Below are 54106 nucleotides of genomic sequence, written 5' to 3' on the forward strand. Positions count from 1 at the left end.
CGGGGACCACGGCCTTCAGGGCCGTCGCCGCCACGTTCCAGCTCCAGACCGTGATCTCGCCCTTCAGGTCCGACTGCGCCATCGCGGGCGCCGTCAGGGCTAAGACGGCCGCGCCGGCCAAACCGGACATCATTCCGGCGATCCTGCCGAGTCTGCTCATAGGGTCCTCCCTCGTGTTGGCCTCGTGTCTGGGTCCGACGGACGGGTCCAGCCTGCCACAGGCGGGACCCGCTTCGCGGAGCTTATCGTCGCCTTGCGCGGGGAGTATGAATCCGATGGTTTCCGCATGTCGTCCCGTCCAGGGACGAATTTTTCCGGGATCCTAAGGTTGACGATGAGCCGAGCCTCGACTGCACGCATACCGAGACTGCCGGGCCTGTCCGAGCGCATCGTCAGCGCCGATGCGCGGCGCGAGGTGCTGGTGATGCGGCGGGCGCATCAGCACAGCCAGATCGAGCTGAACTTCATGCTGGAAGGCGCCACGACCTATCTGTTCAACGGCCGGCGCGTGACCATGGGGGCCGGCGACTTCGTGTTCTTCTGGGGCGCCATCCCGCATCAGACGATCGAGGTGTCGAGCCCGGCCAGCTTCGTCTGCCTCTATCTGCCGATCGAGATGTTCCTCAGCGCCGCGCTGGGGTCGCGGCTGAAGAGTGCGGTGCTGGGCGGCGGCATGATCGGCGACCGGGCGCCGCTGCCCTTCGACGCCGCCCAGTTCGAGCACTGGCATGCCGAGCTGAACCGCGGCGACGAGCGGATCACCGCCCTGGTGCGGCAGGAGATCGAGCAGCGGCTGCGGCGCACCGACCTGTGCGGCTGGGAGGTGCTGAGCGACACCGGCGACGGCGCCGCCGCCTCCGAGGGCCGGCACGCCAAGGTCTGGGCCATGGCCGGCTTCATCGCCGCGCATGCGACCGAGCCGATCTCGGTCTCCGACGTGGCCGCCTCGGTCTGCCTGCATCCGAACTACGCGATGGCGATCTTCCGCGAGGCGCTGGGCCTGAGCATCGGCGGCTACCTGACGCGCCAGCGCCTCTATGTGGCGCAGGCGCTGCTGCTGTCGACCGACACCGACATCGTCACGGTCGCCTTCGAATCCGGCTTCGGCTCGGTGTCGCGCTTCTACGAGGCCTTCAGCCGCCACTTCGCCATGCCGCCGCGGCAGTTCCGGATTCTCTACCGTGGGGGTGGGTGAGGGAGGTGCTTGCTCGGTCCCCTTTCATCGTCATGGCGAGCCCCGCAGGGGCGTGGCCATCCAGAATGGTCGGGCCTGCTCCGGCTGCGGGACTGGATGGCCACGCTTCGCTCGCCATGACGGACTATTCTACTTACAGCCCGTCCTTGAGGCTCCAATGCTGCCCCCAGCGCGGATCGGCCTCGTCGCGGATGTCCTGGAAGCGGATGTCGGCCGACAGGCGCATGGTCCCGTCCGGGTCGTCGTTGCGGGTCGCGGCGTGGATCATGTAGGGGCTGTGCAGCACCACGTCGCCGGCGGCGTAGTCCGCGGCCAGCCAACGGGTGCCGAAGCGCTCCGCCATCGCCGGCAGGTCCTTCGAGATCCAGCCGGTCTCGGTCATGTTGCGGTTGTAGGCGCTGATCCGCTCCTCCGGCGACAGCCCGGCGTTCTTCCGGCTGAACTCCGCCTCCATCTCGCGGCCGAGGCTGTGCGACCCTTCGAGATAGAGCAGGCCCCCCATCCGCGCCGGCACGTCGCCGATCGGGATCCAGGCGGTGACCAGCCGGTCGGTGCCGGCGCGCAGATAGATCAGGTCGTAATGCGCGCCGGTCGAGGCCGGGTCGCCGGGCCGGGTGAAGCGCAGGATCTTGCGCCGGTGCAGCATGCTCATGCCGCCGATCAGCCGGTCGACGAAGCGCCACAGCTCCGGCATCAGGCAGAAGGATTCGAAGGCCGAGGACCGAACCAGCTCCATCAGCCGGCCGCGGGCTGCGGCATCGGGCGGGCGGTCGGACGCCTTGCCTTCGACCGGTTCGGAGCCCTCGGCCAGCAGGCCGAACTCGGCGAATTGCGCGAAGACGTGGCGGCGGAATTCCAGCACCGCCGTCCGCGGCAGCAGCGAGCGCAGCCAGAGGTAGCCCTCGGCGTCGTAGCGCGAGCGCAGCGCCGCGATGTCCTCCGCCGGGTCGCTCGGCCTCAACCAGCCCAGCCGCGCCGGGCTGCAGTCCAGCGCATAGCCGTTCGACGACAGAGCGGACGGCAGAACGGCCGGCCCCATATCCTCCTCCCATGACTGCGCGCTCGATGGCGCTTGGTGCCATCATGCACCGCGCAGCCCGGAAAGTCCTCGCGTCCCGGTGGCCTTCTCTCCGGAATCCTCAGCTCGGGCCGGTGCGGCACGAGGATGTGGTGTGTGCAAATAAAACCTTTTAATATCAAATAGTTAAATTCGGTGCGCCACACTTCTTAGCCGAGGCTTAGAGAGATATGTCCGGGTTCCAGATGAAGCTGTCGGTGCAACGTTGCCGGCGTCCCGGAACAGGGCGCGGCCGCTGATGGACCGCGCCTCGAAGGCCGCGCTGGCCAGCGTCTTCGTCGGGGCGCTGGTGCTCGGGCTCAAATTCTCGGCCTATTGGGTGACTGGCTCGGTCGCGCTCTATTCCGACGCGCTCGAGAGCATCATCAACGTGGTCGCCGCCGGCGCGGCCTTCATCGCGCTGTGGATCTCGGCCCGGCCGGCCGACGCCAACCACCCCTACGGGCACACCAAGGCCGAGTACTTCTCGGCGGTGTTCGAGGGGCTGCTGGTGGTGCTGGCCGCCCTGTCGATCCTGCGCGAGGCCTGGTCCGGCCTGCTCGACCCCCGCCCGATCGACGCGCCGGCGCTGGGCCTGGCGATCAACGGGGCGGCATCGGCCGTCAACGGCGTCTGGGGCTGGGCTCTGCTGCGCTGGGGGCGGAGCCTGCGCGCCCCGGCGCTGGCGGCGGACGGCCGGCACGTCCTGACCGACGTCTACACCTCCGGCGGGGTGCTGATCGGCGTCGGCCTGGTGGCCCTGACCGGCTGGCTGATCCTCGACCCCATCCTCGCCGCGCTGGTGGCGGTCAACATCCTCCGGTCCGGCTACGTCATGGTCCGGGATTCGGTCGCCGGGCTGATGGACGAGGCGGTGCCGCCGGAGACCCTGGCGCGCATTCGAGAGGCGATCGCGCGCACCGGCAGCGGCGCGCTCGAGGCGCATGACGTGCGCACGCGGCACGCCGGGCGGCTGACCTTCATCGACTTCCACCTGGTCGTGCCGGGGGCGATGACCGTCTCCCAATCGCACGACATCTGCGACCGGATCGAGGCGACGCTGCGCCGGGACATCGGCCCCGGCACCGTCATCAGCATCCATGTCGAGCCGGAGGAGAAGGCCAAGCACGGCAGCACGGCGATCGCCCGGAATCGGCCGCGCCGCCCGATGCCGGTGGAGGCGCATGCGGCGGGCGAGCCGGCCGCGCCGCCCCGGCGCTGGAGGCTCAGCCGCCGGCGGCGGTGACCAGCACCTCGACCGTGCCGACGCCGTCGAACTCGGCCTGCGCCCGCTGGCCGGGCACGACCTTGTGCACGCCGGTGGTCATGCCGGTCAGCACCCAGCTTCCGGCCGGCAGCGCCCGGCCGCGGCGGCCGAGATGCTCGGCCAGAAAGGCGAGGGAGGCGATCGGTCCGCCGCCGGCGACCCGCGCGGCGCTGCCCTCGCCGACCACCCCGCCGTCGACCCGCGTCCGCACCGTCCAGTCGGAGAGCGGGCGGCTGTCCCAATCCGTGATCGCCGGGCCGATCACCAGACCGGCATTGTTGCCGAAATCGCTGGCCACGGCGCCGGGGCCGAGGTCGTTCAGCGTCGCCAGCGGGCTGCCGGCGATCTCGATCCCGGCATGGATCGACTCCACGAAAGGCCGTACCTCTTCGATGGCCCGCGGCCGGGCCTCGGCCGGGATGTCGCGGCCGATCCGCAGCACGAACTCGGCCTCGACCGCGCCGAAGCCGCCCGGGATCACCGGCGTCTCCACCGGGCCGCCGCGCGCGTCGCGCAGGTTGCGGGCGAAGACCGGCCCGGCCAGGCGCGGCGCGTCGTAGCGCGGCCGCCAGGTGTCGGCGATGCCGGCCACCTTCCAGCCGACCAGCGCATCGGTCCACAGGCCGATCGCCTCCTCCTGCACCGCATAGGCGGTCGGAAGGTCCGGCGGCAGCGTGCCGGGATAGTCCGACAGGGCGCGGCCGGCGCGGCGCGCTTCGGTGAAGGCGATAGCCAGGTCGCGGCTCGAACTCATGGAAGGCTCCGTCAGCTGATCTGCATTCTTGTGTATGGTAGTATGGGCTGTTATGCAAGGCGGCAACGGAAGGCAGGACCCGCGTGAAGATCGACCCCGGCCAGAGCTTCGAATCCGTCGCCCGCCGGCTGGAGCGCGAGCTGCGCCGCGCCATCGTGGCGCTGGAGCTGCCGCCCGGCGCCCGGCTGTCGGAGCAGGAGATCGCGCAGCGCCACGGCGTGTCGCGCCAGCCGGTGCGCGAGGCGCTGATCGCGCTGGCCAAGACCCGGCTGGTCGAGGTGCTGCCGCAGCGGGGCACGGTGGTGGTCAAGCTCTCGGTGCGGCGGATGGCGGAGGCGCGCTTCGTCCGCGAGGCGGTCGAGGTGGCGCTGGTGCGGCGCGCCTGCGAGGGCTTCGACCGGTCGAGCCGCGAGCGCATCGACGACCTGCTCGACGCCCAGGAGAAGGCGGCGTCCCGCGGCAACCACGGCGACTTCCAGCGCACCGACGAGCTGTTCCACATCGCCATCGCCGAGGGCGCCGGCTGCGGCCTGGCCTGGATGGCGGTCGAGGACATCAAGGCGCATATGGACCGGATCTGCACCCTGACTCTGCCGGGCCCGGAGGCGATGCTGCCGCTGATCGAGCAGCACCGCGCCATCATGGCCGCGATCGACGCCCGCGACCCCGACGCGGCCGAGCAGGCGATGCGCCATCATCTGACCGAGATCCTGCGCGCGCTGCCGCGGATCGAGGCCGAGCATCCCGAATTGTTCGACGAGCCCGCCCCGGGCCGCAGCCGATAGATCGAAGAGGACAGGCATGACCGCGACCGACGCCCCGACCACCCGCCAGGCGGTGCATTACGAGCAGGCCGAGATGCTGGACGGCGAGGATCTGCGCCGGCATTTCCTGATCGAGCAACTGATGGTCCCGGGCCGGCTCTCCGCCACCTACACCCATTACGACCGGATGCTGGTGATGGGCGCGGTGCCGACCGACAAGCCGCTGGTGGTCGGCGAGGATCTGGCCAAGCTGGTCGGCAGCGCCACGCTGCTGGAGCGGCGCGAGCTCGGCCTGATCAATGTCGGCGGGCCGGGCCGGGTGACCGCGGACAAGACCGTGTTCGAGGTCGGGCCGCAGGACGCGCTCTATCTCGGCAAGGGCATCGCCTCGGTCGCCTTCGCCAGCGACGATCCGGCCAATCCGGCGAAGTTCTACATCAACTCGACCCCGGCCCATGCCGGGCTGCCGTCGCGGGTGGTCGCCCGCGACCAGGCGATCGCGAAGGAGCTCGGCGCGCCCGAGACCAGCAACCGCCGCACGCTGCACCAGTACCTGCATCCGGAGGTGCTGCCGACCTGCCAGCTGCTGATGGGGCTGACCCGGCTGCACACCGGCAGCGTCTGGAACACCATGCCGGCGCACACCCACGACCGGCGCATGGAGGCGTATTTCTACTTCGAGCTGCCGGCCGACGCCGTGGTGATGCATTTCATGGGCCGGCCCTCGGCCACCCGCCACCTCGTCGTCCGCAACGAGCAGGCGGTGCTGTCGCCGCCCTGGTCGATCCATTGCGGCGCCGGCACCGCGTCCTACGCCTTCATCTGGAGCATGGCCGGCGACAACCAGGCCTTCACCGACATGGATTTCGTCGCCATGGGGGACCTGCTGTGACCGATCTGTTCGATCTCACCGGCAAGGTCGCGCTGGTCACCGGCGCGCGCACCGGCCTCGGCCGCGGCATCGCCGTGGCCTTGGCGGAGGCCGGGGCGGACATCGCCGGGCTCGGCTCTCGCCCGATGCCGGAGACGGCGGCGGCGATCGCCGCCACCGGCCGCCGCTTCGTCGAGGTGGTGCGCGATCTCGAGGACTCCTCCGGGCTCGACGCCGTGGTGGCCGACATCGTCGCCCGGCTGGGACGGATCGACATCCTGGTCAACAACGCCGGCATCATCCGCCGCGCCGACCTGCTGGAGTTCAGCGAGGCGGACTGGGACGCGGTGATGGCGGTGAACCTGAAGAGCGTCTTCTTCCTCAGCCAGGCGGTGGCCCGCCACATGGCGGGGCAGGGCATCCAGGGGCGGATCATCCATGTCGCCTCGGTGCTGTCCTTCCAGGGCGGCATCCGTGTGCCGTCCTACACCGCGGCCAAGCACGGCATCGCCGGGCTGACCCGGGCCATGGCGAACGAGCTGGCGCCGAAGGGCATCACCGTCAACGCCATCGCCCCCGGCTATATGGAGACCGACAACACCGAGGCGCTGCGCGCCGACCCGGTGCGCACCCGGCAGATCCTCGATCGCATTCCCGCCGGCCGCTGGGGCGTGCCGCAGGATCTCGCGACGGCGGCGCTGTTCCTGGCCTCACCGCACAGCGGCTACGTCACCGGCGCGCTGCTGCCGGTCGATGGCGGCTGGCTGGCGCGGTGAAATCTTCCTATTGGATTTGTGCCGGCCAATTGGCATAATAAGTTATTCAATCGATTGAGATTGGAACTATATTTCTGTTCGTTTATCGTCGCCGATGCCGGTTCCGAGCCCTCCTGTTGATGGCGCGGAACCGGCATCCCGCTTTGGGCGCATTGTCGATCCATACTCAGGAGCATTTCAGATGGAATCTTATCTCGCCACGATCATGGGCTGGGCCCCGAATTTCGCGCCGCGCGGCTGGGCCTTCTGCCAGGGGCAGATCCTGTCGATCTCGCAGAACACCGCGCTGTTCAGCCTGCTCGGCACCACCTATGGCGGCAACGGTCAGACCACCTTCGCCCTGCCCAATCTGGCCAGCCGCGTGCCGATCGGCGTCGGCCAGGGGCCGGGGCTGAGCTCCTACGTTCTCGGACAGATGAGCGGCTCCGAGAACGTCACCCTGACCACGAACAACCTGCCGGCGCATGTCCATGACGGGTCGCCCTTGGCCGCGGTCCAGACCGTGGCGACCGGCACGGGCAGCACCGTCCAGACCGCGGCAACCGAAACCTCGATCCTGGGCGCGCCGAACTTCACCGACCCCAGCACCGGCGGGTCCGTCGACGTCAACACCTTCGCCAACAACACCGCCACGCCTGTGGTTGCCCTGAAGCTCTCGGTCAGCGGTTCCACCGGCATGACCGGCGGCAGCCAACCGACCCCGATCCTGCCGCCCTATCTGGCGATCAACTGGATCATCGCGATAGAAGGCATCTACCCGCCGCGGGACTGAGATGGACCGATGCTCGCCGAGCTCAGCTTCGACGATTTCAAGGACCATCGCGGCAAGACCTTCGTGGTCGAGGGGCCGGGCGGGCGGGTGGAGGCGACGCTGATGGCCGTCCGCCTCTCGCCCTATGGATCGCCCGGCCTGCTGCGGCGCCATCCCTTCGCGATCCTGTTCACGGCGCCGGCGTCGCCGGATCTCGGTTCGCAGGTCTACAACATCCGGCACCCGTCCAAGGGGTTGATGGAGGGCGTCTTCATCAACCCCGTGGTGCCGGCGGCGGTGGACGCGGCGAAGGCGCAGGGGCTGCGCTTCTACGAGGCCGTGTTCAGCTGAGGCGCGGGGCGTCGGGGGGCCGGCCCGGTCACGCCGCCTCCCGCGCCGCGGCGGCGTCGAGATGGATCTCCGGGTGCCGGCAGCGGTGCAGGATGGTGGCCGGCCAGTCCGGTTCGAAGTCGCGGCTCTCCAGCAGCCGCCGCACCGCCTGGCGCTTGTGCCCGCCATGGATGATCAGCAGCGCCGCCCGCGACAGGCCGGCGATGGTGCCGAGGCCCACGGTCACGCCCCGGCGCGGCACCTCGGCGATATCGGCGAAGCCCGGGAAGGTCGCCATGTTGTCGCGCCGCGTCTGCTCCGCCAGTTCGACGATGCTCGTCCCGCCCTCGGCCGGGCTGCCCGGCGGGTTGAAGGCGACGTGGCCGTCGCCGGCGCCGCTGGCCAGGAGGAACAGGTCGACCCCGCCGGCCTCGCGGATCCGCCGGTCATAGGCCTCGGGCCGCGCCGGGTCGGGGAACCAGACGGCGGTGTCCGGCATCCGGCGCGGCGTCGGCAGCTTCGCGTTCAGCACCGCCCGGATCTCCTGCTCGGCGAAACGGCGGCAGCTGTAATGCGCCCGCGGATCGCACAACGCCGGCCCGTCGGGGCCCTCGGCCAGGTACTCGTCCATCATCACCAGCACCAGCCGCGACAGGTCGAACCGCGTCATCCCGGCCAAGGCGCCGAGCGCCGTGTAGACCGGCTTGGCCGACCGGCCGGCGGGGCAGCCCAGCAGGTAAGGCCGGCTCTCCTCCGCCGCCCGCTCGATCCCGCCCAGGATGCGCTGGGCGACGGCGTGGCCCAGCGCCTCCGGCGTCGGATGGACGGTGACCGGGATGGCGATGGTGGCGCGCATGGCAGGTCCTGGCGGTCGCCCGGGCGGGGAAGTGTGAAGGCCGCCGCCCGGCGGCGCAACCGCAGCCGCTCATTCAGCATTGCGGGCGCTGAATGCGATCTGATCTTTCCGTTGGAACGCTGAAATCCGCGGGTCTAGGACTGGACCAGATCCCGACAGCAAGAGGCGCGCCATGGAATACCGTCTGCTCGGCCGGTCCGGCCTCAAGGTCTCCACCATCACCCTCGGCACGATGACCATGGGCGGCAAGGGCAATTTCGCCAAGGTCGGCAATGCCGGCGTCGACGAGGCGCGGCGACAGATCGACCTGTGCCTCGACGCCGGCGTCAACCTGATCGACACCGCCGACGTCTACTCCACCGGCGCGTCGGAGGAGATCATCGGCGAGGTGCTGGGCGGCAGGCGCAAGGGCGGCGTGCTGATCGCCACCAAGGCCCGCTTCCCGATGGGCGACGGGCCGAACGACCGCGGCCTGTCGCGCCACCACCTGATCGAGGCCTGCGAGGCCAGCCTGCGGCGGCTCAAGACCGACGTGATCGACCTGTACCAGGTCCATCAATGGGACGGGCAGACGCCGTTGGAGGAGACGATCGACGCGCTCGACACCCTCGTGCGTCAGGGCAAGGTCCGCTACATCGGCGCCTCGAATTACTCGGGCTGGCACCTGATGAAGGCGCTTTCGGTCAGCGACCGCACGCACCGCCAGCGCTTCGTCAGCCAGCAGATCCACTACACGCTGGAGGCGCGCGAGGCGGAGTACGAGCTGGTGCCGGTCTCGATCGACCAGGGCCTCGGCATCCTGGTGTGGAGCCCGCTGGCCGGCGGCCTCCTCTCCGGCAAGCACCGGCGCGGCGTGACGCCGGAGGGCACGCGCCAGCTCGCCGGCTGGGACGAGCCGCCGATCCGCGACGAGGACCGGCTCTGGGCCATCGTCGACGCGCTGGTCGGGATCGCCGAGGCGCGCGGCGTCTCCGGCGCCCAGGTGGCGCTGGCCTGGCTGCTCGGCCGGCCGGCGGTGGCGTCGGTGATCATCGGCGGCCGCACCGAGGCTCAGCTCAAGGACAATCTCGCCGCCGCGGATCTGGTGCTGACGGCGGAGGAGCGGGCGCAGCTCGACCAGGTCAGCGCGCCGCCGGTGCTGTATCCCTATTGGCACCAGCTGCGCACAGCCAAGGACCGGCTCGGCCCCGCCGACCTGTCGCTGCTGGGGCCGCATCTTTGAGGTCATCGCGTAGGTTGGGTTCGCCACAGGCGAACCCAACAATGAGGGCGGAATGTTGGGTTCGCGTGCCGCGAACCCAACCTACATTTGATGAACGCTCGGTCAGGCCATCGCCGGCCGCGCCGCCGTCCCGCGCTCCCGCAGCCAGCGCTGGCCGAGGAGGGCGACCGCCAGCGCCGTCGCCCCGCCCGCGACCGAGACCCAGAACCCCGATGCCGCACCGAGCTCGTCGATCACCCGGCCGGAGATCGAGGAGCCCACGGCCATGCCGATGCCGACCCCGGTCATCGCCCAGGTGATTCCTTCGGTCAGCTGCGACGGCGGCGCCAGCCGCTCGATCAGCCCCATGGCGGTGATGATGGTGGGCGACACGGCGGCGCCGGCCAGGAACAGCACCAGCGCCAGGGCCGGGATGCTGTCGACGACCAGCAGCGGCAGGGTGGTCAGCGCCGCCAGGCCGATCGCCAGCAGGAACTGGGCGCTCAGCGAGATCCGCGGCCTGATCGCCCCGAACACCAGCCCGACGATCAGCGACCCCAGCGCATAGGCGGCCAGGACCAGGCTGGCGGCGGCGGTGTGGCCATGCGCCTCGGCGAAGGCGACGGCGGTGACTTCGGCGGTGCCGAAGATGGCGCCGACCGCGACCATGGTCAGCCCGATCACCCGGATCGATCCCAGCCGGATGACGGAGCGGCCGCGGCCGGCCTCGGCCGCATGCACCGGCGGCTCGGTCGCCTTCAGCCGGCTGAACAGCGCCACGCCGACCGCCAGCAGCAGGGTCGCCGCCAGCGGGCCGGCCTCCGGGAAGACGGTGACGCTCAGCCCGATTGCGAGGATCGGCCCGGTCATGAAGATCATCTCATCGACCACGGATTCGAAGGCGAAGGCGGTGCGCAGCTGCGGCGTGTCGCGGTACAGCTCGGTCCAGCGCGCCCGCACCAGCGCCGTCATGCTCGGCATGGCGCCGGCGCCGACGGCGAACAGGTACAGGGTCCAGTCCGGCGCGCCGAGGCGGGTGGCCAGCATCAGCCCGGCCAGCGCCGCCACGGTCACGACCGTGGCGGGGATCGCCACCCGGCCCTGGCCGTGCCGGTCGACCAGCCGCGAGATCTGCGGCGCGATCAGGGCGTTCGACAGGGCGAAGGTGGCGGAGACGGCGCCGGCCAGCGCGTATTCGCCGCGCGCCTGCGACAACATGGTGACGATGCCCAGCGTCACCATCGCCAGCGGCAGCCGGGCGATGAAGCCGGCGGCCGAGAAGGCCTTGGCGCCGGGGGCCCGGAAGATCTCGGCATAGGGGTTGGGCATGGCGGACTCCGCTGGTGACAGCAGTACTGGCATACGCGACGTATGTGAACCAGATAATTGCATACGAGACGTATGTCAATTAGCATACGGCGAGTATGTGAAAGGAGGGGCATTGGCCCGCAGACCCCGCAGCGAAATGATCGCCGAGACCCGCGCCAAGCTGCTGCGCGCGGCCCGGCACGCCTTCGGCACCAAGGGCTATGCGGAAGCCTCGATGGACGACTTCACCGCCGAGGCCGGCCTGACGCGCGGCGCCCTTTACCACCATTTCGGCGACAAGAAGGGATTGCTGCAGGCCGTGGTGGCCGAGATCGACGCCGAGATGGGCGCGCGGCTGCAGCAGGTCTCGCGTCGCGCCGCCGATCCCTGGCAGGGCTTCGTCGCCGAATGCACCGCCTATCTCGAAATGGCGCTGGAGCCTGAGATCCAGCGCATCCTGATGCGCGACGGCCCTTCGGTGCTGGGCGATCCCTCGACCTGGCCCAACCAGGGCGAATGCATCCGCTCGATGACCGGGACGCTGCAGCAGCTGGCGACGGACGGCGTGATCGTGCCGGTTCCGGCGGAGGCGACGGCGCGCCTGCTGAACGGCGCCATGCTGCAGGCCGCGCTGTGGATCGCCAACGCTCCCGATCCGGAGGCGGCGGCGAGGGCGGCGGTCGAAGCGCTGGACACCCTGCTGCACGGGCTGCTGCGGAAGAAAGGCCGTGCGCCGGGCGTTGACTCCCTGTCCATCCCGGGGAGGGCCTGATGAGCGACTATCCCGTGCGGCGGCCGGAGCCGCGGGCCGATGCCGGCGGCGTGCGCCTGCGCCAGGGCGGCTGCAGCTGCGGCGCCGTACGCTTCACCCTGCGCGGCGAGCCGCTGGTGGTCGGGATCTGCCACTGCACCGAATGCCGCAAGGCCACCGGCTCGGTCGCCATGGCCTATGCCGACTGGCCGCGCGACGCCTTCGCCGTGACCGGGGAGGTGCGCACCCATCGCGGCCGCAGCTTCTGCCCGGTCTGCGGTTCGCGCCTGTTCCATCCGGCCGAGGGCAAGGACATGGTGGAGATCCTGCTCGGCGCGCTGGATGAGGCGCCGGGCGACCTGCGGCCGACCCGCGAGGGCTGGATCATTCGGCGCGAGCCCTGGCTGGCGCCGGTCGCCGGCGCCGGCCAGTTCAACCGCGATCCGGAGTAGCGGACCGGGACTCCCCACAGCCGTCATGGCGAGCCCCGAAGGGGCGTGGCCATCCAGGGGGCGGTGCCGCTGGATCGCCACGGCGCTGCGCGCCTCGCGATGACGAATGGGCAGACCTCCGTTCCTTACAGCTCCAGGAACACCTCGAATCCGCCATAGATCATGCGCTTGCCATCGAAGGGCGGGGCGGCGGTGCCCATCTCCATCCGCGGATCGGCCATCACCTTCTTGTTGATCTCGTCGCGCGCGGCGCGGGATTCGTAGACGATCCAGGCGAAGACGACGACCTCGTCCTCCTTGGCCTGGACCGCGCGCGGGAAGGAGGTCAGCTCGCCATAGGGCACGTCGTCGCCGATGCATTCGACATAGGCCAGAGCGCCGTGGGCCTTCCACACCGCGCCCGCCTTCCGCGCCATCTCCTTGTATTCCTCAAGCTTCGCCTTCGGCACCGCCGCCACGAAACCGTCTGCATAGGACATACCGGGCCTCCTTTTGTCGTTGTGACCATCATTGGCGCCGGCCTGTTCGACCGCGACCCGGCCTGACCGGGCGAGACTCTCCGCCACCCCGTCATGGCGGGCCCCGGAGGGGCGTGGCCATCCCAGCGGCAACGGTCCCTCACGCCCTACAGCTCCAGGAACACCTCGAAGCCGCCATAGATCATGCGCTTGCCGTCGAATGGCATGCTGGCCAGATCCCCCTTTAGCCGCGGGTCGGCAAACACCTTCTTGTTGATCTCGTCGCGCGCGGCGCGGGACTCGTAGACGATCCAGGCGAAGATCACGATCTCGTCCTCCTTCGCCAGCACCGAGCGCGGGAAGGAGGTCAGCTCGCCATAGGGCGTGTCGTCGCCGACGCATTCGACGTAGGCCAGCGCGCCGTGGTCCTTCCACACCGCGCCGGCGTTGCGCGCCATCTCCTTGTACTCCTCCAGCCTGGCCTTCGGCACCGCCAGCACGAATCCGTCTACGTAGGACATCCTGGGTCTCCTCCGTTCGGTCGCATCGACCATAGGACGATCGAGAGTGTGGAGAGCCGACAGGCCGGCCGGATTTTTCTGGCGCCCTCACCCCCGCGTCCCGATATACGCCGTCGTCCCCGGCCGCAGCTTGTCGTGCACGAACTGGATGAAGGCGCGCAGCTTGGGCAGGGCCTGGGCTCGGCTGGGATAGTACAGGAACAGGCCGGGGGTGCCGGGGCAGAACTCCTCAAGCACCGGCTCCAGCAGCCCGGCCCGGATCTGCTCCTGCACCGCCGGCGCCGCGGTGTAGGCGAGGCCGATGCCCATCTCGGCCGCCATCACGTTCATCTCCCCGGTGTTGACGATCACCGGCCCGGCAACTGCCATGTCGAAGGCACGATTGCCCTCGACGAACTCCCAGCGATAGATCGGCCCCTGCGACGCACGCCTCGTGCCGATGCAGGCGTGGCGGTGCAGGTCCTCCGGCCGCTTCGGCCTTCCGTGGCGGGCGAAATAGGCGGGGGCGCCGACCACGGTGAAACGGAAGGGCGGGGTCAGCCGCACCGCCACCATGTCGGCCTCCAGCAGCTCGCCCAGCCGGATGCCGGCGTCGAAGCCCTCGGCGACGATGTTGGTCAGTCCATCCTCGGCGAAGATCTCGACCTGCAGCGCCGGATGGGCGGCGCGGAACTCCAGCAGGATCGGCTCGGCCAGGAAATGCACCAGCGCGGCGGGCATGTTCAGCCGCAAGAGGCCGGTCACCTCCTCGCCAAGGCTCTGGGCCGCGTCGAAGGCGGCCAGGATCTCCGACACCGCCGGCCGGGCGCGGTCGACGAAGCGCTGCCCGGCCTCGGTCAGCCCGACCTTGCGGGTGGTGCGGGTCAGGAGAGCCACGCCCAGCCGCGCCTCCAGCCCGCGGATGGTCTGGCTGATCGCCGAGGGCGAGATCCCCAGCTCCGCCGCCGCGGCGCGGAAGCTGCGGCGCTCGGCGACGCGCAGCACGGCGATCACGCCGTCCAGCTGGTCGCGCTCGATTGTGAAGGGTTTCTTCATGGCCACTGCAGATTATTCCGGATACCGGGACAAAGCGAGCGGCCATAGCCTTCTTCCACAAAGCAGAGGAGGCGTGGCCATGAGCATCGCCCTGACCCTGAACGGACGGCCCTTCGCCTTCGACGGCGACCCGGAGACGCCGCTGCTGTGGGTGATCCGCGAGGCCGCCGGCCTGACCGGCACGAAATACGGCTGCGGCGTCGCCGCCTGCGGCGCCTGCACGGTGCATCTCGACGGCGCGGCGGTGCGGTCCTGCGCCGTTCCGGTCGCGGCGGCGGAGGGGCGGGCGGTCACCACCATCGAGGGGCTGGCGGAAACCGCCACGCCGTCGCCGGCCGATGGGCTGCACCCGGTGCAGCGGGCCTGGGTCGAGATCCAGGTGCCGCAATGCGGCTACTGCCAGCCCGGCATGATCATGGCGGCCGCGGCCCTGCTGCGCGGCACCCCGTCGCCGACCGACGCCGAGATCGACGCGACCATCACCAATCTCTGCCGCTGCGGCACCTATCCCCGGGTCCGCCGCGCCATCCGCGCCCTGGCGGCGCAGGCGTGAGGGCCGGGCGATGAAGCGGCGCTGGTTCCTCACTGCCACTATCGCCGGGGCCGGCGGGCTGGTGCTCGGCTGGCGCGCCTGGGACCGCGGCTTCGACGCCCGGGCCCGGCAGCTGGCGGAGCAGGACGGCGGCACGCTGCTGGCCGGCTGGCTCAAGATCGGCGCCGACGACACGGTCACGGTCTATGTCCCGCACACCGAGATGGGGCAGGGGGTGCACACCGCCCTCGCCATGATGGCGGCGGAGGAGCTGGATGTGGATTGGGCGCAGGTGCGGGCGGCGCAGGCGCCGGCCGACCGCGCCTTCGCCAACCGCTTCCTGGCCGAGGGCTGGACCCTGCAGGACTGGTCCGTGCCCGGGGTGCTGAACGGCGTGGTCGACGCCGCCTTCGCCGCCGCGGCCCGGTTCATCGACCTGCAGCAGACCGGCGGCTCCACCGCCGTGCGCCTCACTGGGCAGGTCGGCATGCGTCTGGTCGGCGCCGCGGCGCGGCAGATGCTGATCCAGGCCGCTTCCCGCCGCTGGGGCGTGCCGGCCGGGGCGCTGGTCACCGCCGGCGGCCGAGTGATCCGGTCCGGCAGCGGGCAATCGGTGCGCTATGGCGAGCTGGCGGCCGAGGCGGCGGAGCTGTCGGTGCCGGCCAGCCCGCCGCTGAAGCCGCGGCAGCGCTGGCGCATCATCGGCACGGCGGTGCCGCGGCTCGACATCCCGGCCAAGGTCGCCGGCGCCTTCGGCTACGGCATCGACCTGGCCCTGCCGGAGATGCGGGTGGCGACCGTGACCGCGGCGCCGGTGCCGGGCGGGCGGCTGCTCTCGGTCGATCCGGTGCCGGCCCTGGCGGTGGCGGGGGTGGAGCGGGTGGTGCGGCTGGACGACGCCGTCGCCGTTATCGCCCGCGACACATGGTCGGCGAAGAAGGGGCTGGCGGCGCTGGCGCCGCGCTTCTCCGACGCCGGCCATGGCGGCGTGTCCTGCGCCACCATCGACGCGGCGCAGGACCGGGCGCTGGCCGCGGAGGAGGGCGAGGCCCGGGTGACGATCGGCGACGCCGCCGCGGCGCTGGCGCAAGCGCCGGCCGACCGCATCGTCGAGGCCGCCTATCGCGTGCCGCATCTGCACCACGCGGCGATGGAGCCGATCACCGTCACGGCCCAGCTCGCCGACGGCAGGCTCACGGTCTGGGCCGGCGACCACAACCCGCTGACGGCCCGGCGCCAGCTGGTCGAGCTGTCCGGGCTGGCGGCGGAGGACGTCACGCTGGTGCCGCTGCCGATGGGCGGCTCCTTCGGCCGGCGCGGCGGGCGCGACGACGGCCCGCCCGGCTATTTCGTCCAGGCGGTGGCGCTGGCCAGGGCGGCGGCGCCGCATCCGGTGAAGCTGGTCTGGAGCCGGGAGGAGGACTTCGCCCAGGGCACCTTCCGGCCGCGCCTGGCCTGCCGGATCCGCGCCGCGCTGGCGCCGGACGGCTCGCCCCTGGCTTGGTCGCAGCTCTATGTCGACGGCATGCCGGCGCCGGTCGAGGCCTTCCGCATCCCCTATGCCGTGCTGCATCAGTCGATCCGCGCCGTGGCGGTGCCGGACCCGGTGCGGCGCGGTTCCTGGCGCAGCGTCAACCACACCCAGCACGCCTTCTGGAGCGAGAGCTTCATCGACGAGCTGGCGCATGCCGCCGGCCGCGACCCCTTCGCCTATCGCCGCGACCTGCTGCCGCCGGGCTCGCGCCACCGCCGGGTGCTGGAGGCGGCGGCGGAGGCGGCCGGCTGGGGCGCGCCGCTGCCGGCCGGCAGCGGCCGCGGCATCGCGGTGGCCGAGGCCTATGGCACGGTGGTCGCCCATGTGATCGAGGCTTCGCCCGGTCCCGGCGGCCGGCCGGTGGTGCACCGGGTGATCGCGGCGGTCGATTGCGGCGACGTCTGCAACCCCGACACGGCGCGGCAGCAGGTGGAGGGCGCGGTGGTGATGGGGCTCAGCGCCGCGATCGCGGAGCGGATCACGGTCGAAGGCGGCGCCGTGGTCCAGCGCAACTTCCCGGACTATCCGCTGCTCGGCCTGGCCGGGACGCCGGAGATCGAGGTGCGGTTCCTGCGCAGCGACGGGCCCTGGGGCGGGCTCGGCGAACCCGGCCTGCCGCCGGTCGCGCCGGCGCTCGCCAACGCCCTGTTCGCCGCGACGCAACGCCGCTGTCGCAGCCTGCCGCTGACGGACGTCCTCATATAGGCGAGGCGAGCCGCTATCGCGTTCCCCTGTTCTTCCTCTTCCTATTATGATGGCCGGGAGTCGTCCTTGGACCCGCTGGGAGACCTCATGCCCTGGATCGCCGCCAGCAGCGTCGCCGGCCTGGTCGGCCTGATGTTGGTCGAGCGCCTGCTGCCGATCCTGCCCTCCTATGGCCTGCTGGTCGCGGTCGGCGTGGCGGTGGGCGAGGGCTACTGGTCGCTGCCGCTGGCCTTCGCCCTGACGGTGGTCGGCGGCATCGCCGGCTGCGCCCTGTTCTATGCGCTGGGCTGGGGCTTGGGCGAGGCGCGGGCCGGGGCGCTGCTGCGCCGCACCGCCGGCCTCTTCGGCATGGCGCCGGCCCGGGTCGACCACTGGATCACCTGGTTCCGCGACCGCGGGGTGGTCTTCGCCTTCGTGGCACAGCTGGTGCCGACCGTGCGGCTGGTGGTGCCCGGCATCGCCGGGCTGCTGCGCACCCACCCCGTGATGTTCTTCACCGCGACCGCCCTCGGGATCGGGCTGTGGAACGGGCTGTTCATCGGCACCGGCTATGCCGCCGCGTCGCTGGTCGAAGCCAGCCCGAACGCCTCCTCGATCGCGCTGACGGTCCTGGTTGCGCTGGTGCTTTTGGAGCTGATGGGCACGATGATGTGGCGTAGCTTTTCCCGCCGGCGGCAGGCCGTCGCCGTCTCTTCCGCCGGCGCACCGCCCGCCCTGGGTATCGGGCTGGCGCCGCGGCCCTCGACCGGCCCCTCGCGCCGCCAGGACGCGGCCGACGATTTCGCCTTCTTCCGCGCTTGGCTGAAGGCGCCGCTGCGGGTGGCCGCGGTGGTGCCGTCAGGGCGGGCGCTGGCCGCCGCGATCACCGCCGAGATCGGGCCGGACTCGGCGCCGGTGATCGAGCTCGGGCCCGGCACCGGCGCCTTCACCCGGGCGCTGATCGGCCGGGGCGTGCCGGAAGCGCGGCTGGCGCTGGTCGAGGCCGGGCCGGAATTCGCGGCGCTGCTGCGCGAGCGCTTCCCGGCGGCGCAGGTGCTGTGCATGGATGCCGCCCGGCTCGGCACCGCCGATCCCTTCGGCGGCGAGAAGGCGGGGGCGGTGGTCAGCGGCCTGCCGGTGCTGTCGATGCCGCCCAAGGCGGTGATCGGCATCCTCGACGGCGCCTTCCGCCATCTGCGGCCGGATGGCGCCTTCTACCAGTTCACCTACGGGCCGCGCTGCCCGATCCCGCGCGCCATCCTCGACCGGCTCGGGCTCAAGGCGGTGCGGATCGGCCGGGCGGTGGCGAACGTCCCGCCGGCTGCCGTCTACCGCATCACCCGCCGCTGGCAGCGGCCGCCGGCTTAGGGCCGCCTGCGGTCTTCGCCACCATCGCGTCCCAGGCCGCCATGGCGACGTCGATGGCGGCGTGCAGCTCGGCCCGGCTGGCGCCGTCGCGGGCCTGGATCGACAGGCCGGACAGCACCGTCGAGTAGAAATTCGCCAGCGGCTCCAGGTCGATTCCGGCGGGAAGCTCGCCGTCGGCGGCGCCCTGCTGCAGCCGCTGCAGGATCCGGCGGCCGGTGTCGCGGCGGTACTCCAGCAGATGCGAGCCCAGCTCGGCGTGCTCCGGCGCCATGTTGACAGCGCCGAGGATGACGAAGCAGCCCTGCGGCAGGGCGGGGTCGGTGAAGGCGTCGGCGTTGTCGCGCAGCATCGCCTCGATCGCGCCGCGCGCCGTCCGCTCGCATTCCAGCGCCCGGCGCGTGGCCGAGCCCTCGGTGGCGCGGTACAGTTCGATCGCCTCGCGGAACAGCGCCTCCTTGCTGCCGAAGGCGGCGTAGAGGCTGGGCGCGGCGACGCCGATCGCCGCCGTCAGGTCGGCCATCGACACGCCTTCGTAGCCGCGCTGCCAGAACAGCACCATCGCCCGCCGCAGGGCGGCGTCCCGGTCGAAGCCGCGGGGCCGGCCGCGTTCCGCCATTCTCGCTCCTTTCTTTAATGACCCATAAATAATTCGCTTGACCGGCGGACGCAACTGCGCCAGCTATTTATTTATCGATCATTAAAGATATGGAGCATCCCATGGCCGACCTGTCCGGAAAGGTGGCGCTGGTCACCGGCGCCAGCCGCGGCATCGGCGCCGCCATCGCCCGGCGCCTGGCGCGCGAGGGCGCCGACATCGCCCTGACCTACAGCGCCTCGCCCGATCGGGCGCGGGAGGTGGCGGGCGATATCGAGGCCGCCGGCCGGCGCGTCCTGCTGATCCAGGCCGACAGCGCCGATCCGGCCGCCGCCGCGGCGGCGGTGGACCGGGCGGCGGCAGGCCTCGGCCGGCTCGACATCCTGGTCGCCAATGCCGGCATCGCCGTGCACAAGCCCTTCGCCGAGTTCACGGTCGAGGAGTTCGACCGCACCGTCGCGGTCAATGTCCGCGGCGTCTTCGTCGCCGCCCAGACCGCCACGCGGCACCTGCCGGAGGGCGGGCGGATCATCGTCATCGGCAGCAACCTGGCCGACCGCGTGCCGCGGGCCGGGACCACGCTCTACACCCTGTCGAAGACGGCGCTGACCGGGCTGGTGAAGGGCGCGGCGCGGGACCTCGGGCCCCAGGGCATCACCGTCAACCTGGTGCAGCCGGGCCCGACCGACACCGACATGAACCCGGCCGACGGGCCGCGCGCCGACGCCCTGCGCGCGCTGATGGCGATCCCGCGCTACGGCACCGGCGACGACATCGCCGGCCTCGTCGCCTGGGTGGCCTCGCCCGAAAGCCGCTTCGTCACCGGCGCCGCCCTCGCCATCGACGGCGGCATGTCCATCTGACGATCCGCAGCAGGACCAGCACCATGACTGCAGACACCATGTCCGACCGCACCGCCAACGGCCTGTGGGTGCTGGGTGCCGTCTGCCTGGCCGGGCTGATGATGCCGCTCAGCTTCACCGGCCCGGCGGTGGCGCTGCCGGCGGTCGGGCGTGAGCTCGGCGGCAGCCCGGTGGCGCTCGCCTGGGTGGTGAACGCCTTCGTGCTGTGCTTCGGCAGCTTCGTCATGGCGGCCGGGGCGCTGGCCGACCAGCTCGGCCGCAAGCGCATGTTCAGCATCGGCGTGGCCGGCTTCGCCCTGCTGTCGCTGGTGCTGGGCTTCGCCCCGTCGGTGGTGGCGCTCGACCTGTTGCGCGGCGCCCAGGGCGTCGCCGCCTCGATCGCCATGGCCGGCGGCGCCGCCTCGCTGGCGCAGGAATTCGAGGGCCCGGCCCGCACCCGCGCCTTCAGCCTGCTTGGCACCAGCTTCGGCATCGGCCTGGCCTTCGGCCCGATCCTGTCCGGCGCGCTGGTGGAGACGCTGGGCTGGCGCGCCATCTTCCTGACCGGCACCGTGATCGGCCTGCTGGTCCTGGTCTTCGGCGTGCCGCGGATGCGGGAATCGCGCGACCCCGGCGCCACCGGCGTCGACTGGCCGGGGCTGCTCAGCTTCACCGCCGCCCTCGGCCTCCTGACCTTCGGCATCATGCAGGGGCCGCAGGACAGCTGGGGCAGCCCGGTTGTGCTCGGCCTCCTGGTCGGCGCCGCGGCGATGCTGGCGCTGTTCGTGGCGGTCGAGACGCGGGTGCGGCGGCCGATGCTCGACCTGTCGCTGTTCCGCTATCCGCGCTTCGTCGGGGCGCAGTTCCTGCCGATCGCCACCGCCGTCTGCTTCGTGGTGCCGCTGGTGCTGCTGCCGGTGCGCTTCATCGGGGCCGAGGGGATGAGCGAGATCGAGGCCGGCGGGCTGATGATCGCGCTGTCGGCGCCGATGGCGGTGGTGCCGTTCCTGGCCGGGCTGCTGGCACGGCGGATCCCGGCCGCGGCGCTGTCGGCGGCCGGCCTCGTGATCGCGGCGCTCGGCCTCGCCTGGCTCGCCGCCGTCCCGGTCGGCGCCGGCGTCGCGGCCCTCGCCTGGCCGATGCTGGTGGTCGGCATCGGCACCGGCCTGCCCTGGGGGCTGATGGACGACCTCTCGGTCAGCGTCGTGCCGCGCGAGCGCGCCGGCATGGCCACCGGCATCTTCTCGACCATGCGGGTGGCGGGCGAGGCGGTGGCGATCGCCGCCGCCGGCGCCCTGGTGGTGGCGCTCGGCCAGTCCGGCCTCGCGCGCGCCGCCGGGGGCGATGCCGCGGGGCGGGTGGCGCAGGCGGTCAACGCCCTCGCCGGCGGCGACATGGGCCGCGCCGAATCGCTGCTGCCCGGACTCGGCCGGGCGGCGCTGGCGCAGGCCTATGGCGGGGCCTTCCAGGCGATGCTGGCCGTCCTCGTCGCCGCGACCCTGGCGGCGGCGCTGGTCGCTTATGCGCTGCTGCGCCGGCGGGCGGCCGCGCTCAGGTCGGCCGAGGCTTGTGAAGGCTAGGCCAGGTCGGGCTCGCCGGCCGCGAGCCCGATCTCTCTCAGCCCTCGTCGTCGCTGGACTGCAGCTGGATGTAGTTCTGCAGCCCCATCTGGCTGATCAGGTACTGCTGCGATTCGAGCCAGTCGATGTGCTCCTCGGTGTCGCCGAGGATCTTCAGCAGGATGTCCTTCGAGACGAAGTCGCGCACCGATTCGCAATGCGCCATCGCCTCCTTCACCGTCTTCTGGTTGAAGGTCTCGAGGCCGAGGTCGGATTCCAGCATTTCCGGCACCGATTCGCCGATGCCGAGCTTGCCGAGATCCTGCAGGTTCGGCAGGCCTTCCAGCACCAGGATGCGCTCGATCAGCAGATCGGCGTGCTTCATCTCGCCGATCGATTCCTCATAGACCTTCTTGGCCAGGCGCTTGACGTCCCAGTTCTTGAGCATCCGCGCGTGCAGGAAATACTGGTTGATCGCGGTCAGCTCGTTCTTCAGCACCGCGTTCAGGTGGGTGATGACTTTCTTGTCGCCCTGCATCGTCGCCTCGGCCGGTGTCGGTTAGTATCACGGAGCGCACCTTAGAACGATTACAGGAGTCCGTAAAGTTTTACTTATGTAATTGAGAGACAATCGCAGCTTTATTGCAAATCATTCCTGATCTCTGCTGGCGAGGCGGCGCCCAGCGCCAGCAATGCCAGGCTTTCCGCCGCCAGCGGATAGGCCGCCCCGTCCGGCCGCGGAACGCTCGGCGTTCGTGCCGTGTCCAGCCAGGAGTGCCAGGTTCCGAGGCGCGGCAGGGCGAAGGCGACATCCTCCGGCGCGGCGTTGAGCAGCAGCAGGAGCGGCGGCGTGCCCGGCTCGCTCAGCAGCACGCCGAGGGCGGAGCCGGCGGGGTCCTCCCAGTCGGCCGCGGTCATGGGCTGGGCGTCGGGCCGCAGCCAGGCGATGTCGGGCAGGCCGTCCTCCCCGCTCGACGCCGCGCCGCTCGGTGCGCCGTGCAGGAAGCGCGGCTGGCGCAGGGCCGGATGGGCCCGGCGCAGCGCCACCACGCGGGCCGCGAAGTCGAGGAAGGCCGGGTCGGCCGCCGGCCAGTCCAGCCAGGTCAGCGTCCCGTCCTGGCAATAGGCGTTGTTGTTGCCCTGCTGGCTGTGGCCCAGCTCGTCGCCGCCCAGCAGCATCGGCACGCCCTGGCTGAACAGCAGCGTCGCCAGCAGGTTGCGCCGCCGCCGCAGCCGCCGCGCCGCGATTGCCGGATCGCCGGTCGGTCCCTCGGCGCCGAGATTGTCGGAGTGGTTGTCGTCGGTGCCGTCGCGGTTCCCCTCGCCATTGGCCTCGTTGTGCTTGCGCGAATAGGAAACGAGGTCGGCCAGCGTGAAGCCGTCATGGGCCGTCACGAAGTTCACGCTGGCCCGGGCGCCGCGGCCGTCATGGTCGAACAGCTCGGCGGAGGCGGAGAGGCGGCGCGCCAGCTCCGGCCGCAGGCCGGGATCGCCGCGCCAGTAGCGGCGGATGCCGTCGCGGTAGCGGTCGTTCCACTCCGACCAGCCGGCCGGGAAGCCGCCGGTGCGGTGGCCGCCCGGCCCGATGTCCCAGGGCTCGGCGATCAGCTTGCAGGGCGCCAGCACCGGGTCCTGCGCCACGGCCTGCAGGAAGGGGGCGGCGGGGGTGAACTCGCCGTCCACCCGGGCCAGGGTGGTGGCGAGGTCGAAGCGGAAGCCGTCGACATGCGCCGCCTCCACCCACCAGCGCAGGCTGTCCATAACCATCTGCAGCACGCGCGGATGGGCGAGGTCGAGGGCGTTGCCGGTGCCGGTCGGGTTGAACGGCTCGCGCCGGTCGTGCGGCGCGTGCTGGTAGTAGGACAGGTTGTCGATGCCGCGGAAGTTCAGGGTCGGGCCGAAGACGTCGCTCTCCGCCGTGTGGTTGTAGACGACGTCGAGGATCACCTCGATCCCGGCCCGGTGCAGCGCCTTGACCGCCCGGCGCAGCGCGTCCAGCGGCGGCATCCCGCCGGCATAGGCGGGGTGGACGGCGAAGAAGGCCGTCGTGTTGTAGCCCCAGTAGTTTCTCAAGGACCGCTCGAACAGCGCCCGCTCGTCGACGAAGGCGTGGACCGGCATCAGCTCGACCGCGGTGACGCCCAGCCGGCGCAGATGGTCGATCATCGCCGGATGGGCCAGGCCGGCGAGCGTGCCGCGCAGCGGCTCCGGCACGCCGGGATGCCGCATCGTCAGGCCGCGCACATGCGCCTCGTAGATCACCGTCTCGGCCCAGGGCGTGCGCGGCGGCGCGTCGTCCTCCCAGTCGTGGCTTGGGTCGATCACCACCGATTTCGGCACGAAAGGGGCGCTGTCGCGCGGGTCGAAGGACAGGTCGGCCGCCGGGTCGCCGCGGCGGTAGCCGTGCACCGAACCGTCCCAGCGGAAGCCGCCGGCCAGCCCCTTGGCATAGGGGTCGAGCAGCAGCTTGTTCGGGTTGAAGCGGTGGCCGTCGAGCGGCGCGTAGGGGCCATGGACGCGATAGCCGTAGACCGTGCCGGCCCCGGCCCCCGGCAGGAAGCCGTGCCAGACCTGGTCGGTGCGGGCGGGCAGGTCGCGGCGGGCGAGCTCCTGCCGCCCTTCCGCGTCGAACAGGCACAGCTCGACCCGTTCGGCATGGGCCGAGAACAGGGCGAAGTTCACCCCGCCCTCCGTCGCCGTGGCGCCGAGCGGCCAGGGGCGGCCGGGCAGAAGCAGGTCGGGCAGCGGCATCGTGACGGTTCCCTCGGTCCTGTCCCGCGGGCAGGATGGGGCGTGCGGGCGGCGGCCGTCCACCCGCCGTCGCATTGCCGCCATCGCCGACACGATTTCACCACCTTTCATCGCTAGCCGTTGCCAGCCGATCTGCCGAAAGGACCGACCGCGTGACGACCCTTGCCGATCCCGACCACAGCCCGGCCCAGCCGACCGATCCGGTTCCCGCCTCCGCCCGCGATGGAGAAGGGCCGCGAATCGGCGTCATCGCCTCGATCATCGTCGCCTTCATCGCCCTGGTCGCGGCGATCTATCTCGGGGTCGAGAGCCGCAGCGCCGGACAGAGCCGCGACGGCCTGCAGGCACGGCTGGAGGCGGCGGAGCAGGAGCTGGCGGCGCTGAAGCAGGCCGGTGCCGACCGCGACGCGCTGAAGGCCGAATCGGAAAGGCTGCAGGCGCAGATCGATCAGGGCCGGTCCGCGCTGGACGAGACCGCGCAGCGCCGCGACCAGGCGGCTCGGGAGGCGGATGCGGCCGCGGCCCGGGTCCGGGCCGTGCGGGACCAGGTGACCGCCGCCGAGGCGCAGCTGGCGGCCAAGCAGGGGGAGATCGCCGCGCTCGACGGCCGGCTCGACCAGCTCCGCTCGCAGGAGGCGGCGCAGCGCGACAGCTACGGCCGGCTGAACGCCGACGCCGCGGCGGTGAACGGCCAGCTGGCGCAGGCGACCGAGCAGCTGGGCCGCACCCAGAGCGACCTCGCCGCCGCCCGGCAGCAGCTCGCCGACCTGCAGGCCCAGATCGCCCGCACGACCGAGGAGCTGAAGCGCCAGGCCGAGGCGGCGGCGAAGCAGTAGCAGCGGAGCACTTCGCGGCCGATCCCCTTGCCTAGCTGGCCAGCAGTATATACATTTGCGTATATACTGAAAGGAGCTTCATGCCTACCGCCCGCGTATTCCGGTCCGGCAACAGCCAAGCCGTCCGGCTGCCGAAGCAGTTTCGCTTCGAGGGCCAGGAGGTCGAGATCTTCCGTCGCGGCGACGAGGTCGTGCTGCGCGAGAAGCCGCGCGGCATGGCCCGCGCCTTCGAACTGCTGGCCAGTCTGCCGGACGACACCGAGGGCCGAGACGACTTGCCGCCGCAAAGCCGCGATGAGCTGTGATGGCGGCCCGCTACCTGCTCGACACCAACATCTGTATCTATATCCGCCGCCGCAGACCTCAGGAGGTGCTCACCCGGTTCGAGAAGCTGAAGCCCGGCGAGGCGACGCTGTCCGTCATCACTTATGGCGAGCTTCTCTATGGGGTGGAGAAAAGTCCATCACGGGCCAAGGCGATGCAAGTGCTGCGCGAACTGGTGGCCTATCTCCCAGTCCTGCCGCTGCCGGCGGACGTGGGCGAGGCTTATGGGGCGATCCGGGCGGACCTGGAGGTGAGAGGCGAGGTCATCGGCAACAACGACCTCTGGATCGCCGCCCATGCAAAGGCGGCCAAGCTGACGCTGGTTACCAACAACGAGCGGGAGTTCAGGCGGATCGGCGGGCTGAAGATCCAGAACTGGGTCGGCTGAGCCCGCCGCCTCACCCCGCCCATTCGAACAGCACGGTCGCCAGCGGCGGCAGGGTCAGGCGCACCGAATGGGGCCGGCCGTGCCAGGGCGCGGCCTCGGCCTCGACGCTGCCGAGATTGCCCATGCCGGAGCCGCCGTAGACGGCGGCGTCGGTGTTCAGCCGTTCGAGCCAGCGGCCGCCGAAGGGCACGCCGATGCGGTAGTCCCGGCGCGGCACCGGGGTGAAGTTCGAGACCGCCAGGACCGGCCGGTCGCCGTCGCGGCCTCGGCGCAGCCAGACGAAGATCGAATCGGCGCTGTTGCTGGCGTCGACCCAGTCGAAGCCCTCCGGCTCGCAGTCATGGACGTGCAGGGCGGGAAGCTCGCGGTACAGGCGGTTCAGGTCGCCGATCAGCCGCTGCACCCCGGCATGGCGCTCGGCGCCCAGCAGGTGCCAGTCCAGGCTGCGGTCGTGGCCCCATTCGTTGCGCTGGGCGAATTCGCCGCCCATGAACAGCAGCTTCTTGCCCGGATGGGCCCACATGAAGCCGAAATAGGCGCGCAGATTGGCGAATTGCTGCCAGTCGTCGCCCGGCATCTTGCCCAGCAGCGAGCCCTTGCCGTGCACCACCTCGTCATGGCTCAGCGGCAGCACGAAGTTCTCGCTGAAGGCGTAGAGCAGGCCGAAGGTGAGGTCGGAATGGTGCCAGGTGCGGTGGACCGGATCCTTGCTCATGTAGCGCAAGGTGTCGTTCATCCAGCCCATGTTCCATTTGTAGCCGAAGCCGAGCCCCCCGAGATGGGCGGGGCGCGACACCGCCGGCCAGGCGGTCGATTCCTCGGCCAGCGTGGTCGCGCCGTCATGGCGGCCGAACACCTCGACATTGGTCTGGCGCAGGAAATCCACCGCCTCCAGATTCTCCCGGCCGCCGAACCGGTTCGGCACCCATTCGCCGGGCTTGCGGCTGTAGTCGAGATACAGCATCGAGGCCACGGCATCGACGCGCAGCCCGTCGACATGGAAGCGGTCGAGCCAGTAGAGGGCGTTGCCGAGCAGGAAGTTGCGCACCTCGCTGCGGCCGTAATTGTAGATCAGCGTGCCCCAGTCCTGGTGCATGCCCTGGCGCGGATCGGCATGCTCGTAGAGCGCGGTGCCGTCGAACCGGGCCAGGCCGTGCTCGTCGGTCGGGAAATGCCCCGGCACCCAGTCCAGCAGCACGCCCAGGCCCGCGCGATGGCAGCGGTCGACGAAGCCGGCGAAATCCTCGGGCGGGCCGAGGCGGCTGGTCGGGGCGTAGAGGCCGATCGGCTGATAGCCCCAGGAGCCGTCGAAGGGATGCTCGCTGACCGGCAGCAGCTCGATATGGGTGAAGCCGAGCCCGGCGGCATAGGGGATCAACTGGTCGCCCAGCTCGCGCCAGGACAGCGGCCGGCCGCCTTCCTCCGGCACCCGGCGCCAGGAGCCGGGATGCACCTCGTAGATGCTGATCGGCGCGTCGCGCCGCTGCGCCGCCGCTCGCCCCGCCAGCCATTCGGCGTCGTCCCAGCCGTATTCGGGCACGCCGTGCACGATCGAGGCGGTCTTCGGCGGGTGCTCGGCCCGGAAGGCGAAGGGGTCGGTCTTCAGCGGCAGCAGGTCGCCGTTCGGGCCGCGGATCTCGAATTTGTACGCCGCGCCGGGCCCGACCGCGGGCAGGAAGATCTCCCACACGCCGATGCCGGGATGCAGGCGCATCGGGTGCAGCCGCCCGTCCCAGCTGTTGAAGTCGCCGACCACGGCGACGCGCCGGGCGTTGGGGGCCCAGACCGCGAAGACGGTGCCGTCCACACCCTCCAGCGTGCGCGGATGGGCGCCGAGCCGGCGGTAGAGCTCGAGATGCGTGCCCTCGCCGAGCAGATGGAGGTCGAGCTCGCCGAAGCTCGACGGGAAGCGGTAGGGATCCTCGATCTCCCACACCCCGCCGGCGAAGCCGTAATCGATGCGCAGGCGGTAGCGCAGCGGGTGGGGGCGCGCCACCCGGCCGTCGAACAGCCCGGCGGGATGGCACCGGTTCAGCCGGGCCAGAACCTCGCCGTTGTCCGGGTCGACCGCCTCGACCGTCACGGCGTCCGGCCGGAAGCAGCGCACGATCGTGCCGTCCCCGTCCGGGTGGGGGCCGAGCACGCCGAACGGGTCGCGGTGGTCGGAGGCGACGAGCGCCGCGATGTCGGCGGACGAGGTCAGGCCATCCTGGGATCGGGCGTCCAGCTCCGCCGACGGGCGGGGATCGGTTCGGGTCATCGACACCTCCATCCTCCCGCGATCTTGACCGGTTCTCCGCAAACAACAAGGGCGGATCCGGGATGGATCCGCCCTCGCGTCGGGTACCGTGCCGGGCCGATCAGCCGCCGGAGCCGGGCGCGGCCGGGGCCGGCTGGCTGCCGCCCTCGGCCGGCGGGGTGGCCGGCGCCTCCGGCTGGCCGGTCTGGCCGGCTTCCGGGGTTGCGCCCTGGCCGTTCTGCTGCTTCTGCTTCTCCGCCTCGACCGCCGCCATCTGCTTCTGGATGAAGTCGGCCAGCTTGGCCGAGGCGTCTTCCGCCAGCGCCTTGTCGGTCTGCAGGGCCTGGTGGAAGAAGGCGCTGTAGTAGTTGTCGTCGAGCGTGAAGACCAGCGCGGCGGCGATCTTCTGCTGGTTCATCGTGCAGCTCAGATCGGCCCGCTTCATGGCGTAGGGGCCCATGATCACGGCCGGCTGGTCGCTGCTCTGCCAGTCGGTGTTGCAGACCGACTTCATGATCTCGAGATAGCGCTTGGCGAACTGGTCGATCTCGACCGCGTCGCCGCGCGGCTCCTGGTGCAGGCCGCCGACGACCTTGCCGTCGGTGCCGACCTGCCAGGCCTGGTTGATCTGCAGCGGGTCGCGCGGCAGCTTGCGCGGATCGGCGATGCCGACATTCTGCAGCCCGGCGCCGTTCAGGATGTCCTGCAGCGCCCCGACCGGCATGCCGAAGCCCTGGGCGCCGATCAGCGTGCGCGGGTCGACCGGCGGGTTGTTGGCCTGGGACTGCGCGATCAGCTGGCGGGCGGCGTCGATGCAGCTCTTCAGCGCGGCGAGGCCCGCCCCGGTGCCGGTGAGCGGGAAGGTGTATTCACCCTTCGGGGTGGTCACGATGGCCTTGTTGCCCTTGGCGATCGCCTGGAACAGGTCGCCGTTCGGCCCGGTCGGGATGACATAGGCCTCGGGGTTGACCGGCAGGGCCTCGAAGCTCTTGTCGAAGCTCGCGTCGACCCGGATGCGGCCCTGGCCCTTGTCGCCTTCCTTCAGCCCCCAGTCCTTCCGGATCAGGGCCACGTTGAAGGCATAGTCCGGCGCCATCTGGAAGCTCAGGGCGGAATTGCCGTCATAGGGCTTCTGGATGCCGCAATAGGCGAACTGGCCATTGCTCGGATTGGGGACGGCGCCGCCTCTCCAGCCGCCGGCGTCGATCCTGAATTCCTTCGGCAGCGGCACCTGTCGGCCCTGCTGCGGTGCCCCCTGGGCCGGCGGGGTCTGCTGCTGCGGCTGGGCGGCCGGGGCCGCGGGCGCCTCCGCCGGCTTCGCGGGCTGTTCCGGTTGGGCGGCCTGCTGCGCGATCGCCGGGGCGGCGAACAGGAGCGGGAGCAGCGCCACGCCGGCGCGGAGGATCGAAAGCTTCATTCCAGGACGCGTCCGTTCAGTTCTCCAGGCGGGGAGTCTCGAGCCTCCCGGCAGGGCCGGCACACTCGGCCAGAGCGGCGCGGCTTGTCAATCCGCGACGACGAAGCGAAGCGGCTACCACCGCAGATACAGCGCCAAAAACATATAGGCCGCGAACACCAGCAGCAGCAGGCCCGCGACGCGGTCGATCCACAGCAGCGTCCGCGGCGTCAGGCGGCCGCCGGTGGCGGAGACGACGAAGCTCAGCGTCGTGAACCAGGAGACGGAGCCGAGCAGCACGCCGGCGACCAGGATCAGGCCGGAGGCGAAGGACAGCGTCTCCGCCAGCCCGACCGCGGTGAAGGCGGTGGCGAAGGTCAGGATCGTCATCGGGTTGCTGAGGGTCAGCAGGAAGGCCGTCACGACCGCCGTGATCTCGCTGCCTTCCGTCCGCCCGGTCTCCGGGTCGCGCTCGATATGGCCGGCGTGCAGCAGGGTGCGGACGGCCAGCACGAGCAGCACGGTGCCGCCGATCAGGTGCAGCGCGTCCTTCAGCGTGATCAACCAGGCGCTCAGCGCCACCATGCCGAAGGCGGCGATCAGGCCGAACAACCCGTCCGCGAAGGCCGCGCCGACGCCGGTCAGGATGCCGAAGCGGGGGCCGTGGATCAGCGTCCGGCGGATGCACAGGACGCCGATGGGGCCGACCGGCGCGGCAATGGCGATACCGAGCGCGACGCCTTTGGCGAACAGGAAGGGATCAAGCATCACGGATGGGGTGCCGCCGGCCTCGTGTGATAACAGAGCGATCGCGAATGGTGGTTCGCCGGCCCTTCGATTAAACCAATGCGACGTCGAAACCAACGGGGGCGATTCGGATGGATGCGAAACACCGCCTCGATGCCATCGGTCGTACCCTCGTGCTGGCGCTGCAGGAGAACGCCCGGGCCAGCTATGCCGAGCTGGGCCGTCTGGTCGGCCTGTCGCCGCCGGCGGTGGCCGAGCGGGTGAAGCGGCTGGAGGATCAGGGTGTGATCAAGGGCTTCCGGGCCGAGATCGACCGCGCCCGCCTCGGCTACGGCCTCTCCGCCTTCGTCCGCCTGCGCTGCCGGGCGGAGACGTTCCCGGCGGTCGAGGATTTCGCCCGCACCGTGCCCGAGGTGGTGGAGTGTCACGAGGTCGCGGGCGAGGACGCCTATGTCTTCAAGGTGGTGGCCCGGTCGATCCAGCATCTCGACGAGATCCTGCTGCGCCTCGCCGCCTTCGGCGCCACCACCTCCTCGCTGATCCTGTCCTCCCCGGTCGCCAGCCGGGTGCTGCCGCCGGCGGGGGAGTAGGCGGAAGCAGTCCCCACCGCTTTCCTGTTGCGGCGCGGCACGGCTGGGACGCAATCTTGCGCCCATGGCCCGACCGCCTCTCGAAGGGACGATGTTCGACAAGATCCTGATCGCCAATCGCGGCGAGATCGCCTGCCGCGTCATCCGGACCGCGCGGCGCATGGGCATCAAGACCGTGGCCGTCTATTCCGAGGCCGATGCCGACGCGGTGCATGTCCGCCTGGCCGACGAGGCTGTGCCGATCGGCCCGGCGCCCTCGGCCCAGTCCTATCTGGTGATCGACCGAATCGTCGAAGCCTGCCGCGCCACCGGCGCCCAGGCGGTGCACCCCGGCTACGGCTTCCTGTCGGAGAATCCGCGCTTCTGCGCGGCGCTGGAGGCGGCGGGCATCGCCTTCATCGGCCCCGGCGTCAGCGCCATCGAGGCGATGGGCGACAAGATCGAATCGAAGAAGCTGGCCCAGGCCGCCGGGGTCTCGACCGTGCCCGGCCATCTGGCGCCGATCGCCGACGAGGAGGAGGCGGTCGCGGTCTGCCGCCGCATCGGCTATCCGGTGATGCTGAAGGCCTCGGCCGGCGGCGGCGGCAAGGGCATGCGCGTCGCCGGCAACGACGCCGAGGCGCGCGAGGGCTTCCGCTCCGCCCGCAACGAGGCGCGCTCCGCCTTCGGCGACGACCGGGTCTTCGCCGAGAAGTTCATCGAGGAGCCGCGGCACATCGAGATCCAGGTGCTGGCCGACGCGCACGGCAACACCGTCTATCTCGGCGAGCGCGAATGCTCGATCCAGCGCCGCCACCAGAAGGTGATCGAGGAGGCGCCGTCGCCCTTTCTGGACGAGGCCATCCGGCGGGCGATGGGCGAGCAGGCCTGCGCCCTGGCCCGGGCCGTCGGCTACCGCTCCGCCGGCACGGTCGAGTTCATCGTCGGTGCCGACCGCTCCTTCTACTTCCTGGAGATGAACACCCGCCTCCAGGTCGAGCATCCGGTGACCGAGGCGGTCACGGGCCTCGACCTGGTCGAGCTGATGATCCGAATCGCCGCCGGGGAGCCCCTGCCGTTCCGGCAGGACGACGTCCGGCTGCAGGGCTGGGCGATCGAGGCCCGGGTCTATGCCGAGGACCCACTGCGCGGCTTCCTGCCCTCGATCGGCCGGCTGACCCGCTATCGCGCGCCGGAGGAGGGGCCCGGGGTCCGGGTCGACACCGGCGTCGAGGAGGGCGGCGAGATCTCGATGCATTATGACCCGATGATCGCCAAGCTGATCGGCATCGGCGCCGACCGCGACGCGGCCATCGCCTCGATCCGCAGCGCCCTCGACGGCTTCGTGATCCGCGGCGTCAGCCACAACATCCCGTTCCTGGCGGCGCTGATGCACCATCCGCGCTTCGTCGAGGGCCGGCTGACCACCCGCTTCATCGCCGAGGAGTTCCCCGACGGCTTTCACGGCACCGCCCCGGCGGGAGAGGCGGCCGACCGCGTGGCCGCCCTCGGCGCCGCGCTGCTGCACCGCCTGGCCTTGCGCGGCGCCGCGGCCGGGCCGCGCGACTGGGTGCTGCGGTCCGGCCGACGGAACCGGCCGGTGACAGTGGAGGAGGCGGCGGACGGCTGGCGTGTCGTCCTCGACGGCCGGCCCTTCGCGGTCGCGGGACGCTGGCGGCCGGGCGAGATGCTGTTCGACGGCACGGTGGACGGCGAGCGCCTGGTGGCGCAGGTCGACCGCCGCCCGGTGGGGCTGCGCCTGACCCATGCCGGCGGCGAGGCCGACCTGGTGCTGCTGACGCCGCGCGCCGCGGCGCTGGCGGAGCTGATGCCGGTCAAGGCGCCGCCCGACATGTCGCGCTTCCTGCTGTCGCCGATGCCGGGCCTGCTGGTCTCGGTCGCGGTCGCCCCGGGCGAGCCGGTGCGTGCCGGGCAGGAGCTGGCGGTGGTCGAGGCGATGAAGATGGAGAACATCCTGCGGGCGGAGCGCGACGGCGTGGTCGGGGCCCTGCACGCCAAGCCGGGCGACAGCCTGGCGGTCGACCAGAAGATCCTGGAATTCGCAGCGGCCTGAGGCCGGGAGAACGCGATGCCGAACCTGATCCTCCGAATCACCCTGCCGGCGCTGCTGCTGGCCGGCTGCGGCGACGGCCTCATCCCGCCCGAGAATCCGGGGCCGCCGCCGCCGATCGCGCAGATGCGGGACGACGACCTGCACCCGCCGCCCGGCCCGACCGATCCTTTCATGATCCGGGTCGACGACCGGGCGCTGGGCGCCTGGGCCGACTACTGCACCCGGATCAAGGACCTGGCCGGCCCGAACCGGCCGCCGAGCGCGGAAAAGACGCGGATCGAGGGCGATCTGCGGAAGTGCGAGGAGATCTTCGCCCAGTGACGGGTCGCGGCACCGGGGACGAGGCCGAAGCCCGCGCCCGCTGGTTCGCCGATGTCATGGCCGGCCGCGGGGTGGGCGGCCGCCCCGGCCCGGCGGTGTCGGTCGGCGACCACGCCCAGGCGCTGCTGGTCGAGCTCGAGACCGTGTTCGGCGCCGGCGCCTGGGTCGCGACCGTGATCCTCGCCGTCGCCGTGATCGAAGCGCATCTGCGCGAGCAGGCGATCGCTTCCGGTCGGGCGCACGACCCCTATCTCAATGCCGGAAGGCTGTTCGCCGAGGCCGGGCTGGACGAGCGCTTCGACGTCCTGCGCCGGGCCCGCAACCGGGCGCTGCACGTCTCCGACCCGCCGACGCTGACGGTCGACATGCACTGGTTCGAGGCGGAGCGGCTGGAGGCCGAAGCGCGCTTCGCCGTCCGCCTGGTCGCCGCCGCGCTCTACGGCGGTGCGCTGCCGGAGGAACCGGAGGAGGAGGAATGAGCGCGGATCGCAAGACGCTGTCGCTGCGCATCACCGGCCGGGTCCAGGGCGTCGGCTACCGCGCCTGGCTGGCCGGCCAGGCCACGGCGGCCGGGCTGGACGGCTGGGTGCGCAACCGCCGCGACGGCTCGGTCGAGGCGCTGTTGTCCGGCCGGTCCGACGCCGTCGACCAGGTGGCCGCGGCCTGCCGCCGCGGGCCGAGCGTCGCGCTGGTCGACCGGGTGCAGATGACGGAGGCGGAGCCGCCCGACCATCCCGGCTTCGCGCAATGGCCGACGCTGTAACCGGCGCTCCTGCGCCGCGGCTCGGCGTCGGCGCCTTCATCTGCGACGCGTCGGGCCGGCTGCTGCTGGTGCAGCGGCGGCGGGAGCCGGAGGCCGGGCATTGGGGCCTGCCCGGCGGCAAGGTCGATTTCGGCGAGACGGTCGAAGCGGCGGTGCTGCGCGAGATCGAGGAGGAGCTCGGCGTCGTGCTGCGGCTCGATGGGCTGCTCTGCCTGGTCGACCAGATCGACCAGGCCGCCGGCAGCCATTGGGTGGCGCCGGTGTACCGCGCCGCGATCGCCGTGGGCGAGCCGGCGAACCGCGAGCCGGCGGCGCTGGCCGCGATCGGCTGGTTCGCCCTCGACGCCTTGCCGCAGCCGCTGACCCTGGCCACCCGGGTGGCGCTGGAGGCGGCGGCTTAGAGCGGGATGGGTTTAGATGGGTCATCCCGATTGAAGGCAGTGAGGCGTTGCCTCTCCCGCTTGCGGGAGAGGTCGGAGACGCGAAGCGGCTCCGGGTGAGGGGAATTTGTCGAGGCCCGGGCCAGCCCTCACCCGGTCTCGCTGCGCGAGCCCGACCTCTCCCGCGTCCGGCGGGAGAGGCAACGCGAAGACGCCCGACATCCCGTCAGCCCTGCCAGATGCGGTGACGTGACCCGACCTCAATTCATCCCGCTCTGGACCTCGCCGATACGTCAGAACACGAAACGCAGGGGGAACTGAGCCATGACCCGGTCGAGGTGCTCCCTGGCGCAGCGCCGGATGTCGTCGGGGTCGCTCACCGTCCGGTCGGCCAGCCTGAAGGACAGATCGCCCTTCGCGACGCATTCGACGAGCCGCTCGATCAGGTCCTCTTCCCCCTGCGTTCCGTCGAGATGCGCGATCAGGCAGCGTTCCACCACGTCGAGAACGACCGAGTCGTGCCAAGCGTTGGTGATCCGGGCCATCCCCGCCTTCTCCGTGCACGCCGCATAGCGCCGCCACGCCTCCGGCACCGCAAACGCCGGCCCGGGCTTGGCCACCGGGCTCAGCCGGACCTTCCCGCGATCGAGCATCACCAGCAATTCGATGAGGTCGGTCACCTCGGCTTCGGCTTCGGCCGGCATCTCGCCGGGGAGGGCGGCTTCGACCGCCGCCATCAGCGACCGGAAATCCAGCGTCCCCGGCCAGGCCGCGGTCAGCGCCGCCGCCGCCGCCTTAACCGATCGCTTCGGCAGTATCACGGGACGGAGGCTCGGCGGGCCGTAGGGCCGCGGCGCATCGTCCAGCACGGCGTCTCCCTGGGGCGGAAGGAAGGCGGCGACATGAAGCTGCCGCAGCCGCTCGCCGTCGAGGCGGTAGCGAATATCCCCGGCCCGATCGGCATGGACCAGAAGGGTCTGGCGAAACGCCCGGTTGCTGACGAAATCGAGATACTGCTCGAGCCGGATCTGGCTGTCGCCGCATTCCCGCAGCAGCGGGCCGGCGACGGAAGCGCCGAAATTGGCGGCGAACATCGACGACGGCACCGCATCGCCGAGATAGGCCAGCCCGGCCTTCTCCGCCGCCGCGACGAAGTCCCCGAAATAACAGGGCGAGTTGTAGAGCTCAAGGAACTCGTGCTGGAGATAGGATTCGTGGAACGATTTCAGGGCGCCGGTCTGCTCGGCCACGATGCGGCCCATCAGGCTGTTGGGGTCGGTGACGCCGGAGAGGAAATCGATCATCCCCCGGGCATAGGCCAGCGGCTGTTCTTTCGACCCTGCGTGGCGGCTGCGCAGGATCATGGCGTCGCGCATGACCTCCTTCGCCTTCCAGCCCGGATAGCAGTTGTAGCTGACGAAGGCGACGCCATCGGGGGCGAGGTTCTCACGGCAGACGCGAAGGATCGCCTCCTGCACTTCCGGCGGCACCCAGCTGTAGACGCCGTGGCAGATGATGTAGTCGAAGACCCCGAGCGTCGGGGCGATCTCGCTCAGATCGCCCTGGTGCAGCTCGATGTTGTTCAGCCCGAGTTCGGCGGCGGTCCTCCGTCCCGCGTCGATCTGGACCGGCGACAGGTCGATGCCGACCACACGGCTCTCCGGATACCGCAGCGCGAGCGGCAGGATGTTGCCGCCGGACGCGCAACCCAGCTCCAGCACCCGGCTGGTCGCGACCTTCGGGGCCGACAGGCCGAAGAGATGCGCGACGGTCTCGAGGTGGTCGGGGGACGTGGTCGGGAAGGAATGGGAATCATACGGGACCGTGTCGTAGGCGTCCCTGATCTGATCGATGATATCGGACATGCGCACTCCGTCGGCTCGAAATCGCCCGCTTTGGTTCCTCGCGGGCAGGCTCAGGCTGGCAGCCGTTTCGGTGGCCCGTCCGAAAGGATGGTCGCCCCTTGAAATGACCCATCCTAACAGCAGGTCGGAGAGCTTTCCTAGTCGCGGATGCGCCACAAGCGACAGGGTGCGGCCGGAATGTTCCCGGCCGATTCAGGCTGCGGCCGCCGCCCGCTCCAGGAACTCGTCCGGCCCCTCGACCTCGACCAGCCGGCGGTTGCGGATCTCCAGATAGCGGGTGCCGATGCCGCGCAGCATGCGCCGGTCATGGGTGACGAAGACGCAGGTCGCGTCGTCGCGCGACAGCAGGTCCTCCAGCCGCTCGCGCCCGGCGATGTCCAGGTGGTTGGTCGGTTCGTCCAGCAGATAGATGTTGGGCTGGCGCAGCCGCAGCAGCAGGAAGGTGAAGCGCAGCTGCTCGCCATAGCTGAGCTGGGCGACCGGCGTCGCCTGCCTCTCGATCGGGATGCCGATGTTGTGCAGCTCCCGCACCAGCTCGGAATCGCGCAGGGTCGAGGCCGCCTGCAGCGCCCGGTTCACCGGCATCTGCCGCGGCAGGTCGGACAGGTGCTGGTCGAGATAGCCGGGCCGCAGCTGCGGGTTGGCGGTGATCGACTGGCCGATCGGCGCGTCGCCCGCCGCCGCCCGGGTGATCGCCGCCATCAGGTCGCGGATCAGATGCGATTTGCCGGTGCCGTTCAGGCCGAGAAGGGCGATGCGGTCGCCGCGGCGGATGAACTCCTGCTCGATGCGCAGCAGCTCGCGCCCGGTCTCGGTGCGCACGACGTGGTCCTTGATGCGCACCAGCGTCTCGCGCTGGACCGCGCCGGTGTCGAGGTTGATGTCCCGCCGCGCCTCGCGATGCGCCACGGTGGCGCGCGCCCGCTGCTGCTCGGCCCGGGCCGCGACCGCCTTGGCCCGCCGGGCCATATCGGGATTGTGCCCCTTCAGGTTGGACCAGATCGCCAGACGCTTGGCCGCGCGCTCCAGCCGCTCGACCTCCTTCTCGTCGCGCTCGGCCTGCTGCAGCGCCGCCAGGTCCTCTCGGATCAGCTCCTGCCGTGCCTGGGAGAAGGAGGTGCCGTAGGCGCGCACCCGGTCGCCGCGCAGGATGATGGTCCGGTCGGTCACCCGGTCCAGGAACTCGCGGTCGTGCGATACCAGGATGAAGGGCAGACGCAGATGCTCGGTCAGCCACCGCTCCAGCCGCATCACCTTGCCGACGTCGAGATGGTTGGTCGGCTCGTCCAGGATCAAGAGGTCGGGGTCGGCCAGCGTCGCCCGCGCCACCAGCAGCAGGCGCTGCCAGCCGCCGGACAGCTCGGCGACCGTCTGCGCATGCCAAAGCTCCGGCTCGATTCCCAGCTCGTCCAGCACCACGTCGGCACGCCAGGCCTGATCGTCGCGCGCCGCCTCGGGCAGGGCCCGCACCATCGCCTCGTGCAGGGTCAGGGGCAGGATCCCGGCCGGCACCGCCTGCGGCACATGGCCGATCAGGAGGCCGCGCTTACGCACGATGCGGCCGCGGTCCAGCTCGGTCTCGCCCAGCAGCGCCCGGATCAGGGTCGACTTGCCGCTGCCGTTGTCGCCGACCAGGCCGATCCGGTCGTCGGGATGGACGGCGAAGCTGGCGTCCTGGAACAGCGCCCGGCCGCCGATCTTGAGGGTGATGGCTTCGGCCTGGAGGAGCATGATGGGACTCGGATTCGGCGATCGGACCGGGGAGGGTACCAGATGCCCGATCGGAACAAGACGAAAGATCGTGACCCGAAGGACTCGGCCGACGAGGCCAGGCGCCGGGACGAGGCGGCGGCCTGGAGGAAGCGAAACGCTGAGGCAACCCGGAGCCACAACGAGCGGGTTGAACGGGAAGGATTGATTCTGGAGAAGTATTGGCGACTGCGGTGTGATCGGTGTGGAGGAATGTCCCCAGCCGAGTCAGACAATCTTGCTATGCGCACCGGGAGTGCGCATACTGTGCCCATGATCTCGACCGACGAAAAGCGCACCCCGCGCCGTGCGACCAATCTCAGCCTCTCGGCCGAGGCGACCCGCCGCGCCAGGGAATATGGCCTGAACATTTCCAGGATCGCCGAGGATGCGATCGTCGAGGCGGTGCGCCGGCACGAGGGCGAGCTCTGGAAGCAAGAGAATGCCGAGGCGATCCGAAGCTACAATGAATGGGTAGCGGAAGAGGGGCTGCCCTTCGCGAAATTCCGGCAATTCTGATGCGCTTCGACGTCCATCGCGTCACGGGATCCGATGTGGCTCTCGCGCTGAAGGTTCAATCGGAGTTCCATGACCATCTGGACACCTGCGTGGTCGTGCCGCTCATTCCTCTCGCTCGAACCAAGATGAAGCCGGCGCAGCGGCTGCAGCCCGTCTTCAACGTTGCCGGTCAGCCTTATATTCTTGCTACGCCTGCGATGGCCTCGGTTCCTGTCGGCAGCCTTGGTGATCGCATTGGGTCTCTGGCCGACCAGCATTCGGCCATCGTCGACGCCCTGGACTTCCTGTTCCAGGGCTTCTGATACCAGCGGCTTTCGAGATCGACTTTTCAGTCCCTTCCCCGTCATGGCGAGGCGCGGAGCGCCGTGGCCATCCAAGGGGCCGATGCGAGCGGCCCTGGATAGCCACGCCCCCCAATTGGACTCAGGGGCGGGGCTCGCCATGACGGATCAATGTTTCAGACGCTGGTCTGATTCACCCCTCGAACACCTCGTCCCAGGCCTCGCGCAGGGCCAGGTCGACATCCGCCATGGTCACCGGCAGGCCGAGATCGACCAGGGAGGTCACGCCGTACTGGGCCAGGCCGCAGGGCACGATGCCGGCGAAATGCGACAGATCGGGGTCGACGTTCAGGGCCACGCCGTGGAAGGTCACCCATTGCCGCACCCGCACCCCGATCGCGGCGATCTTCTTCTCGAAACCGTCGCGCTCGACCCAGATGCCGACCCGGCCCTCGCGCCGTTCGCCCTTCACCTGGAACCGCGCCAGGGCGCGGATCAGCCACTCCTCCAGCGCATGAACATAGGCGCGCACATCCGGGTTGCGCCGTTTCAGGTCGACCATGACGTAGCCGACCCGCTGCCCCGGCCCGTGATAGGTGTACTGGCCGCCGCGGCCGGTGCGGAAGACCGGGAAGCGGCCGGGCGCCAGCAGGTCGCCGTCCTGGGCGCTGGTGCCGGCGGTGTAGAGCGGCGGGTGCTCCAGCAGCCACACCAGCTCCGGCGCGGTGCCGGCGCGAATCGCCGCGACCCGGGCCTCCATCGCCGCCAGCGCCTCGGGATAGGGCACCGGGCCGTCGTCGATGCGCCAGTCGGGGGGGCGCCAGTCGGGCGCGGGCCGGGCCGGGCCGCCCGGAACGGCGGTTTCGGCGACGGCGGAAGACGGAATCGCGATCATCTCATCGGGCTGCTTGATCGGGCGCATGCGATCTGCTAATCCCCCCGCACCTCGGAAGGCAAGGCCCCTCGTGGGCACGCCTGCCGTGCGGTCGTGGCGGAATTGGTAGACGCGCAGCGTTGAGGTCGCTGTGGGCTAACCCCCGTGGAAGTTCGAGTCTTCTCGACCGCACCATTCTTCGCAAGGCCCGCCCTCACCGGCGGGCCTTTCGCGTTTCGGGAGGCAGCCTCCCGTCGCGGCCCTTCCGCCCGGGCGGAACGCTGCCTATAACGGCTCGACCCGTAACGCTGTCCGGATCCCCTGATGTCCAGCGATCTGCGCGAAGCTGCCCTCGACTACCACCGCCTCCCGACCCCCGGAAAGATCGCGGTGGCCCCGACCAAGCCGCTGGCCACGCAGCGCGACCTGGCCCTGGCCTATTCGCCCGGCGTCGCCGCGGCGTGCGAGGCGATCGTCGCCGACCCGCAGGAGGCGTCGCGCGTCACCAGCCGCGGCAACCTCGTCGCCGTGATCTCGAACGGCACCGCCGTGCTCGGCCTCGGCAACATCGGCCCGCTCGCCGCCAAGCCGGTGATGGAGGGCAAGGGCGTCCTGTTCAAGAAGTTCGCCGGCATCGACGTCTTCGACATCGAGGTCAACGAGACCGACCCGGACAAGCTGGTCGACATCATCGTGGCGCTGGAGCCGACCTTCGGCGGCATCAACCTCGAGGACATCAAGGCGCCAGAGTGCTTCGAGGTCGAATCCAAGGCCCGGGCGCGGATGAAGATCCCGGTTTTCCACGACGACCAGCACGGCACCGCCATCATCGTCGCCGCCGCCATCACCAACGGGCTGCGCGTCGTCGGCAAGGACCTGAAATCGGTCAAGCTGGTCGCCTCCGGCGCCGGCGCCGCGGCGCTGGCCTGCCTCGACCTCCTGGTCGACATGGGGCTGCCGCTCGAGAACATCTGGGTCACCGACATCGCCGGCGTGGTCTGGGAAGGCCGCACCGAGCTGATGGACCCGCGCAAGCAGCGCTACGCCCGCAAGACCGAGGCGCGGACGCTGGCCGAGGTGATCGGCGGCGCCGACATCTTTCTCGGCCTGTCGGCGCCGCGGGTGCTGACGCAGGAGATGGTGCAGCGCATGGCCGACCGGCCGATCATCATGGCGCTGGCCAACCCGACGCCGGAGATCATGCCGGAGGAGGTCAAGGCCATCCGCCCCGACGCGGTGATCGCCACCGGCCGGTCGGACTATCCGAACCAGGTCAACAACGTCCTCTGCTTCCCCTTCATCTTCCGCGGCGCGCTCGACGTCGGCGCCACGGCGATCAACGAGGCGATGAAGATCGCCGCGGTGCAGGCGATCGCCGATCTGGCGATGCAGGAGGGGTCGGACATCGTCGCCACCGCCTATGGCGACCAGCAGCTCAGCTTCGGCCCGGACTACCTGATCCCGAAGCCCTTCGACCCGCGGCTGATCATCAAGATCGCGCCGGCGGTGGCGAAGGCGGCGATGGAGTCGGGCGTCGCCACCCGGCCGATCGAGGATTTCGCCGCCTATGCCGGCAAGCTGGAGGAGTTCGTCTTCCGCTCCGGCCTCGTCATGCGGCCGGTGTTCAACCTGGCGAAGCAGGAGCCCAAGCGCGTCGCCTATGCCGAGGGCGAGGACGAGCGCGTGCTGCGCGCGGTCCAGGTCGTGCTCGACGACCAGCTGGCCAGGCCGATCCTGATCGGCCGCCGCGGCGTGGTCGAGCGGCGGATCGAGAAGCTCGGCCTGCGGCTGAAGCTCGACCGCGACGTCGAGCTGGTCGACCCCGAGGACGACCCCCGCTACACCGAATACTGGCGCCTGTACCACCAGCTGCTGGCCCGGCGCGGCGTCTCGCCGGACGTGGCCCGCACCGTGGTGCGCACCAACTCGACCGTGATCGCGGCGCTGATGGTGCAGAAGCAGGAAGCCGACGCCATGATCTGCGGCAGCTACGGCCCGTACCGGCCGCATCTGCGGGACGTGCTCAGCGTCATCGGCCTGGCGCCGGGGGTGACCACCCCGGCCGCGCTCAGCGCCCTGGTGCTGCCGCGCGGCACCTTCTTCCTGGCCGACACCTACATCACCCCGGACCCGACGCCGGAGCAGATCGCCGAGACCACGCTGCTGGCGGCGGAGGAGATCAAGCGCCTCGGCATCGTGCCGAAGGTGGCGCTGCTGTCGCACTCCAACTTCGGCACCATGGACGGGCCGTCGCCGGTGAAGATGCGCCACGCCCTGTCGCTGATCCGCGCGCAGGCGCCGGACCTCGAGGTCGAGGGCGAGATGCATGCCGACGCCGCGCTGTCGGAGGAGATCCGCCAGCGGATCTTCCCGGACAGCAAGCTGACCGGCAGCGCCAACCTCCTGGTGCTGCCGTCGCTCGACGCCGCCAACATCGCCTTCAACATGCTGAAGGTGCTGGGCGAGGCGATCTCGATCGGCCCGATGCTGCTCGGCGTCGCCCGGCCGGCGCATATCGTCACCCCGTCGGTGTCGGTGCGCGGCCTCGTCAACGTCACCGCGATCGCCACGGTCGACGCGCAGCTGGCGGGGGCGGTCTGCCCGATCGACGCCCATGCCCGGCAGGCGTCGCATCTGGCGCTCGAAGCCCTGTCGGTGTGAGGTGACGGAGACGGCGCCGGCCGAGCCCCAGGAGTACGGTCTGCCGCCCGGTTTCGTGCAGGAGATCGAGGAGGCGCTCGACGCCCAGCGCTTCGAGACCGTGGAGGAGCGGCTGGCGCCGCTCCATTCCGCCGATCTGGCCGCGCTGCTGGAGGCGCTGCATCCGGACGACCGCCGCGTCGTCGTCGGGCTGATCCGGGTCCAGCTCACCACCGACGCCGAGGCGCTGGCCTGGCTGAACGAGGACGTCCGGCAGGAGGTGCTCGACCTGCTCGGGCCGCAGGACGTCGCGGCCGCGCTGCAGGAGCTCGATTCCGACGACGCGCTGGCCCTGATCGAGACCCTCGACGAGGGCGGGCGGGACGCGGTCCTGGCCAACGTCCCGGCGGAGGACCGGCGCGTCCTGCTCGAAGGGCTCGACTTCCCGGAATACTCCGCCGGCCGGCTGATGCAGCGCGAGCTGGTGGCGGTGCCGGACTACTGGACCGTCGGCAAGACCATCGACTGGCTGCGCACGGCCGAGGATCTGCCGGACGAGTTCTACAGCCTGTTCCTGGTCGACGTGCACGGCCGGCCGACCGGCCAGCTGCCGCTCGCGCGCTTCCTGCGCGGCCGGCGCCCCGCCAGGCTGTCGGAGCTGGGGCTCGAGGACATCCATCCGATCCCGGCGGCCATGGACCAGGAGGAGGTGGCGCTGCTCTTCCGGCGCTACGGCATGGTCTCGGCGCCGGTCGTCGACCAGGACGGCAGGCTGCTCGGCGTCATCACCCTCGACGACGTGGTCGACGTCATCGACGAGGAGGCGGAGGAGGACATCTTCCGCCTCGGCGGCATCGGCGAGCAGAGCGACCTCTACCGCGACGTCGCCGCCACCACCCGCTCGCGCTTCTCCTGGCTGTTCGTCAACCTGCTGACCGCGGTCCTGGCCTCGGCGGTGATCGGGCTGTTCGAGGATACGATCAGCAAGGTCGTGGCGCTGGCCGTGCTGATGCCGATCGTCGCCTCGATGGGCGGCAATGCCGGCACCCAGACCCTGACCGTCGCGGTGCGGGCCCTGGCGATGCGCGAGCTGACCGACAGCAACGCCGTCCGCGTCCTGTGGAAGGAGGTGCTGGTCGGCGCCCTCAACGGCCTGATGTTCGCGGCGATCGCCGGCGGGGTCGTTTGGCTCTGGTTCTCGGATCCGCGCCTGGCGCTGGTGATCGGCGCGGCCATGATCATCAACCTGCTGGCCGCCGCCTTCTCGGGCACGGTGATCCCGCTGGCGCTGCAGCGCTTCGGGGTCGATCCGGCGGTGTCCAGCGGCGTGTTCCTGACCACGGTCACCGACGTGATCGGCTTCTTCGCCTTCCTCGGCCTGGCCGCGCTGGTCCTGCTGTGACCGCCGCCGCCTGATCATCCTGCCCCGTCGTCAGGGAACGACGAAAGCAGCCCGGAGCGCGCAAATCGCCTCTCCCGCTTGCGGGAGAGGTCGGAGACGCGAAGCGGCTCCGGGTGAGGGCCCTTTGTCGAGGCCTGTGCCAGCCCTCACCCGGACATCCTGGCGGATGTCCGACCTCTCCCGCGTCCGGCGGGAGAGGTCACGCACGGCCGAGCCTCGATCACCATCGCCTGTGCCGAAGGCTTTGGCCGGCAGCGACGGGATAGGACCATTGGCTCAGGCGGTGCCGGAGCTCTTGGCCTCGGCGGCGGCGGTGATGACGTTGCGGGCGATGTTCAGGGCCGGGATCTTCAGGTTCTGGCCGCCCGGCACGCCGCGGGTCAGCCGCTCGACCACCGCTTCGACCTTCTCGACGGGAATCGACTCGACGCCCGGCAGCAGCGCCACCACGGCCGCCAGCCCGACCACCTGACCGAAGCGCAGGTCGCTCGCCACCGCCAGCTTCTTCAATGCTTCGCGCAGATCGGCTTCGCTAATACCAGTGGATTCCACGCTCAATACGCCCTCCCTCATCGGCTCTGGGGCCACTGCGCAATTGCAGTGCATATCCCGTCATGAATACTCAGGGTTGTACGGGGCGATCCCGGCCGCTGTCCAGCCGTTCTCACGACCTCCCTGAGTCTATCCCGCCGGCCGGGGCAATGCGACCGCAAACGCCGCCCCGGTTGTCGCGGCCGGGGCCGGCGCCTCGTCCGCTCGTCTCATCTCCTGCCAGTCCATGCCGCCGCCCGCCGCCGGCGATCGGGTCCGAAATCGCGCATGCAATTTTATTTTATCATATAGAAATAAAATAACTGTTCGACAGAAACGATAGAACAGGATCGAGTGATTGAATTTATCTGGGGCCAAATCCATCCGTCTATTTCGTCACTGAAAAGTAAAAAACGAGAATTTCTATGGACAGCCATATCGCTTTTTGCCTGAATGCCGGCTGGCTGGCCCAATGGGCGGCGGCCGGGCTGTCGGCTTGGCAAGATTTCTTGGAGGAGGGATAACATGGGTCTTCTTGACGGCCTGCTCGGGGATGACGGATTGCTCGGCGGTCTGCTGGGCAATGACGGTCTCCTCGGCGGCCTTCTCGGCAGCGACGGCCTTCTTGGCGGGCTGCTTGGTGATGACGGTCTGCTCGGGAATCTTTTGGGCGACGACGCTCTCAGCGGCGTGATCGGCACGGTGAAGAGCGTCCTGGGCTCCCTGGACGGCCTGGTCTTCGGCGGCTCCGAGGGCGAAGGGCTCCTCGGCGGCGTCTTCGGCCTGGTCGATGGGTTGCTCAACGGCCTGCTCGGCGGTGCGCTCGGCGGCGATCTGACCGGCGGCCTGCTCGGCTCGGTCGAGGATCTGCTCGACGGCATCCTGCACGCCGACGTGCTCGGCAGCCTGGTCGGCGGCGTGCTCGAGACGGTCGGCGGCCTGCTCGGCGACATCCTCGGCGGCGACGTGCTCGGCGGTATCCTGAACGCCGATCTCGGCGGCATCCTGGGCGGCGTGCTCGAGACGGCGAACGGCCTGCTCGGCGGCATCCTGGGCGGCAGCGACCTGCTCGGCGGCCTGCTGGACGGTGACCTGCTCGGCGGCGTGCTCGGAACGGTGGGCGGCCTGCTGAACGGCGTCCTCGGCGGCGATCTGCTGGACGGCGGCCTGCTCGACGGACTGCTGGGCGGCGACCTGCTGGGCGGCCTGCTCGAGACGGTGAACGGCCTGCTGGGCGGCATCCTCGGCGGCGACCTGCTGGGCGGCGACCTGCTGGGCGGCGTGCTCGATCTGGTCGACGGCCTGCTCGGCGGCCTGACCGGCGGCGACGACCTGCTCGGTGGCCTGCTGGGCGGCCTGCTCGGCGGCGACGACCTGCTCGGCGGCCTGATCGGGGCGGTCGAGGGCATCGTCAACGGCCTGCTGGGCGGCGATCTGCTGGGCGGCGACCTGCTGGGCGGCCTGCTCGGCTCGGTCGGCGACCTGCTGAACGGCCTGCTGGGCGGCGACCTGCTGGGCGGCGTCCTCGACGGCGACCTGCTGGGCGGCCTGCTCGGCACCGTCACCGATCTGCTCGACGGCATCCTCGGCGGCGACCTGCTGGGCGGCGACCTGCTCGGCGGCATCACCGACACGCTGAACGACCTGCTGGGCGGCCTGCTCGGCGGCGGCGACCTGCTGGGCGGCGTGCTCGGCACCGTCACCGGTCTGCTCGACGGCCTGCTGGGCGGCGACCTGCTGGGCGGCGACCTGCTGGGCGGCCTGCTCGGCACGGTTACCGGCCTGCTCGACGGCCTGCTGGGCGGCGACATCCTGGGCGGCACCCTCGGCGGGCTCGACCTCGGCAACATCGGCGGCACGGTCGAGGGCATCCTCGGCGGCGTGCTGGCGACGGTCGAGGGCGTGCTGGGCGGGCTGCTGGGCGGCGACGGCCTCGGCGGCATCATCGACCTCGACGGCATCCTGGGCAGCCTGCTCGGCGGCGGCGTCAGCCTGGAGGCTGCGCTCGACACCGTCCTGGCCTCGCTCGGCGATGCCGTGTTCAGCATCGACATCAGCGGCCTGGGCAACATCGGTCCGCTCGACGTCGTCACCGGCCTGCTCGGCTCGGTGCTGAACGTCGTCGGCCTGGGCGCCAACTCCCTGGCCAACATCGTCGGCGACGTGGCCGGCTCGGCCGACACCGTCAATGGCGGCGCCAATGCCGACATCCTGAACGGCTATCTCGGCGACGACCGGATCCGCGGCAATGCCGGCGATGACCGCATCGACGGCGGCACGGGCAACGACACCGCCTATGGCGATGCCGGCAACGACACCATCACCGGTGGCATCGGCAACGACACCATCGTCGGTGGCGCCGGCGCCGACGTCATGATCGGCGGCGTCGGCAACGACATCTACTACGTCGACAACTTCGGCGACCGGACTCAGGAGCTGGCGAACGGCGGGACCGATTGGGTGGTCTCGACCAAGAGCTGGACCCTGGCCGACAACGTCGAGAACCTGATGCTGGCGCAGGGCTCGGGCACCCAGGCGGTCGGTAACGCCCTGGGCAACACCCTCTGGGGCAACGAGACCAACAACGGCATCGCCGGCCTGGCCGGGAATGACATCATCGACGGCAAGGCCGGCAACGACGTCCTCGACGGCGGCGCGGGGACCGATACCCTGACCGGCGGCGCGGGCGCCGACAGCTTCCGGTTCCAGTCGATCGCGCACACCACGGTCGGCGCCGGCCGAGACGTGATCCTCGACTTCAACCACAGCCAGGGCGACAAGATCGACCTGCACTTCATCGACGCCAGCACCAAGGTCGCCGGTGACCAGGCCTTCAGCTTCATCGGGTCGGCCAACTTCACCGGCGTGGCCGGGCAGCTGCACTTCCAGGGCGGGATCCTGAGCGGCGACATCAACGGCGACGGCTGTGCCGACTTCGAGATCCAGGTCAAGGGTGCGGCCTCGCTGGTCGCGTCCGACTTCGTGCTCTGATCGGCTCAGGCCGGTCGGGGGGATCGGCCCGGACGCTTGGCCCACGGGCGTCCGGGACTCCGATCCACCACTAGGGCAGCCGCGCGATGTCACGGCATCGCGCGGCTTTTCTTTTGCGGCGACGGCTTTGCTACAGTGCGGCAAACACCGCTGCGACTGGGAGCGACGCCCGCCATGATCCCCAACGAGCCGCAAGGCCTCGATTTCATGCTCGGCGACACCGCCGACATGCTGCGCGATTCGGTGCGCGGCTTCGCCGAAGCCGAGATCGCGCCGCGCGCCGCCGCGATCGACCGCGACAACCAGTTCCCGATGGATCTCTGGCGCAAGATGGGCGACCTCGGCGTCCTCGGCGTGACGGTCGAGGAGGAATACGGCGGCGCCGGCATGGGCTATCTCGAGCACATGGTGGCAATGGAGGAGATCTCCCGCGCCTCGGCCTCGGTCGGCCTGTCCTACGGCGCCCATTCCAACCTCTGCGTCAACCAGATCCGGCTGAACGGCACCGAGGAGCAGAAGCGCCGCTACCTGCCGAAGCTGGTCGCGGGCGAGCATGTCGGGGCGCTGGCGATGTCCGAGCCGGGCGCCGGCTCCGACGTCGTCGGCATGAAGCTCAAGGCCGAGAAGAAGGGCGACCGCTGGGTCCTCAACGGCAACAAGATGTGGATCACCAACGGGCCGGACGCCGACACGCTGGTGGTCTACGCCAAGACCGACCCGGCGGCCGGCCCGCGCGGCATCACCGCCTTCCTGGTCGAGAAGGGCTTCAAGGGCTTCTCCACCGCCCAGAAGCTCGACAAGCTCGGCATGCGCGGCTCGAACACCTGCGAGCTGGTGTTCCAGGACTGCGAGGTGCCGGAGGAGAACGTGCTCGGCCGGGTCGGCGAGGGGGTGCGCGTGCTGATGAGCGGCCTCGACTACGAGCGCGCGGTGCTGGCGGCCGGGCCGCTCGGCATCATGCAGGCCTGCCTCGACATCGTCCTGCCCTATGTCCGCGACCGGCGGCAGTTCGGCCGGCCGATCGGCGAGTTCCAGCTGATGCAGGGCAAGGTCGCCGACATGTATGTCGCGCTGAACGCCAGCCGCGCCTACGTCTACGCGGTCGGCCGCGCCTGCGACCGGGGCCGGGTGACGCGGCAGGACGCGGCCGGCGCCATCCTCTACGCCGCCGAGAAGGCGACCTGGATGGCGCTGCAGGCCATCCAGGCGCTCGGCGGCAACGGCTACATCAACGAATTCGCGACCGGCCGCCTGCTGCGCGACGCCAAGCTCTACGAGATCGGCGCCGGCACCTCCGAGATCCGCCGCATGCTGATCGGCCGCGAGGTGATCGGGCTGAAGGGGTAGGGCGGCTGGCCGGATGGCCGGGCTCCGCGCTCCCAGCCTGTGGCTTCTCAGGGCAGCGGATATCGCCGGATCGACCACCCCTTCGTTGTGTCCACAGTGACCTCGACCACCTGGTTCACAAGATCGGGATCGAGATCAACAGCATCGAGAAGTGCGGCGAAGGCGCGGCACTGGGCGTCGCGGCCGGGAATGCTGCCCTTGAGCAACGCCACGCCTGGATGGATCGTCTGGAGGCGATAAAGTGCTAGGAAATCGATAACGTTGTTCGTGACGAGGACGAGGTCGTGCATCGCAACGACCTTGATGACATCCCAGTCCTTGAGCCCGGCCTTGCCGAGATCCACGAGCGTCTGGGCAGCATAGCCCCGTTGGTAGGCCACATCGCAACGTGCTCGGGAAAGGCACTCGTCGATCAGAAAGCAGGGGGCGGTCATCGCCCCCGCTTGGTCCGGTCGGACGCCTCCTGCCACGGCGCCTTGGCGCGAGGGCGACCGCGGCGCGGGTAGGCCACGCACCAGATCCGGGCGGCATCGAGCATATCGCGCGTCAGCCTGGGATAGTCCTCGAGCAGCTCGGCTTCGGAGATGCCGGCGGCGAGCGCATCTGCGATCGGATGGACGAGGATCCGGGTCCCTTTGAAGGTTGCCGCGCCTGCCTGGATGTCCGGATCCTCGACGATCAGCCGTTTCGCGCTCTTCAGCTTTCTCCACCGGCTGTCGATATCAGCCCGATAGGGCCTCAGATCGACTTGATACGTCACGCTGGTTTCGGGGTCCTTCGTCACGAGTCGTCCCGGCGATGCTCCTTCCGCCAGCTTGGCGTACCAACGCTGGCGGATCTCCACGGGAACTCGTCCTGCCAGCGACGTCTCGATCTTGAAGGCCACCAATCCCCTCTTGTCGAGCCGTCGACGTCCGCCTTGCGCCGTCACCCAGCGGGAAGGAACACGCTTCCGGTCGATCGCATCGTTGATCTGGTCGGGGCGAAGGCCTGTGACGACACATGCCTCGCCGACCGTGAGGTCGTCAGTCGCGTCGGCCATCTCGCCCTCCAAAATGCATCTGCGCCATGCAGACAGATTTTGTGTCATGGGCAGTTTGAGTCAAGTCGACAGCGGCCAGCCGCCTGACGGCCTACTTGTCGTAGGTCGTCAGCGTGGCGCCGGTGTCGCCGACCGCGACCACCACCAGCTTGGCCGGCTCGGTCGCGCTGGCGTTCTCGCTGACGCCGTGGGCGGAGCCGGGCGGCTCGATCCAGAACTGGCCGGCGCGGAACACCTCGGTCGGGCCGCCATTGACCTGCGAGCGGACGGCGCCCGACACGACATAGGCGAACAGCGTCGCCGAGGCGTGGTGGTGGTGCGCCGGCGAGGTGCCGCCGGGGGCGTAGTCGACGGTCAGCGCGGTCAGCGACTTGCCCGGGATGTTGGCCAGCGGCTGCGCCGTCAGCGGCGTGACCGTGTCGCCCTGTCCCGCCGCCCGGGCGGCCGTCCAGGCCTGGCCGCCGGCGAAGCCGATGGTTCCGGCCAGGACCGCAACCGCGGCGATCTTCCTGGAAACGAAGGTCATGGTGCTTCTCCATCTCGGCGGCCGGTCGCATCCGGGGCCGCTCCGAAGACAGGACGAGGCAGCCGCCGCGGATGTGACGGCGGGTTGCGTCTTCATCCGTCGCTGCAGCGGGCCCTGAAACCATCCTCGGCAAAAAGGCATCACCCTGTCACACGCCGTTCACGGGCGGTCCCTAGGCTCATAGTCATATCGGACTGAAACATCGCAGATGCCGGAGAAGCCTGTCACATGGTGAAAGTCGACGCAGCGACCGACCGTTCCGCCCTGGGCGCGGCAGACCCCAGGACAGACCCCGAAACCATCAACGCCTGGGAAGAGGCCAAGAAAGCGGCCAGGGAGGCGGGGATAGTCTGGAACCGGCCGAAGGGTGACGATCGCTCGGCGCAGGACATCATCAATGACACGCCCCTGTTGCGCGATCTCGGCAATCAGAGCGGCGTCAGGGACATGCTGGAGGACAGGGTCGGCGGCGACATCGAGACGGATGCAGACGCCGCCTTCAGGGCGGCGCAGGTTCTCGAGCATGTCGAGAAGTTCGACGAGAGCGGAAACAGGATCGCCGGAGGCGACATCGGCAATGGCCGCGTCGACGGCTTCACCAAGGACGGCGACGCCAGGCACGGCACGGAAGCCGGCCGGCTGCAGGACTTCGGCAAATACGGCTTCTCCAACCTGAAGGGCCAGCTCGAAAACCCGGCCTCCGCCGGCGACGACACGGAAGCCCGCGAACAGGCCGAGATGGTGGGGATCACATGGGAGCTGCCGGACGACGACAAGCGTTCGGCGCAAGAGATCATCGACGACTCGCCGCTGCTGAAAAATCTGGGCAACCAGAGCGGCATCAAGGACATGCTGAAGGAACGGGTCGGCGATTTCGAGACGGATGCAGACGCCGCCTTCAGGGCGGCGCAGGTTCTCGAGCATGTCGAGAAGTTCGACGAGAGCGGAAACAGGATCGCCGGAGGCGACATCGGCAATGGCCGCGTCGACGGCTTCACCAAGGACGGCGACGCCAGGCACGGCACGGAAGCCGGCCGGCTGCAGGACTTCGGCAAATACGGCTTCTCCAACCTGAAGGGCCAGCTCGAAAACCCGGCCTCCGTCGGCGCCGACGCGGAAGCTCGCGAACAGGCCGAGATGGTGGGGATCAAATGGGAGCTGCCGGACGACGACAAGCGTTCGGCGCAAGAGATCATCGACGACTCGCCGCTGCTGAAAAATCTGGGCAACCAGAGCGGCGTCAAGGACATGCTGAAGGAACGGGTCGGCGATTTCGAGACGGATGCCGATGCCGCATTCAGGGCGAGCCAAGTCCTCGATCGCATCACGATGTATGACGAGACGGGCAACGCCCTGTCCGGTGGGGACGTCGCCAACACCAGCGTCGACGGCTTCACCAAGAGCGGCGAAGCAAGACACGGCACGGAGGCTGGCCGCCTTCAGGATTTCGGCAAATACGGCTTCTCCACCCTTCCGGGCGTGAAGAAGGCCGAGGATATCGGCAGCTACAAGGACTTCCTGAAAGCCAATCCGGACGCGGATGAGGCGTCGAAAACGCTGGCCAGATACGCGGCCATCATCGGCGAGAACTTCGACGCGATCAGGGGCAAGACCGGTTCGGGCGACAACCTGACGGCCGAAGCGCTGAGGAAGTACAGGGACGAGAACCCACAGATCAGCGAGGAGTTCAAGGAGGCGCTCGATTTCTGGTCGCAGCCGGGCGCCTTCAACACGCTCGAGACGGCGCAGGACCCGCTGAAACTCAAGCCCGACGGCAATCTCAGCCAGGACGACGTGAAGAACTGGCTGGCGGCGCAGGCCCCGAAGGATGCCGCCTCGGCCATCACCTTCCTGTCAGGCGTCGCCGACAGGAATGTCGTCGCGGGCACCGATACCAGCCAATTGAACCAGGACCTGTTCGAGCACCCCGAAAATCACTCCACGGAAGAAAAAGCCGCTGCCCTTCAGGAGCTGCTGACGGCCCGGCAGCTGATCACCGAGGGCGCCGCGGCGGGCATGTGGAAGGACGACTACTCCATCGTCAGCATCGCCAACCGCGTGCGCAGCCATCCGAATCCGGAGAAGCTGCTCGAGGACGTCAACGATCATATCGAGACCCTCGAGAGCGACCCGGAGGTCGTCAAGTATCTGAACGAGAACAGCTCCAAGCAGATCACCACGCTGCTGGACGACAACAAGGGCCTCAAGGACGCCCTGCAGAAGACCTATGACGACGATATCAAGTCCGGAAAGGCCCTCGACAGCCTGTGGGACACGAGGATGAAGGACGGCAAGACGGACCAGCAGGCGGTCCTGGCCGAGTTCTTCGGATCGGCGCAGATGTTCCAGGGCGCCCTGGGCATCAAGGACGCGGCGGATATCCAGAACGCCGTCAAGAATTCCAAGCATGCCGGCGAACTGCAGGATTTCTACGAGAATTCGCTGGCTTCCGGCGATCGCCTGAACGAGCTGCTCAAGACCAGTTCCTTCGAGAAGGCAGCCAGTGCGTTCAGCATGGAGGTGGCGCTGTACAACGCTGCGCTCGACCCCGAATTCACCGGGAAGTTCGACGGGCGGCTGAATGAGAACTTCACCCGGATCGCGCAGGACAACGCCTTCAAGGACGCTTCGTTCGACGACCTGAAAAAGGCGTTCGGCATCAATGGCGGCGACGAGCTGGATGAGGAGAAGGTTAAGTCCTTCATCGAGCAGGTCGGCAAGGACAATCCGGAGCTGTTCATCAATCAGGACGGGACGGTCGCAAAGCCCGACCAGATCCTGGCCACTTTCAGGGGCGACTGGGACCTGCTGCGCCAGGGGGCGAAGACGCTCAACGAGCTCCAGCTCTTCAGCCCTGATTCGTCGGTCAAGGGGGCCGCCGACAAGGGTGTCCTGCATGGCGTCAGCGGCCTCTTCCTGGCCGGTGTCACGATCGCCAAGGGCGCCAGCGGCTCGGGCAAGCTGACCGAGCGGCAGATCGTCGACATCACCACCGGCTCGATCCAGACCGCCACGATCATGACCGAAGGCGGGATCAAGGGCTACCAGGACTACCTGAAGGGCGTGAAGGGCAAGCTCGAGGGCGATCTTCTCGACCATGTCGGCTCGCTTCTCGACGACGTCTCCCCGGAGAGCCAGGCCCTGCAGGAGAAGAACAGGCTCCACGACAAGCTGACCTCCAACCTGGGCAAGTTCGAGCAGGCTGCCAAGGGCCTGGGCGGGATCGTCGGCATCGCCGCCGGCGCCTACGGCATCTTCGACGGCGTCCAGGCGATCCGGAAGGGCGATACGGTCACCGGCGGGATCAGCATCGCAGCGGGCTCCCTGGGGGCGATGGCCGGCCTGGCGTCCGCCGTCGAAGGCGGGCTGGCGCTGTTCGCCCCCAGCGTGGCGCGGATGATCCCGGCGCTGGCCGCTGGCGGCCTCGGGTTGGCTGCGGCGGGTGTCGGTGCGCTGGCGCTGATCCTTCCGAGCCTGATCGAGGAAGGCAAGCAGCAGAAGAGGGCCGACGACTTCGGGGACCTGCTCGGCAGCTATCTGACGAAGTACGGGATCGACGGCGTGAAGGACGGCGACATCTGGGATGTCCCCGATGACGAATGGCCTGACGCCGGCAGCGGCCTGTCGTGACGCGCGTCTGATGCGGACCGGCGCTGGGCTGGGATCGGCAGCACATGGGTGATCAGCGCGCATCCGCTCACCGGTCCTGCCGACCAAGCCCATTCCGCCTCCTGCTTAACTCGGAACACATGTTCATGATATGTTCCATGGATGTGGCGCAGAGCGATGGCGAGGCGGGCGAGGCCCGGCCGTCCGATCCCGACCGAGGCTGTGTGGAAACGCGTGTTTGGTGAGGGCAGGTGGGGGTGTCGGCGTGCTACCGGCAAAGCAGATTGGGCAGATCGGATATCAGGCCCGGATCGCCTGGAGGCCGCCGACGCCGAGGATCGAGATCACGCGCTTGAAGTTGTAGGCGAGGACCTGGAGGCTCATCTCGGTGCTGACCCGCTGTAATCCTCGGGTCAGGAAATGGGTGGCGCCCATCCAGGCTTTGAGGGTGCCGAACGGGTGCTCGGCCGTCTGTCGGCGG

At 70.1% G+C, this 54106-nt stretch carries 53 protein-coding genes and 1 tRNA gene (1 of these 54 cut by a window edge); 32 read left to right on the forward strand and 22 right to left on the reverse strand.

Annotated elements, in window-relative coordinates; all coding sequences use genetic code 11:
- Positions 1-133: the beginning of an ABC transporter substrate-binding protein gene (locus G537_RS0123125; RefSeq protein ID WP_026872143.1), read on the reverse strand. The gene continues 1151 nt to the left of window position 1, outside the view; the window shows 133 of its 1284 coding nt (coding positions 1-133); it begins with the start codon at positions 131-133; its stop codon lies beyond the left edge, outside the window.
- A gap of 201 nt (positions 134-334) precedes the next feature.
- Here G537_RS0123125 and G537_RS39430 point away from each other — a divergent pair, with 201 nt between their 5' ends.
- Complete coding sequence (locus G537_RS39430; RefSeq protein ID WP_162146141.1) at positions 335-1195, forward strand: helix-turn-helix domain-containing protein; 861 nt, start codon at positions 335-337, stop codon at positions 1193-1195.
- A gap of 133 nt (positions 1196-1328) precedes the next feature.
- Here the strand turns inward: G537_RS39430 and G537_RS0123135 are convergent, their stop codons facing one another.
- Positions 1329-2234 (reverse strand): phytanoyl-CoA dioxygenase family protein, encoded by a 906-nt coding sequence (locus G537_RS0123135; protein ID WP_026872144.1) that lies wholly within the window; start codon positions 2232-2234, stop codon positions 1329-1331.
- 277 nt (positions 2235-2511) lie between these two features.
- Between G537_RS0123135 and G537_RS39435 the strand changes: the two genes are divergently transcribed.
- A complete protein-coding gene (locus G537_RS39435) occupies positions 2512-3498 on the forward strand; it encodes a cation diffusion facilitator family transporter (protein WP_064742197.1) in 987 nt (328 codons plus the stop codon).
- Here G537_RS39435 and G537_RS0123145 read toward each other — a convergent pair.
- Positions 3479-4273 carry a 2-keto-4-pentenoate hydratase gene (locus G537_RS0123145; protein WP_034852719.1) on the reverse strand — a complete coding sequence of 265 codons (795 nt, stop codon included), beginning with the start codon at positions 4271-4273 and terminating at the stop codon, positions 3479-3481. The genes G537_RS39435 and G537_RS0123145 overlap by 20 nt on opposite strands.
- Before the next feature lie 83 nt (positions 4274-4356).
- Between G537_RS0123145 and G537_RS0123150 the strand changes: the two genes are divergently transcribed.
- The 5 genes from G537_RS0123150 to G537_RS0123170 all read left to right on the forward strand — a co-directional run bounded on the left by G537_RS0123150 (position 4357) and on the right by G537_RS0123170 (position 7786).
- Complete coding sequence (locus G537_RS0123150; protein WP_026872146.1) at positions 4357-5058, forward strand: GntR family transcriptional regulator; 702 nt, start codon at positions 4357-4359, stop codon at positions 5056-5058.
- A gap of 16 nt (positions 5059-5074) precedes the next feature.
- Entirely contained in the window at positions 5075-5929 is an 855-nt protein-coding gene (kduI, locus tag G537_RS0123155) for a 5-dehydro-4-deoxy-D-glucuronate isomerase (protein WP_026872147.1), read from the forward strand.
- Complete coding sequence (gene kduD / locus G537_RS0123160) at positions 5926-6684, forward strand: 2-dehydro-3-deoxy-D-gluconate 5-dehydrogenase KduD (protein WP_026872148.1); 759 nt, start codon at positions 5926-5928, stop codon at positions 6682-6684. The genes kduI and kduD overlap by 4 nt, the downstream gene beginning before the upstream one ends.
- Positions 6685-6865: 181 nt before the next feature.
- Positions 6866-7456, forward strand: a complete 591-nt coding sequence (locus tag G537_RS0123165) for a phage tail protein (protein ID WP_026872149.1) — start codon at positions 6866-6868, stop codon at positions 7454-7456.
- Between the two features lie 9 nt (positions 7457-7465).
- Positions 7466-7786, forward strand: a complete 321-nt coding sequence (locus tag G537_RS0123170) for a DUF6916 family protein (protein WP_026872150.1) — start codon at positions 7466-7468, stop codon at positions 7784-7786.
- A 28-nt stretch (positions 7787-7814) separates the two neighbouring features.
- Here the strand turns inward: G537_RS0123170 and G537_RS0123175 are convergent, their stop codons facing one another.
- Positions 7815-8621, reverse strand: coding sequence for a 6-phosphogluconolactonase (locus tag G537_RS0123175; RefSeq protein ID WP_034852721.1), 807 nt, complete (start codon positions 8619-8621; stop codon positions 7815-7817).
- Positions 8622-8793: 172 nt separating this feature from the next.
- Here G537_RS0123175 and G537_RS0123180 point away from each other — a divergent pair, with 172 nt between their 5' ends.
- Entirely contained in the window at positions 8794-9843 is a 1050-nt protein-coding gene (locus G537_RS0123180) for an aldo/keto reductase (RefSeq protein ID WP_026872152.1), read from the forward strand.
- A gap of 102 nt (positions 9844-9945) precedes the next feature.
- On the opposite strand, the gene G537_RS0123185 is transcribed toward G537_RS0123180, so the two are convergent.
- Positions 9946-11151, reverse strand: coding sequence for an MFS transporter (locus G537_RS0123185; RefSeq protein WP_026872153.1), 1206 nt, complete (start codon positions 11149-11151; stop codon positions 9946-9948).
- Positions 11152-11263: 112 nt separating this feature from the next.
- On the opposite strand from G537_RS0123185, the gene G537_RS39440 reads away from it, so the two are divergent.
- Together G537_RS39440 and G537_RS0123195 are read left to right on the forward strand one after the other, a co-directional pair.
- Positions 11264-11902, forward strand: coding sequence for a TetR/AcrR family transcriptional regulator (locus tag G537_RS39440; RefSeq protein WP_245579087.1), 639 nt, complete (start codon positions 11264-11266; stop codon positions 11900-11902).
- Positions 11902-12333 (forward strand): GFA family protein, encoded by a 432-nt coding sequence (locus G537_RS0123195; protein ID WP_245579088.1) that lies wholly within the window; start codon positions 11902-11904, stop codon positions 12331-12333. Before G537_RS39440 ends, G537_RS0123195 begins: the two co-directional genes overlap by 1 nt.
- A gap of 125 nt (positions 12334-12458) precedes the next feature.
- Here the strand turns inward: G537_RS0123195 and G537_RS0123200 are convergent, their stop codons facing one another.
- From G537_RS0123200 to G537_RS0123210, 3 genes are all read right to left on the reverse strand, one after another.
- Positions 12459-12812 carry a DUF1428 domain-containing protein gene (locus G537_RS0123200; protein WP_026872155.1) on the reverse strand — a complete coding sequence of 118 codons (354 nt, stop codon included), beginning with the start codon at positions 12810-12812 and terminating at the stop codon, positions 12459-12461.
- A 146-nt stretch (positions 12813-12958) separates the two neighbouring features.
- Complete coding sequence (locus G537_RS0123205) at positions 12959-13312, reverse strand: DUF1428 domain-containing protein (protein ID WP_026872156.1); 354 nt, start codon at positions 13310-13312, stop codon at positions 12959-12961.
- An 87-nt stretch (positions 13313-13399) separates the two neighbouring features.
- Positions 13400-14347, reverse strand: coding sequence for a LysR family transcriptional regulator (locus tag G537_RS0123210; RefSeq protein ID WP_026872157.1), 948 nt, complete (start codon positions 14345-14347; stop codon positions 13400-13402).
- A 79-nt stretch (positions 14348-14426) separates the two neighbouring features.
- Here G537_RS0123210 and G537_RS0123215 point away from each other — a divergent pair, with 79 nt between their 5' ends.
- From G537_RS0123215 to G537_RS44745, 3 genes are all read left to right on the forward strand, one after another.
- Positions 14427-14900, forward strand: a complete 474-nt coding sequence (locus G537_RS0123215) for a (2Fe-2S)-binding protein (protein ID WP_034852722.1) — start codon at positions 14427-14429, stop codon at positions 14898-14900.
- Between the two features lie 10 nt (positions 14901-14910).
- Positions 14911-17118: a xanthine dehydrogenase family protein molybdopterin-binding subunit gene (locus G537_RS0123220; RefSeq protein WP_026872159.1), complete on the forward strand. Its 2208-nt coding sequence runs from the start codon at positions 14911-14913 to the stop codon at positions 17116-17118.
- 87 nt (positions 17119-17205) lie between these two features.
- The gene (locus tag G537_RS44745) at positions 17206-18465 is read left to right on the forward strand and encodes a VTT domain-containing protein (protein WP_081688988.1); all 1260 of its coding nucleotides are present in this window, start codon (positions 17206-17208) and stop codon (positions 18463-18465) included.
- Here G537_RS44745 and G537_RS0123230 read toward each other — a convergent pair.
- A complete protein-coding gene (locus tag G537_RS0123230; RefSeq protein WP_026872161.1) occupies positions 18434-19081 on the reverse strand; it encodes a TetR/AcrR family transcriptional regulator in 648 nt (215 codons plus the stop codon). The two genes, G537_RS44745 and G537_RS0123230, sit on opposite strands and share 32 nt — an antisense overlap.
- A gap of 101 nt (positions 19082-19182) precedes the next feature.
- Between G537_RS0123230 and G537_RS0123235 the strand changes: the two genes are divergently transcribed.
- Positions 19183-19923 (forward strand): SDR family NAD(P)-dependent oxidoreductase, encoded by a 741-nt coding sequence (locus G537_RS0123235; RefSeq protein WP_026872162.1) that lies wholly within the window; start codon positions 19183-19185, stop codon positions 19921-19923.
- Positions 19924-19946: 23 nt separating this feature from the next.
- The gene (locus G537_RS39445) at positions 19947-21482 is read left to right on the forward strand and encodes an MFS transporter (RefSeq protein ID WP_051248955.1); all 1536 of its coding nucleotides are present in this window, start codon (positions 19947-19949) and stop codon (positions 21480-21482) included.
- A gap of 37 nt (positions 21483-21519) precedes the next feature.
- On the opposite strand, the gene bfr is transcribed toward G537_RS39445, so the two are convergent.
- A complete protein-coding gene (gene bfr / locus G537_RS0123245) occupies positions 21520-21999 on the reverse strand; it encodes a bacterioferritin (RefSeq protein ID WP_026872163.1) in 480 nt (159 codons plus the stop codon).
- 101 nt (positions 22000-22100) lie between these two features.
- Positions 22101-24212: a glycogen debranching protein GlgX gene (gene glgX / locus G537_RS39450; RefSeq protein WP_051248957.1), complete on the reverse strand. Its 2112-nt coding sequence runs from the start codon at positions 24210-24212 to the stop codon at positions 22101-22103.
- Positions 24213-24364: 152 nt separating this feature from the next.
- Here glgX and G537_RS0123255 point away from each other — a divergent pair, with 152 nt between their 5' ends.
- From G537_RS0123255 to vapC, 3 genes are all read left to right on the forward strand, one after another.
- Positions 24365-25048, forward strand: a complete 684-nt coding sequence (locus tag G537_RS0123255) for a hypothetical protein (protein ID WP_026872164.1) — start codon at positions 24365-24367, stop codon at positions 25046-25048.
- An 80-nt stretch (positions 25049-25128) separates the two neighbouring features.
- A complete protein-coding gene (locus G537_RS0123260; RefSeq protein WP_026872165.1) occupies positions 25129-25353 on the forward strand; it encodes an antitoxin in 225 nt (74 codons plus the stop codon).
- Positions 25353-25760, forward strand: a complete 408-nt coding sequence (gene vapC, locus G537_RS0123265; RefSeq protein WP_026872166.1) for a type II toxin-antitoxin system tRNA(fMet)-specific endonuclease VapC — start codon at positions 25353-25355, stop codon at positions 25758-25760. The genes G537_RS0123260 and vapC overlap by 1 nt, the downstream gene beginning before the upstream one ends.
- Before the next feature lie 10 nt (positions 25761-25770).
- On the opposite strand, the gene glgB is transcribed toward vapC, so the two are convergent.
- The 3 genes from glgB to G537_RS0123280 form a co-directional block, all read right to left on the reverse strand.
- Positions 25771-28020 (reverse strand): 1,4-alpha-glucan branching protein GlgB, encoded by a 2250-nt coding sequence (gene glgB / locus G537_RS0123270; protein WP_081688990.1) that lies wholly within the window; start codon positions 28018-28020, stop codon positions 25771-25773.
- A 100-nt stretch (positions 28021-28120) separates the two neighbouring features.
- The gene (locus G537_RS39455; protein WP_034852724.1) at positions 28121-29416 is read right to left on the reverse strand and encodes a hypothetical protein; all 1296 of its coding nucleotides are present in this window, start codon (positions 29414-29416) and stop codon (positions 28121-28123) included.
- A gap of 114 nt (positions 29417-29530) precedes the next feature.
- A complete protein-coding gene (locus G537_RS0123280; protein WP_026872168.1) occupies positions 29531-30163 on the reverse strand; it encodes a LysE family translocator in 633 nt (210 codons plus the stop codon).
- Between the two features lie 110 nt (positions 30164-30273).
- Here G537_RS0123280 and G537_RS0123285 point away from each other — a divergent pair, with 110 nt between their 5' ends.
- The 6 genes from G537_RS0123285 (at position 30274) to G537_RS0123310 (ending at position 34270) form a co-directional block, all read left to right on the forward strand.
- Entirely contained in the window at positions 30274-30732 is a 459-nt protein-coding gene (locus tag G537_RS0123285; RefSeq protein ID WP_026872169.1) for an Lrp/AsnC family transcriptional regulator, read from the forward strand.
- Between the two features lie 91 nt (positions 30733-30823).
- Positions 30824-32785: an acetyl-CoA carboxylase biotin carboxylase subunit gene (locus G537_RS0123290; RefSeq protein ID WP_026872170.1), complete on the forward strand. Its 1962-nt coding sequence runs from the start codon at positions 30824-30826 to the stop codon at positions 32783-32785.
- A 15-nt stretch (positions 32786-32800) separates the two neighbouring features.
- Positions 32801-33106: a hypothetical protein gene (locus G537_RS0123295; protein WP_026872171.1), complete on the forward strand. Its 306-nt coding sequence runs from the start codon at positions 32801-32803 to the stop codon at positions 33104-33106.
- The gene (locus G537_RS0123300) at positions 33103-33585 is read left to right on the forward strand and encodes a hypothetical protein (protein ID WP_026872172.1); all 483 of its coding nucleotides are present in this window, start codon (positions 33103-33105) and stop codon (positions 33583-33585) included. The genes G537_RS0123295 and G537_RS0123300 overlap by 4 nt, the downstream gene beginning before the upstream one ends.
- Positions 33582-33869: an acylphosphatase gene (locus G537_RS0123305; protein WP_026872173.1), complete on the forward strand. Its 288-nt coding sequence runs from the start codon at positions 33582-33584 to the stop codon at positions 33867-33869. Before G537_RS0123300 ends, G537_RS0123305 begins: the two co-directional genes overlap by 4 nt.
- Positions 33854-34270 carry an NUDIX domain-containing protein gene (locus G537_RS0123310; RefSeq protein ID WP_026872174.1) on the forward strand — a complete coding sequence of 139 codons (417 nt, stop codon included), beginning with the start codon at positions 33854-33856 and terminating at the stop codon, positions 34268-34270. Before G537_RS0123305 ends, G537_RS0123310 begins: the two co-directional genes overlap by 16 nt.
- 272 nt (positions 34271-34542) lie before the next feature.
- On the opposite strand, the gene G537_RS39460 is transcribed toward G537_RS0123310, so the two are convergent.
- The gene (locus tag G537_RS39460; RefSeq protein ID WP_155888731.1) at positions 34543-36270 is read right to left on the reverse strand and encodes a methyltransferase regulatory domain-containing protein; all 1728 of its coding nucleotides are present in this window, start codon (positions 36268-36270) and stop codon (positions 34543-34545) included.
- Positions 36271-36306: 36 nt separating this feature from the next.
- Positions 36307-37845, reverse strand: a complete 1539-nt coding sequence (locus G537_RS0123320; RefSeq protein ID WP_034852725.1) for an ATP-binding cassette domain-containing protein — start codon at positions 37843-37845, stop codon at positions 36307-36309.
- Between the two features lie 291 nt (positions 37846-38136).
- On the opposite strand from G537_RS0123320, the gene G537_RS0123325 reads away from it, so the two are divergent.
- A complete protein-coding gene (locus G537_RS0123325; RefSeq protein ID WP_026872176.1) occupies positions 38137-38382 on the forward strand; it encodes a type II toxin-antitoxin system CcdA family antitoxin in 246 nt (81 codons plus the stop codon).
- On the forward strand, positions 38382-38684 hold the full coding sequence (locus tag G537_RS0123330) for a CcdB family protein (protein ID WP_051248963.1): 303 nt from the start codon (positions 38382-38384) through the stop codon (positions 38682-38684). Before G537_RS0123325 ends, G537_RS0123330 begins: the two co-directional genes overlap by 1 nt.
- Before the next feature lie 172 nt (positions 38685-38856).
- On the opposite strand, the gene lipB is transcribed toward G537_RS0123330, so the two are convergent.
- Positions 38857-39585 carry a lipoyl(octanoyl) transferase LipB gene (gene lipB, locus G537_RS0123335; protein WP_245579089.1) on the reverse strand — a complete coding sequence of 243 codons (729 nt, stop codon included), beginning with the start codon at positions 39583-39585 and terminating at the stop codon, positions 38857-38859.
- Positions 39586-39645: 60 nt separating this feature from the next.
- Between lipB and G537_RS0123340 the strand changes: the two genes are divergently transcribed.
- The 3 genes from G537_RS0123340 (at position 39646) to mgtE (ending at position 43579) form a co-directional block, all read left to right on the forward strand.
- Positions 39646-39732: transfer RNA gene (locus G537_RS0123340), tRNA-Leu, on the forward strand.
- Between the two features lie 129 nt (positions 39733-39861).
- Positions 39862-42198, forward strand: a complete 2337-nt coding sequence (locus tag G537_RS39465) for an NADP-dependent malic enzyme (protein ID WP_051248966.1) — start codon at positions 39862-39864, stop codon at positions 42196-42198.
- A 1-nt stretch (position 42199) separates the two neighbouring features.
- Entirely contained in the window at positions 42200-43579 is a 1380-nt protein-coding gene (gene mgtE, locus G537_RS0123350; RefSeq protein WP_245579092.1) for a magnesium transporter, read from the forward strand.
- A gap of 276 nt (positions 43580-43855) precedes the next feature.
- Here the strand turns inward: mgtE and G537_RS0123355 are convergent, their stop codons facing one another.
- Positions 43856-44137 carry a hypothetical protein gene (locus G537_RS0123355; RefSeq protein ID WP_155888732.1) on the reverse strand — a complete coding sequence of 94 codons (282 nt, stop codon included), beginning with the start codon at positions 44135-44137 and terminating at the stop codon, positions 43856-43858.
- Between the two features lie 498 nt (positions 44138-44635).
- On the opposite strand from G537_RS0123355, the gene G537_RS42285 reads away from it, so the two are divergent.
- Positions 44636-47101 (forward strand): calcium-binding protein, encoded by a 2466-nt coding sequence (locus tag G537_RS42285; RefSeq protein ID WP_155888733.1) that lies wholly within the window; start codon positions 44636-44638, stop codon positions 47099-47101.
- Between the two features lie 174 nt (positions 47102-47275).
- A complete protein-coding gene (locus G537_RS0123370) occupies positions 47276-48448 on the forward strand; it encodes an isovaleryl-CoA dehydrogenase (RefSeq protein WP_026872180.1) in 1173 nt (390 codons plus the stop codon).
- A 47-nt stretch (positions 48449-48495) separates the two neighbouring features.
- Here the strand turns inward: G537_RS0123370 and G537_RS0123375 are convergent, their stop codons facing one another.
- The 3 genes from G537_RS0123375 to G537_RS0123385 all read right to left on the reverse strand — a co-directional run bounded on the left by G537_RS0123375 (position 48496) and on the right by G537_RS0123385 (position 50016).
- Positions 48496-48882 (reverse strand): DUF5615 family PIN-like protein, encoded by a 387-nt coding sequence (locus G537_RS0123375; protein WP_026872181.1) that lies wholly within the window; start codon positions 48880-48882, stop codon positions 48496-48498.
- Entirely contained in the window at positions 48879-49490 is a 612-nt protein-coding gene (locus G537_RS42290) for a DUF433 domain-containing protein (RefSeq protein WP_051248975.1), read from the reverse strand. Before G537_RS42290 ends, G537_RS0123375 begins: the two co-directional genes overlap by 4 nt.
- Before the next feature lie 91 nt (positions 49491-49581).
- Positions 49582-50016: a cupin domain-containing protein gene (locus G537_RS0123385; RefSeq protein WP_026872182.1), complete on the reverse strand. Its 435-nt coding sequence runs from the start codon at positions 50014-50016 to the stop codon at positions 49582-49584.
- Positions 50017-50244: 228 nt separating this feature from the next.
- Between G537_RS0123385 and G537_RS0123390 the strand changes: the two genes are divergently transcribed.
- The gene (locus G537_RS0123390) at positions 50245-53646 is read left to right on the forward strand and encodes a type III effector HrpK domain-containing protein (protein WP_051248977.1); all 3402 of its coding nucleotides are present in this window, start codon (positions 50245-50247) and stop codon (positions 53644-53646) included.
- Between the two features lie 279 nt (positions 53647-53925).
- Here G537_RS0123390 and G537_RS43090 read toward each other — a convergent pair.
- On the reverse strand, positions 53926-54106 hold a 181-nt coding region (locus tag G537_RS43090), incomplete at its 5' end, for a transposase (protein WP_026872184.1).

Source organism: Inquilinus limosus DSM 16000 (assembly GCF_000423185.1).
GTDB classification, from domain to species: domain Bacteria; phylum Pseudomonadota; class Alphaproteobacteria; order DSM-16000; family Inquilinaceae; genus Inquilinus; species Inquilinus limosus.

Coding starts and splice junctions, on each gene's coding strand:
- G537_RS39430 (WP_162146141.1), top strand. CDS start 335: ATGAGCCGAGCCTCGACTGCACGCATACCGAGACTGCCGGGCCTGTCC.
- G537_RS0123135 (WP_026872144.1), bottom strand. CDS start 2,234: ATGGGGCCGGCCGTTCTGCCGTCCGCTCTGTCGTCGAACGGCTATGCG.
- G537_RS39435 (WP_064742197.1), top strand. CDS start 2,512: ATGGACCGCGCCTCGAAGGCCGCGCTGGCCAGCGTCTTCGTCGGGGCG.
- G537_RS0123145 (WP_034852719.1), bottom strand. CDS start 4,273: ATGAGTTCGAGCCGCGACCTGGCTATCGCCTTCACCGAAGCGCGCCGC.
- kduI (WP_026872147.1), top strand. CDS start 5,075: ATGACCGCGACCGACGCCCCGACCACCCGCCAGGCGGTGCATTACGAG.
- G537_RS0123165 (WP_026872149.1), top strand. CDS start 6,866: ATGGAATCTTATCTCGCCACGATCATGGGCTGGGCCCCGAATTTCGCG.
- G537_RS0123170 (WP_026872150.1), top strand. CDS start 7,466: ATGCTCGCCGAGCTCAGCTTCGACGATTTCAAGGACCATCGCGGCAAG.
- G537_RS0123175 (WP_034852721.1), bottom strand. CDS start 8,621: ATGCGCGCCACCATCGCCATCCCGGTCACCGTCCATCCGACGCCGGAG.
- G537_RS0123180 (WP_026872152.1), top strand. CDS start 8,794: ATGGAATACCGTCTGCTCGGCCGGTCCGGCCTCAAGGTCTCCACCATC.
- G537_RS0123185 (WP_026872153.1), bottom strand. CDS start 11,151: ATGCCCAACCCCTATGCCGAGATCTTCCGGGCCCCCGGCGCCAAGGCC.
- G537_RS0123195 (WP_245579088.1), top strand. CDS start 11,902: ATGAGCGACTATCCCGTGCGGCGGCCGGAGCCGCGGGCCGATGCCGGC.
- G537_RS0123200 (WP_026872155.1), bottom strand. CDS start 12,812: ATGTCCTATGCAGACGGTTTCGTGGCGGCGGTGCCGAAGGCGAAGCTT.
- G537_RS0123205 (WP_026872156.1), bottom strand. CDS start 13,312: ATGTCCTACGTAGACGGATTCGTGCTGGCGGTGCCGAAGGCCAGGCTG.
- G537_RS0123210 (WP_026872157.1), bottom strand. CDS start 14,347: ATGAAGAAACCCTTCACAATCGAGCGCGACCAGCTGGACGGCGTGATC.
- G537_RS0123215 (WP_034852722.1), top strand. CDS start 14,427: ATGAGCATCGCCCTGACCCTGAACGGACGGCCCTTCGCCTTCGACGGC.
- G537_RS0123220 (WP_026872159.1), top strand. CDS start 14,911: ATGAAGCGGCGCTGGTTCCTCACTGCCACTATCGCCGGGGCCGGCGGG.
- G537_RS44745 (WP_081688988.1), top strand. CDS start 17,206: ATGCCCTGGATCGCCGCCAGCAGCGTCGCCGGCCTGGTCGGCCTGATG.
- G537_RS0123230 (WP_026872161.1), bottom strand. CDS start 19,081: ATGGCGGAACGCGGCCGGCCCCGCGGCTTCGACCGGGACGCCGCCCTG.
- G537_RS0123235 (WP_026872162.1), top strand. CDS start 19,183: ATGGCCGACCTGTCCGGAAAGGTGGCGCTGGTCACCGGCGCCAGCCGC.
- G537_RS39445 (WP_051248955.1), top strand. CDS start 19,947: ATGACTGCAGACACCATGTCCGACCGCACCGCCAACGGCCTGTGGGTG.
- bfr (WP_026872163.1), bottom strand. CDS start 21,999: ATGCAGGGCGACAAGAAAGTCATCACCCACCTGAACGCGGTGCTGAAG.
- glgX (WP_051248957.1), bottom strand. CDS start 24,212: ATGCCGCTGCCCGACCTGCTTCTGCCCGGCCGCCCCTGGCCGCTCGGC.
- G537_RS0123260 (WP_026872165.1), top strand. CDS start 25,129: ATGCCTACCGCCCGCGTATTCCGGTCCGGCAACAGCCAAGCCGTCCGG.
- vapC (WP_026872166.1), top strand. CDS start 25,353: ATGGCGGCCCGCTACCTGCTCGACACCAACATCTGTATCTATATCCGC.
- glgB (WP_081688990.1), bottom strand. CDS start 28,020: ATGACCCGAACCGATCCCCGCCCGTCGGCGGAGCTGGACGCCCGATCC.
- G537_RS39455 (WP_034852724.1), bottom strand. CDS start 29,416: ATGAAGCTTTCGATCCTCCGCGCCGGCGTGGCGCTGCTCCCGCTCCTG.
- G537_RS0123280 (WP_026872168.1), bottom strand. CDS start 30,163: ATGCTTGATCCCTTCCTGTTCGCCAAAGGCGTCGCGCTCGGTATCGCC.
- G537_RS0123285 (WP_026872169.1), top strand. CDS start 30,274: ATGGATGCGAAACACCGCCTCGATGCCATCGGTCGTACCCTCGTGCTG.
- G537_RS0123290 (WP_026872170.1), top strand. CDS start 30,824: ATGTTCGACAAGATCCTGATCGCCAATCGCGGCGAGATCGCCTGCCGC.
- G537_RS0123295 (WP_026872171.1), top strand. CDS start 32,801: ATGCCGAACCTGATCCTCCGAATCACCCTGCCGGCGCTGCTGCTGGCC.
- G537_RS0123305 (WP_026872173.1), top strand. CDS start 33,582: ATGAGCGCGGATCGCAAGACGCTGTCGCTGCGCATCACCGGCCGGGTC.
- G537_RS0123310 (WP_026872174.1), top strand. CDS start 33,854: ATGGCCGACGCTGTAACCGGCGCTCCTGCGCCGCGGCTCGGCGTCGGC.
- G537_RS0123320 (WP_034852725.1), bottom strand. CDS start 37,845: ATGCTCCTCCAGGCCGAAGCCATCACCCTCAAGATCGGCGGCCGGGCG.
- G537_RS0123325 (WP_026872176.1), top strand. CDS start 38,137: ATGATCTCGACCGACGAAAAGCGCACCCCGCGCCGTGCGACCAATCTC.
- G537_RS0123330 (WP_051248963.1), top strand. CDS start 38,382: ATGCGCTTCGACGTCCATCGCGTCACGGGATCCGATGTGGCTCTCGCG.
- lipB (WP_245579089.1), bottom strand. CDS start 39,585: ATGCGCCCGATCAAGCAGCCCGATGAGATGATCGCGATTCCGTCTTCC.
- G537_RS39465 (WP_051248966.1), top strand. CDS start 39,862: ATGTCCAGCGATCTGCGCGAAGCTGCCCTCGACTACCACCGCCTCCCG.
- G537_RS42285 (WP_155888733.1), top strand. CDS start 44,636: ATGGGTCTTCTTGACGGCCTGCTCGGGGATGACGGATTGCTCGGCGGT.
- G537_RS0123370 (WP_026872180.1), top strand. CDS start 47,276: ATGATCCCCAACGAGCCGCAAGGCCTCGATTTCATGCTCGGCGACACC.
- G537_RS0123375 (WP_026872181.1), bottom strand. CDS start 48,882: ATGACCGCCCCCTGCTTTCTGATCGACGAGTGCCTTTCCCGAGCACGT.
- G537_RS42290 (WP_051248975.1), bottom strand. CDS start 49,490: ATGGCCGACGCGACTGACGACCTCACGGTCGGCGAGGCATGTGTCGTC.
- G537_RS0123385 (WP_026872182.1), bottom strand. CDS start 50,016: ATGACCTTCGTTTCCAGGAAGATCGCCGCGGTTGCGGTCCTGGCCGGA.
- G537_RS0123390 (WP_051248977.1), top strand. CDS start 50,245: ATGGTGAAAGTCGACGCAGCGACCGACCGTTCCGCCCTGGGCGCGGCA.